The following is a 57671-nucleotide window of genomic DNA, read 5'->3' as shown; positions in this document are numbered from 1 at the left end:
CTGCTCGCGCAGCGGCGGCGGGATGCGACCGACCATTCCGAAGTCGATCACTGCCACGCGTCCGTCGCGCATGAAGAACAGGTTGCCCGGGTGCGGGTCGGCGTGGAATACGCCGTCCTCGAACACCATCCGCATCATCACTTCGGCGCCGGTAACGGCCAGCGCATGCCGGTCCAGGCCGGCCGCGTCGACCGCGGCCAGGTCGCTGGCGGGAATGCCGTCGACCAGTTCCTGCACGTTGAGCCGCTCGCTGGTCCACTCCCAGTACACCCGCGGCACCAGCACGCGTGGATCGTCGGCGAGATTGGCGGCGATGCGCTCGGCATTGCGGCATTCGCGCGCGAAATCCATCTCTTCATGCAGCGACGCCTCGAACTGCCGGACCACTTCGCGCGGCCGATAGCGGCGCAGGTCGGGTGCCTGCGCCTGCACGACCTCCGACAGCCGTGCGAGCAGGCGCAGGTCCGCGTCGACCACCTCGCGGATGCCCGGGCGGCGCACCTTGAGCACGACCGCCGTGCCGTCATGCAACCAGGCCCGGTGTGCCTGCCCCAACGACGCGGCCGCCATCGGCACCTCTTCGAAGCGGGCGAAGATGTGCTCCGGCGCGCCACCCAGGTCATGCTCGAGCTGCGGTCGCAACAGGGCCATCGGCACCGGCGGCACCTGGCTCTGCAGGCGGCTCAGCGTTTCGATCCACTCGGGCGGCACCAGGTCCACGCGCGTGGCCAGCACCTGGCCGAGCTTGACGAAGGTCGGTCCCAGATCCTGCAGCGCGTGGCGCACGCGCTCGGGTGTCGACATCCGCAGGACCGGATCTTCGCCGTCGTGTCCGATATGCAGCAGACGCCCCGCCCGCTCCAGCGCATCGGCCATGCCGATACGCCGGACGACATCGCCGAAGCCGTAACGCACCAGCACTGACGCGATCTCCTGGATGCGCCCCAGATCGCGGACGGTGGCCAGGGTTTCCCACATCAGTGTGCGTCCACCGTTTCGACCAGCCCCAGCAGCGCCGCGGCCACGGTCTGGCGCCGTACCGCATCGCGGTCCCCGTCGAAGTGGAACAGGCGCGCACTGGCATACCAGCCGCGACGTTTCCAGGCGATCCACACCGTCCCGACCGGCTTGTCCTCGCTGCCGCCCCCGGGACCGGCAATGCCGGTGACCGCCACGGCGACACTCGCCCCTGAATTCACCAGCGCACCGGACACCATTTCGATGGCGGTTTCCCGGCTGACCGCGCCGTGCACTTCCAGGGTCTGCGGATTGACCCCAAGCAACGCCTGCTTGGCCTCGTAGCTGTACGCCGCCATGCCGCAGTCGAACCAGTCCGAGCAGCCGGCGATGTCGGTGACCGCCTTGGCGATCCAGCCACCGGTACAGCTCTCGGCGGTCACCAGCCGGTGATGCTGGGCGCGCAGCAGCGCACCAGTGCGTTCGGCCAGGGCGTGGAGAGTGGCGTCGGAGGGGATGTCGGCATGCATACGGACGGGGGCCGGTGGGGGGCATGTCGTTGTACCGCATCGTGGGCGCGGGCGCGCGCCGTCATCGCGCCCATGGAAAAGGGCGGACCGTTGCCGGCCCGCCCTGTCCTTGCCTCTTCGATGCGCAGTCAGTAGCGCATGCGCAGCGTCATGCCGTAGGTGCGGGGCGCCCCCAGATACGCGTTCCAGGAACCGGCCTGGATCGGCGCATCGATGCCGACCTGCTTGTAGGTTTCGTCGGTGAGATTCTGGCCCCAGAACTCCACCATCCAGCGCTTGTCCTGACGGCCGAAACCGATCCGGGCATTGAGCAGGGTGTAGGCGTCCTGCAGCTTCTCCAGATCCAGGTCCGAGCCGGTGTTGTACTCGGACATGTATTTGGCGCCGATGTTGAAGCGCCCGAGCAGGCGTTCGCCGATGTCCCACTCGTAGGTGGCCGACACGTTGCCCGACCATCTGGGCGCGAAGCTCATCTGGTTGCCCGGCAACCTCACCAGATCCGGATCGGGCAGCAGGTCATCGCCGTACTCGGTCTTCGCATAGGTGAAGCCGCTCTGCAGCATCAGGCCGCTGATCGCCGGTTGCCACATCACTTCGGCCTCCACGCCCTGCGAGGTGACCTTGGGAATCGAACGGACGACGAACGCCGTACCCAGGAAGCTGTTGAGCTGGAAGTCCTCGTACTCCTGGTGGAACAGCGCCGCGTTGAGCAGCAGATTGCCGTCCGCCCAGGTGGTCTTGAGTCCCAGCTCGTAGCTGTCGACAAACTCGCCCGGGAACGAGGTGTCGTCGGTCAGCGGCATCCACGGGCGGGGGTCGGCCGCGGTCGCTCCCTGCACGCGATCCAGATTGAAGCCACCGGATTTGTAGCCGCGCGCCGCGGACACGTAGCCCATGATGTCGTCGGCGAAGTCATAGGCCACCTTGACCGTGCCCGACCACTCCTTCTCCGTCCGTTCCTGCCGGGTGCTGCGTCCGTCATGCAGCGCATTGGCCCACGGCAGGCACATGTTGGCGGTGACCTGTGGCGCGATCGCCGGCACCAGCTGCCCCAGCAACTGCTGCTGCAGGGCCGCCGGCAGGCTGGCGAAGCCGTTGATGCGCTGGGCCAGCGCCCCGCCGACGCGTGCCGCCGGATTGCCGAGCACGGCACCACACGCGGTGCTGCCGTTGGGGTTGCTGAAATCCGCCTGCAGGGACTTTTTCTCGCGGGTGTAACGCAGGCCCACGGTCACATCCAGCGCGTCGGTCACGTGGAAGGTGTTGTTGGTGAAGATCGCCGCGCTCTTCGCGTTCTGCGAATACACGTCGTGGGCGCCGATGCCGGTGTAGTTGGTGCCGAACGGGCGCCCGGTCACCTGCGACAGGAAGGTCGCCGGATTCGCGGTATTGACCGTCAGGCCGAGCGGCGCCAGCTGCGCAGCCATCGCGCCGAGCACCTGGCTGCCGACCAGCGTCGACAGGTACGGCTCGTAGGCCGGGCCCATGAAGTAGGAATCGTTGCGGGTCAGATCCTCGTCCGAATAGAACATCCCGACCATCCAGTCGAGGCGATCGCTGGTCCCGGTGAGGCGGAATTCCTGGCTGAAGTTCTCGAACTGCGCAAGCGAATAATCCTCCTGCGCCGGGCGATACATGATGTCCGCGCCGCTGTAGTCGAAGTCGATGCCGGTGATCGCCTTCCAGTCGCGGAATGCGGTGATCGAGGTCAGCAGCGCCTCGTTGGCCCAGGGCGTGGTCCAGTTCACTTCGGCCGAGATGCCCTTGTCCTTGAGGTCCTGCTCGGTGGAGCGGTTGGCATAGGCCAGGCGACGGTCGAGATCCGGCACCGGGATGATGCCCTGCCCCCCCGGAGTCAGCGCATCGATGATCGCCGCCGTAGGACCGCGGTGCGTGGTCAACGAAACGCAGCAGTTCTCCTCGCGACTGGTGTAGTCGGCGATGAAGTTGATGTTGAGGTTCGACGTGGGCTCGAGCAGCAGCTGGCCGCGCAGGGAGTGGTAGTTCTGGTCGCCGTCGTCGGTTTCCCGCCGCGGACCACCGGCGGTCTCGACCTCGTCCACGCCGTCACGCTTGCGTTTGGTGGCGAAGATGCGGAACGCGGCGTTGTCTCCGATCGCGTCGTTGTACGAACCCGAAACTCCGACCAGGCCGTAGTTGCCGACCGTGACTTCGCCCTCGGCCGCCTGGGTGTAGCTCGGCCGGCGGGTGATGACGTTGATGACACCGGCCGAGGTGTTCTTGCCGAACACTGTGCCCTGCGGCCCCTTGAGCACCTCGACGCGCTCCATTTCGCCCAGGTCACCGAACCCCACGCTGTTGCGCGAGCGGTAGACCCCGTCGATGACGATTCCGACCGACGATTCCAGGCCCGGATTGTCGCCGACCGTGCCGATGCCCCGGATGCGAGCCGTGGTCTGCGCGGCGGACTGGGTGCTGGTGACCGTGAGGCCGGGCACCAGAACCTGCATGTCCTTGATGTCGCGCACGCCTGTGTCCTGCAGCAGTTGCTCTGGCAGGACATTGATGACGATGGGAACGTCCTGCAACGCCTCTTCGCGCTTCTGCGCAGTGACGGTCACCCCCGAGAGCGTGGTGGGCTGCTCCTGGCCAGGCACCCTCTCGCTTGGCTGCGACTGGGCAGTCGCGGGCGGCGCGGCCCCAGCGAGCATGGCGAAAAAGATGGCGGTTGCGAGCGCGTGGCGTTGTGGATGGCCTGAGACCATTGGTGTCCCCCCTGCTGTGATTGTCGTTGCGACTTCAAACCTCGACGCAGACGCCGTCATCCCGGGAGATGACGGAAGTGCTGGACCAATGTGGGGGGACGGGTCCGGCACGACGTTCTGACTGCCTTGCGCGGACGCTAACACACTCCGGACGCCCCCGTATGTGAGCCGTGCGCCGCCGATACGATGGCCGGCCACATGGGCATCGGGCAGGGATTAACCCACGCCCGGTTATCTCGCGTGTCACCACGCAAGCCTCCTCTTCGCCGCACGCGAAAAGCAGCGCAAATCGGCTCGAACGATTCGGACATATTCCGCTCACATACCCATCATCGGCATTCGCACAGTTTTGCACCTGTCCTCTGCCGCGCACCGGCGCCGACGCCGTTTATTACTGCCGCTGAATAGACATTCGCGGTCTGTACTTTCTCCACTGGAGTGTGGCGATGAATCGGCAACCCTTGGTGATCGCATTGGCGGTGGCTTCCGGCCTCGCCCCCGGGCTGGCCCTGTCCCAGGACTCGGTGACAACACTTCGCGACGAGGTCCGTCGCGCGGAACAACATCTCGAATCGCTGAACCAACGGCTTGATGCGCTGGAACGCTCGCAGGGTCGAACCCCGCCGCCGCGCACCAGCACTGCGCAGACTGCACCGGCGCCCCAGGGCACGAATGCCGCTGCGAGCACACCCAATATTGCCGCAGGCGGGCCGTCGATCCTGCCGCCCCGAGACTCGGTCTCCGATCCCTCGATCGCCGCCTCGCGTGAGAACAGCTTGGCTTCCCCGACCGATCCGGATCTAAAGGGATTCATCGCAATCCCGGGCACGGAGACCATGATCCGCATTGGCGGCTACGCCAAGCTCGATGCCATCGCCACCAACCGTCCGGCGGGCGACGACGACCAGTTCATCACCTCCGAATTCCCGGTCGACGGCGTGCATCGCGACACGCCCAACTTCAACATCCACGCAAAGCAGACGCGCTTCAGCATCGAGGCGCGCCGCCCGACCACACGCGGCGTCCTGCGCTTCTACCTTGAGAACGACTTCTTCGGCAGCAGCGACGGCTATGAATTCAGGCTGCGCCATGCCTATGGGCAGCTGGGCAACACCTACGCGGGCTACGGGTATTCCTCCTTCATGGACGCCGACTCGCTCCCCAACACCCTGGATTTCGAGGGGCCGGGCTCCGCGCCCTATCTGCTCGTGGCCGGCATCCACCACATCTTCTCGATAGGCAAGGGAAACACCCTCACCCTGGCCGCCGAAGCGCCGCAGTCACAGATCTACAACCTCACCGGCGACGACATCGCGGTCGAACGGCTGCCCGACGTCACGCTCGCCGCGCGCATGGAGCGCGGGTGGGGCCACCTGCAGCTCAGCGGCGTGGCGAGGAGCGTCGGTTACGACGGTGACAACGAGTTCGGCGAGGATGTACTCGGCGGCGGCCTGCAGCTGAGTGGATCGATCAACGCCAACGAGAACAATCTGTGGGTGTTCGGCATGGTCGCCGGCAAGGGCATCGCCCGCTACACGACCGACATCGGCGGTTCCGGCTACGACGCCGCGATCGGGCCCGACGGCGATCTGGAACTGCTGACTTCCTACGGCGGGTTCTTCGGCTACACCCATAACTGGAACCAGGACTGGAGCTCCAACCTCGTGTTCGGCCAGTTGAACCTGAGCAACAAGAACGACGTGTTGGCGGGCGACGCTTTCAAGCGCAGCCGCTATGGGGCACTCAACCTGCTGTGGAGCCCCGCGCCGTCCTGGACGATGGGCGTGGAACTCCTGTTCGGGCAGCTGCTGCTGCAGGACGGGCGGGATGCCGACGTGATGCGTCTGCAGGGCAGCCTGCAATACAGCTTCGTCAAGTAATACGCAGCAAACAAAGCTCCAACGACCCCAGGGACCCCGGAACCGGCGCGACCGGGTCCAGGCAACGCCTTCCCCCAGCAAACCAGGCGATTGCGGCACAAGGAGAATCTCATGGCGACTAACGGCAAAAAGATCAGCTTGATCGGTGCCACATTCCTGGTGGCCGGCAACATGATGGGCTCGGGGGTTTTCCTGCTGCCTTCCAGTCTGGCCGCGATCGGTTCGGCCTCCATCTGGGGATGGCTGATCACCACTGCGGGCTCGCTGCTGCTGGCCTTCGTCTTCGCCAAACTCGGGCAAATTGCCCCAAAGGCAGGCGGCCCCTATGCGTATGCGCGCGACTGGCTCGGCCCGTACATGGGCTTCCAGACCAACACCATCTACTGGTTCGCCAACTGGATTGGCAACGTCGCGATCCCGATCGCGGCCGTAGGCTATTTCAGCTACTTCTTTCCCGTACTGTCCCACCCGCTGCCGCGCTGCATCGCTGTGCTGGCACTGACCTGGGCGTTCACCTTCGCCAATGTGATCGGGCCTCGCTTCGTCACGCGCGTGCAGACAGTAACGACGAGTTTTGCCCTCGTGCCCATTCTGGGAATCGCGATCTTCGGGTGGTTCTATTTCGACCCGAACACGTTCACCAGTGCCTATAACGTCTCCGGCAAATCCGACTTCAGCGCGATTTCCAGCGCTGCCGCGCTCACGCTGTGGGCATTCATCGGCGTGGAATCGGCCTCCGTGACCGCCGCCGTTGTGGAGAATCCCGAGAGGAACGTTGCGCGCGCCACGCTCGGCGGAGTGTTCATCGCAGCAGTCTGCTACATCGCAAGCTCCGCGGTGATCATGGGCATCGTGCCGAATGGAAAGCTGCAGCTCTCCGATGCACCGTTCGCCCTTGCTGCGGCGGATGCATTCGGCGGCTGGGCCGGCGGCCTGGTCAGTATCTGCGCCTTCATCGGCGCCGCGGGCTCCCTGGGCGGCTGGATCCTGATTACCGCGCAGAGCGCCAAGGCGGCAGCGGACGACGGCCTGTTCCCGGCAGTGTTCAAGAAGGCAAACAAGGACGACGTACCGGTCAAGGGCGTTTATATCGTTGCCATCCTGATGACCATCGCGGTTCTGGTCACGGCAGGTTCGAAGACCGCTACCGATCAGTTCAACACCATCACGTCAGCGGCCGTGATCCTGACATTGCTGCCCTACATCTATTCCTGCGTGGCCTGCTACTTCGAAGTCGAACGTACGCACACGACTGCCCACACCGGTCTCTACTGGTGGATGACAAGCACCACCGTCATCTATTGCCTCTGGGCCGTCTATGGCTCGGCGGGCGACGTCGTCAAGTACGGCTTTCTGTTCGTCCTGTTTATTACGGTGTTTTACCCCTTCTTCGCCGCAGAGCGGCGCCAGGCCCGCCTAGCCGCCTCCAGTCCGGCACTGCAGCCGGCGCCGGCGGCACGAGCGCCTGCACCCGCCCCAACCAGCGCGACCACTCCCTCACGCCCCTCGACCAACTGAGTTCGCCGTCGCGGACAAGGACATCGATATGTACTTCCATTCCCTCGACTATCCGATCGTCATCATCGACGACGACTACGACTCCCCGCGCATTGGCGGCATCCTGATCCGGGAACTGGCGGACGAGTTCCGTGCGAACGCCCAGCGCGTCCTGGCCGGCCTGACCATCGAAGATGTGCACGCCGCCGCACGCACCTATGTGGCCGCGTCGGCGGTGCTGATCTCGATAGACGGCACCGAAGAGGGGGACGATCAGTTCCTGAAGCTGCTTGCGCTGCTGCGCGAACAGGCGCAGCGGCGCGCCGGGCTACCGGTGTTCCTGTACGGCGAGCGCCGCACGATCGAGAAGGTGCCGAGCGAACTGCTCAAGTACATGCACGGCTACATCTTCCTGTTTGAGGACACCAAGGCCTTCATCGCCCGCCAGGTCATGCGCGCGGCCGATGACTACATGGAGCAGCTGCTGCCGCCGTTCTTCAAGGCATTGGTGCATCATGCCGGCACCTCGAACTACTCCTGGCACACGCCAGGCCATGCCGGGGGCGTCGCTTTCACCAAATCGCCCGTCGGCAGGGCCCTGCACCAGTTCTACGGCGAGAACACGCTGCGCAGCGACCTCTCGGTTTCGGTGCCCGAGCTGGGCTCGCTGCTCGACCACACCGGCCCGATCCGCGATGCCGAGCACGAGGCCGCGCGCAACTTCGGCGCCGACCACACCTTCTTCGTCACCAATGGCACGTCCACCGCCAACAAGATCGTCTGGCACGGCACTGTCGCGCGCGGCGACCTGGTGTTCGTCGACCGCAACTGCCACAAATCGCTGTTGCACGCGCTGATCATGACCGGTGGCGTCCCGGTCTACTTCCGGCCAAGCCGCAACGCGCACGGCATCATCGGCCCGATCAGCCTGGACCAGTTCTCGGAAGACTCCCTGCAGAAGGCGATCGCGGCCAATCCGCTGGCCAGCAAGAGCACCAAGCCGGGGACCAAACCAAAGATCGCAGTGGTCACCAACTCCACCTACGATGGACTCTGCTACAACGCCGAGAAGATCGCCGACATGCTCGGCACTGCGGCCGATTACCTGCACTTCGACGAGGCGTGGTACGGCTACGCCGCCTTCCATCCGTTCTACGAGAACCATTACGGGATGGCCAAGGGCAAGCCGCGGGAGCAGGACGCGATCATCTTCACTACGCAGTCGACCCACAAACTGCTGGCGGCCTTCTCGCAGGCGTCGATGATCCACGTGCGCAATGCGGCGACGCGTTTGCTGGACGCGGATCGGTTCAACGAATCGTTCATGATGCATACGTCCACCAGCCCGCTTTACGGAATCATCGCCTCCTGTGACATTGCCTCCCGGATGATGGAAGGCGACGCGGGCAGATCGCTGGTGCAGGAAATGCACGACGAGGCCGTCACCTTCCGCATCGCGATGCTGCACGTCGGACAGGACCTCGGCAGCGACGACTGGTGGTTCAAGGTCTGGCAGCCGGACAAGGTCGAGCGCAACCTCGAGGGCGGCGACACCCATGCGCCGAAGGTCGCCGAAAGAAAGGACTGGTACCTGGGTTCGGGCGATTACTGGCACGGCTTCGACAAGCTCGCCAGCGAGTACGTGCTCATCGACCCGGTCAAGGTCACCCTGCTCACGCCAGGCTTGACCATGGGCGGAGACATGGGCGAACTCGGCATCCCGGCCGCGATTCTCAGCAAGTATCTGTGGCACAGGGGCATCACGGTCGAGAAGACCAACCTCTACTCGGTGCTGTTCCTGTTCTCGATGGGCATCACCAAGGGCAAGTGGAGCACCCTGGTCACCGAGCTGCTCGCGTTCAAGGAGGCCTACGACTCCAACGCTCCGCTGACGCGCGCGCTGCCGGGGCTGGTGGAAGCGTACCCGGCCACCTATTCCAAGTGGGGCCTGCGCGATTTGTGTCATGCGCTCCACGAGTTCAACCGGGAATTCAAGGTACCTGTGGTGATGAAGGACATGTACACCGATCTGCCCGAGCCGGTGATGACGCCTGCGGACGCCTACAACCACCTGGTGCGCGGCGAGATCGAGCGCGTCGACATCGACGAGGTCAGCGGGCGGGTGGCGGGAACCATGCTCGTGCCCTATCCGCCGGGCATTCCCACGATCATGCCGGGCGAGCGCTTCGGCAAGCCCGATGATCCGATCATCCAGTCGCTGCACATTGCGCGTGCGCAGAACGAACGCTTCCCCGGCTTCGAGTCCGACGTGCACGGCTTGATCATCGAAGACAGCGATGGCCAGGCGAGCTATACGGTGGAAGTACTGAAGGTCTAGCTCGTGCGGGGCCTTGCCCGCCCTCCCGCCGGCGCCGCCGACAGGGAGGGCGGCAGACGATGCCCGCGAGCGTCCCGCCCCGGGCGCCCGCGCGGATGGCGTGCATGACAGGCCACACCGATGACCGGGACCCAGCAGGAACAGCGCGCGCTCAAGATCTCGCTTGGCATGACCGTCCTGGTCGCGGCCATCGGATTGTCGGGTGGCATGCTCGCGCACTCGCCGGCGATCCTGTTCGACGGCATCTATTGCCTGGTGGACGTGGCCCTCACCGTGGCCGCACTGCAGGTACTGAAGCTTCTGGGCAACGAACAGAGCCCGCGCTTCCAGTACGGCTTCTGGCACCTCGAGCCGTTGGTCGAAGCGATCGGGGGCGCGATCCTGACCCTGGCCTGCGTCTACGCGCTCTCCAACGCGATCATTGGCCTCACCACCGGCGGACACGTCACCCGGGTCGGGTATGGCCTGGTGTGGGCGAGCGTGCTGAGCGTCGTCGATCTGGCCATGGCGGTATGGATGGGACGCCATGCCAAACGCCTGCACTCCGGGCTGCTGGCGCTGGATGCCCGCGCCTGGCTGCTCGCTGGGCTTGTGAGCATGGCCGTGGTTGTCTCCTTCATCCTGGCCGTGGCGCTGCGCAATGGGCCGCATGCGCACTGGGTGCCCTATCTCGACCCACTGGTGCTGGCGCTGATCGGCCTGGCCTCGCTGCCGCTGCCGCTGCTCGCGGCGTGGCGGGCAACGCGCGAGGTGCTGCAGGTCGCGCCGGATGACCTGGACGAGCAAGTCCAGGCAACGATGCAGCAGTTCGTCGCCGAGCATGGCTTCCGCGGTTTCACCAGCCGCGTAGCCAAGATCGGCCGCATGAAGTTCATCGAGATCCACGTGCTGACCGGCCCAGACGCGCTGCTTGGCAGCATCAGCGATGTGGACCGGCTGCGTAACGACATCGCCACGCGGCTGGGAACGCGGCCTGACCGGTCCTGGCTGACCATCGACTTCACAGCCGACCCGGACTGGACATGAACACTACGTCGAACGCAATTCCCCCGACCGCCAGCGCTGGTGGCAGTGCCCCTGCCGCGCGCAAGATGGGCCTGCTCATGGCCACCATGCTGGTGGCCGGCAACATGATCGGCACCGGCGTGTTCCTGCTGCCCGCCAACCTCGCGACGGTCGGCAGCATCTCATCGTTCGGCTGGCTGATCGCCACCGGTGGCGCCATCGCGCTCGGGCTGGTGTTCGCGCGCCTGTCCCAGCTCGACCCGGAGCCCGGTGGTCCCTATGCGTACGCCCGCCGCGCATTCGGCAACTACGTCGGCTTCGTCAGCAACTACGGTTACTGGTTCGGCAACTGGATCGGCAACGTGGCCATTGCCCTGGTCGTGACCGGTTACCTGAGCCACCTGTGGCCATGGCTGGACGACCTGTACCCGCGGATCGGCTTCACCCTGCTGCTGATCTGGGCACTGACCCTCGCCAATGCGCGTGGTGCGCGCTGGGTCGGATCGCTGGAGACCGGTACGGTGATGTTTGCGCTCGTGCCCATCCTCGGCATCGCGATCGCCGGCTGGTGGTGGTTCGACCCGGCGCTGTTCCACAAGGGGTGGAACGTCAGCGGGCTGAGCGACAGTCAGGCGATCTCGCGCAGCGCCTCGATCGCGCTTTGGGCATTCATGGGCGTGGAGAGCGCCGCGGTCTCGGCGGATGTCATCGAGAACCCCAAGCGCAATATCCCGCTGGCGACGCTGATGGGGCTGGGCCTTTCGGCGGTGGTCTACATCAGCTGCTCGCTGGTGATCATGGGGATCGTGCCGATGGAGCAGCTGCGCGATTCCTCGGCACCCTTCGCCGACGTGGCCAAGATCATGGTCGGGAACTGGGGGGTGGTGCTGATCTCGCTGTGCGCGATCTTCAAGTCACTGGGCGCGCTCGGCGGCTGGATGCTGCTGGTCGGCCAGTCGGCCAAGGCGGCTGCCGAGGACGGCCTGTTCCCCAAGGTGTTCTGCCGGGTCAACCGGCATGGCATGCCGGGGGCCGGACTGGTCATCGCCGCGATCCTGATGAGCGTCCTGCTGCTGGTGACCGCCTCGCCCACGCTCGCCTCGCAATTCGATCAGCTGACCAACATCGCGGTGCTGCTGACCATCTGTCCCTACCTGTTCTCGGCCGGGGCCCTGGCGGTCAGCACGCTGGAGCGCAACGAGTCCGGCACGCTGCGCCTGATGAGCATGATCACCGCCGGCGTCGCGGTCGCGTACTGCCTCTATGCTCTGCTCGGTGCCAATCCGCAGCTGCTGGCGTACGCCACCGTCGGCATGCTGCTGAGCGTGGCGATGTACCCGTTCTTCCGCCACCGGATGGCGTGAGCGGCCACGGTATGGCGCACCTCGTATGCGGGTGCGCTACGGGCTGGGCCACAGACATGGCCCAGGTTCGCAGCCGCGCCGAGGCGCTGGTCATCGCCCCGGGCGGCGCCAGCGATCGCGGACAGTCCCCAGGCCGTGCCAGGCGGGGTCCGCCTGCCGTTGACCCCAGCATCGGCGTGGCTGCAGGACGCCCCCGATTACGAGCGCGTGCTGGCGCGCGCAGTCGCTCATCGACCAGGTCAGCGCCGGGTGGCCGGCACCACGCTCGTGCCCTATCCGCCGCGCACTCACACGATCATTCCGGGGGAGCGGTCCGGCAGATCCGATGATCCGATTATCCAGTCGCTGCACATTGCGCCTGCGCAGAACGAACGGTTTCTCGGCCTCGAGTCCGACGTGCACAGTCCGATCATCGACAGCAGGGAAGACCCGCCGAGCTACACTGTGGAGGTTCTGAAGCTATAGGCGCGGCGCGTACCGATGAGTGGAACCCTCGAGGAACGACGGGTACTGAAGCTCTCGCTCCTGGCGACCCTGCTGGTCGCCGCGATCGGACTCTCCGGCGGTGTGGCTGCGAGCTCGCCGGCCATCCTGTTCGACGGTATCTACTCACTGGTGGACGTGGCGCTGACGATGACGGCGCTCGCGGTGCTCCGGCTCATGGCCCACGAACAGAGTCCGCGATTCCAGTACGGCTTCTGGCATCTGGAACCGATGGTCGAGGCGCTAGGCGGCGTGGTGCTCGGTCTTGCCTGCATCTACGCTCTGGCCAACGCTCTGATTGGCCTGAGCACGGGCGGCCAGGAGACCCATGCCGGCCATGGCCTGGTCTGGGCGAGTGTGCTGAGCGTGGTGGACCTTGCCATGGCGGTGTGGATGGGCCGTCATGCGCGGCGGATGCGCTCGGGTCTGCTCGCCCTCGATGCGCGTGCCTGGCTGCTCGCAGGTCTGGTCAGCCTCGCCGTCGTGGTGTCCTTCATCCTTGCACTGACCTTGCGCGGCACCCGGCACGAAGACTGGATTCCTTATCTGGATCCTCTGGTGCTGGCCTTCATCAGCCTGGCTTCGCTGCCACTCCCGCTGCGCGCAGCTTGGAAGGCGGCGCGTGAGGTCCTGCAGGTTGCTCCGGATGACCTGGACCGGAAGGTGCAGGCGACCATGCAGGAGTTTGTCGCCGAGCATGGTTTTCTGGGCTTCACCAGCCGGGTGGCCAAGATCGGCCGGATGAAGTTCATCGAGATCCACGTCCTGACTGCGCCGACTACCCAACTCGGCAGCATCGGTGAGATCGACGGCCTGCGTAACGAGATCGCGCAGAGAATGGGCGCGCGTCCAGAAGGCTCCTGGTTGACGATCGACTTCACGTCGGAACCCGCCTGGACCTGAGCGGGTTCGCCTGCGCCGGCTCTCTTGTGCGCACGCCTGTCTGAGCTCGACCTTGGGGCGGCACCGCTTGTTGCGAATGCGAGGGCAGTTCCGGGACAGCTACGGCCTTTTGGAAAAATGTCGGTTACGCGATCGGCGGCGGGGCATCTCCAGTGGCTGATGCTCGGGAAATGCACGCCGCAACGCAAACCCAACCGGGCGCGTGCGCGACCCGCGGAAGCAAGGCGACCCTCCGTTCCACTCCCGGATCAGCCGCGCGATGCCGACGCTCGCCTGCCTTCACCGGGCCGGCAGGACATGTCCATCCTCGGCGCGCAGCCAGTTGTGCGCGCGCGTTGCGGCGACGGCGCCATGACCCATCGCCACGCTGATCTGGTCGAGCCCGTCGACGATGTCGCCGGCGCAGTACACGCCGGGCACCTCGGTCCCCAGCGGCGAAGCCACGTCGGTGCAGCCATGCGCGTCGATCGCGATGCCGAGCATTTGCGCCAGCTCGTTGCGGTGCTGCGAGCCCAACGCGGGGTAGACGACATCGAAGGTATGCGGCTCGTCGCGTCCTTCGAGGTACAGGTCGAAGCGATCCGCCTGCGGCGCGTACCGCACCACCGGCGCGGCCAGCACCCGGATACCCGCCGCGGTCAGTTGAGCGTGGGCGTCGGCATCAAGGCCGGCGTATTGGCAGGGAAGCAGAACGACCTGCTCGCTGAACTGCCGCAGGAACAGGGCCTCGGCCGCCCCGTGCCGATCGCTGCCGAGCACAGCGATCCGCGTGCCGGTGTGTTCGATCCCGTCGCAGATCGGGCAATAGCGCAGCACGCCTGCGGCGATTGCGGTCTCGTGCTCATCGTGCGGAAGCGGTATCTGGCCCATGTGCAGACCCGTGGCGAGGACGAGCGCCCGGCCGTGGTGAAGCGTCCCATCCGCGGTTCGCAGTTCGAAAGTGCCCTCGTGCCTGCGCGCCTCCACGACCTCGGCTTCGCGGATCTGCGCACCGTAACGTTCGCAGTGCTCGAGCATTCGTCCGATCAGATCCGGGCCGGCGATCCCTTCCGGAAACCCGGGCGCGTTGCGTGTCAGCGGGATCCGCATCGCGCGCGACATGCCGTCGTGCAGAACGAGTACGCGGCGCCGGAACCGGGCCAGGTACAGCGCGGCCGACAGGCCCGCCGGGCCGGCGCCGACGACGATGCATTCCCAGGGCTCGGAGGTGTGGTCCATATGGGAAAAATCCACCGCCGGGCCGCACAAGTCAACGCTGGAAGTCGCTACGCGATTTTCACGTTTGCCACAACCCGCGGGCGCCTAGCATCGCCCACTTTCACCATCCCGGATACGCGCAATGGCTCCTTCGAAGACCCTACTCGCCGGCGCCTTCGTGCTGGCACTGGCCGCCTGTGACAACAAGAACGCGACCAACACCGACAGTGGCAGCGGAACCCTGGCGGACACACCGAATTCGACCGGTGATACCGAAGACCGCAGCCGTGGCGTGGCTGCCACGATCGATAACGGCGCAGCTGGCACCGGCTCAACGAGCAATGCCGGGGCAGGAATGCCCAACCTCGCCGAGCCCGACCGGAAGGCGCTGATGGCGGTCCTCGAAGTCGACCGCCACGAGATCGAAGCCGCGCAGGCTGCGCTCGCCAAGAACGTGCAGGGCCCGGTGCGCGAATATGCGCAGACGCTGCGCAACGACCACTCGCTCAACCTCGATGCCACCCGGATCCTGCTCGGGCGGTCGGGAAACACAACAGGAACCGGGAGCGGCAGCGAAATGTCGACGGTCGCGGGCGGTACCGCAGCGACCGCCGGCAACACCGATACCGGGGCCGGCTCGATGAGCTACGGCGAAGCCGACGCCACCGCGCATCCGGACCTTGCGGAAATGAAGCGCAAGCACGACGCCCAGCGCGAGCAGCTCGCGCAGCTCGAAGGCGAGGCGTTCGAGAAGGCGTGGATCGAAGCGATGGTGATGGGCCACCAGGAAGCGCTTACCAAGCTCGATTCGGAACTGATCCCCTCGGCGAGCGACAGCCGCGTCCGCGATCACCTGCAGAGCACCCGCGCGGTGATCGCCGCGCATCTGGAAACCGCCCGGGCACTGCAACAGCAGCGCCGCTGATCCTCAGCGCCGCGCGCGGCTGCGGCGGTGTTGTCCGGACGCCCGGGCGCCGAGTCGGCACCCTGGCGTTTCTTGGCGGGAACCGGCGCGCCATCTCAGGCAAGATGTCGGTCTGAAGTCCGTGCGAACGATCCGAGCTTGCAAGAACACACCCCCCTGATGAAACAGTTCTTCGCCGCCAAGGCGGAGCACCCCGACGTCCTGCTGTTCTTCCGCATGGGCGACTTCTACGAGCTGTTCTACGACGACGCCCGCAAGGCGGCGCGGCTGCTCGACATCACCCTGACCCAGCGTGGCAATTCCGCAGGCGCGCCGATTCCGATGGCGGGCGTGCCTCACCACGCCTCGGAGGGGTATCTGGCGCGGCTGGTCGCGCTCGGCGAATCGGTCGCGATCTGCGAGCAGATCGGCGACCCCGCGGCCAGCAAGGGCCTGGTCGAGCGCAAGGTGGTGCGCATCGTCACGCCGGGCACCGTCACCGACGAAGCGCTGTTGCAGGAGCGCCGCGACACGCTGCTGATGGCGGTCGCCCGCCAGCGCAATGGTCAGTACGGCCTGGCCTGGGCGGATCTCGCCGGCGGGCGCTTCCTGGTGTGCGAATGCGCGAATGAGGACACGCTCGAAGCGGAAATCGCGCGTCTCGATCCTGCCGAGCTGCTGGTCCCCGACGAGGACGGCTGGCCCGCCTTCCTGTTCGAGCGTGGCGGGGTGCGTCGCCGCCCGCCGTGGCTGTTCGATGCCGAGTCCGGTCGCCGCCAGCTGCTGCAGTTCTTCGGCCTGCACGATCTCTCCGGCTTCGGCATCGACGACCGCCCCCTTGCGGTTGCAGCCGCCGGCGCACTGCTGGGCTACGTCGAGGAAACCCAGAAGCAGCGCCTGCCGCACCTGACCTCCATCTCGGTCGAGAGCGGCGACGGCGCGATCGCGATGAACGCCGCCACCCGCCGGCATCTGGAGCTGGATACCCGGGTCGACGGCGATACCCGCAACACCCTGCTCGGTGTGCTCGATTCGACGATCACGCCGATGGGAGGTCGCCTGCTGCGGCGCTGGCTGCATCGTCCGCTGCGCGACCGCGCGGTGCTCGACGAACGTCTGCATGCCGTCGACACCCTGCAGCGCAGCGGTGCGGATGCGGATCTGCGCGAACGTTTCCGCGCACTCGGCGATCTGGAACGCGTGCTCACCCGTATCGCGCTGCGCTCGGCACGTCCTCGCGACCTGTCCACGCTGCGCGACGGCCTGGCGATGCTGCCGGACGTGCGCGGCATCCTCGGTGCGCTCGATTCGCCGCGTCTGCGCACGCTGCACGATGGCCTCGGCGAACATGCGGCCGAAGCGCGCCTGCTCGCCGACGCCCTGGTTGAACAGCCTCCGGTGCTCGCGCGCGATGGCGGCGTGTTCGCCGACGGGCACGACGCCGAGCTCGCCGAACTGCGACGCCTGAGCACCCATGCCGACCAGTTCCTGGTCGACCTGGAAGCGCGCGAGCGCGAGACCAGCGGGATTCCGATGCTCAAGGTCGGCTACAACCGGGTGCACGGCTACTACATCGAGGTCTCCAAGGCACACGCGGCCAGGGCGCCGGCGCACTACACGCGGCGGCAGACCCTGACCAACGCCGAGCGCTACATCACCGAGGAACTCAAGCAGTTCGAGGACAAGGTGCTGTCGGCGCGCGAACGTGCACTGGCCCGCGAACGCCTGCTCTACGAACAGCTTCTCGACACGCTCGGCGGGCGCCTGGAAGCGCTCAAGCACTGCGCAGGCGCGCTCAGCGAGCTCGACGTGCTGGCCTGCTTCGCCGAACGGGCACAGGCCCTGGACTGGTCGCGCCCGCAGCTCGGCGCCGCGCCCGGCATCTGCATCGAGCGCGGCCGCCATCCCGTGGTCGAAGCCGTGCGCCGCGAGCCCTTCGAACCCAACGACCTGGTGCTCGGCGACAGCGACACGTTCAACGAGCGCCGGATGCTGGTGATCACCGGCCCGAACATGGGCGGCAAGAGCACCTACATGCGCCAGAACGCGCTGATCGTGCTGCTCGCCCACATCGGCAGTTTCGTGCCCGCCAGCCGCGCGGTGATCGGGCCGATCGACCGTATCCTCACCCGGATCGGCGCCGGCGACGACCTCGCCAAGGGCCAGTCGACCTTCATGGTCGAGATGGCCGAGACCAGCTACATCCTCCACCACGCCACGGACTGCTCGCTGGTGCTGATGGACGAGATCGGCCGCGGCACTTCGACCTATGACGGCCTGGCACTTGCGGATGCCTGCGCGCGGCATCTCGCCCAGCGCAACCGCAGCTACACGCTGTTCGCCACGCACTACTTCGAACTCACCGCGCTCGCCCAGCCCGGCAGCGGCATCGCCAACGTGCATCTGGACGCGGTCGAACACCGCGACCAGCAAGGCAACGAGAAGCTGGTGTTCATGCACGCGGTCAAGGACGGCCCGGCCGATCGCAGCTTCGGCCTGCAGGTGGCCGCGCTCGCCGGCCTGCCCAGGCAGGTCGTGCGCGATGCCCGCGCGCGGCTGGCGGAACTGGAACAGCGGCGCCATGACAGCCCCGCGCCGGCGCCGCTGTCGGCCGGCACGCTGGACTCGCCGCAGCAGATCGGATTGTTCGGCCCGAACTCGGCCGCAGTCGAAGCCCTCGCCGGGCTGGATCCCGACGAGCTGAGTCCCAAGCAGGCACTCGAGGCGCTGTACCGGATCAAGGCGCTGCTCTGAGCTGTCGGTTCCGTGCCGCAGCGGGCCAGGCGCGGCGGGTATCCGGCGCCTCCGGTGGGGTTGCCGCCCTGCATGCTGGGGCGCGGCGCTGGGCGCGGCATGGGCCCTACGGGGCCGCCGCGTTTCCTGTCGCGACCCGATCGACCGGCCGTCTACACTCGACGGCCGGCTTCCCGCACGGACGAGTCGCTCCATGACCCTCGACATCCGCAGGCGCCGCCTGCTGCAGGCCGGCGCGCTGGCCGCACTCTCGACCGCCCTGCCCGGCCTCGCCCGCTCGCGGGATCTCGATGCGGGCACGACCGCCGAGCAGGCCGCCGCAGGTCTCGACCTGCGCGGTCGCACCATCGTCGTCACCGGCTGCAACTCCGGCATCGGCCGGGAAACCATGCGCGTGCTGGCCCTGCGCGGCGCGCACGTGATCGGCACCGCGCGTTCGCGTGCCACCGGCGAGGCCGCATGCGCGGCGATCGAAGGCCGGGCCACACCGGTCGTCCTGGATCTTGCGGATTTCGATTCGGTCGTCACGGCAAGCGACACGATCCGCGCGCTCGATATTCCGCTCGACGCCGTGGTCTGCAACGCCGGCGTGGTTCTCGACACGCTCGAACAGGTGCGCGGCCTCGAGAAGACGTTCGTCGTGAACCATCTGGGCCACTACCTGCTGGTGCGCCGCCTGCTTGATCGCGTGACCGCCGCGCCGCAGGGCCGCGTCGTGGTGCTGGGCAGCGCCGACGAGCGCAATGCACCGCCCGGCGGCATCCAGTTCGATGACTGTCGGGCGGGAGCTGGGAGGCGCGCTACGCCCACTCGAAACTCGCCAACGGCCTGTTCTCCCTGGAACTCGCGCGTCGTCTGGCCGGCACGCGCGCAACCTCGAACTGCGTCTCGCCCGGGCACACGCGCACCAACATCCTGCGTAACGTTGGCAATGGCTACCGCAGCGACGCGCGCAGTGTGCAGCAGGGCGCGGCCACGCCGTGCTGGCTCGCGGCCTCGCCCGCCGCGGCAGGCCGAACCGGCGGCTTCTGGCGGGATTTCGCCCCGGCCGCGCAGAGCGATGCCCAGCGCGATCCAGCGATGGCCGCGCGGCTGTGGACAGTGTCGGAAACGCTCGTGCGCGACTGGCTCTGAATCAGATCGCGTCGATGTCGCCGAGCGCGCGGATCAACCGGCGCGCACGCTTGTCGGGTTTCTGCTCGGGCGCCTGGTAGCCGGCCCGGGCCGCACGCAGCTCCGCCATCCGGGTTTCGCGCAGGGCCCGCGACGCATCCGACTCGGTGTACAGCGCGCGCGCCACCGGCGCCGGCCCACGCATGTCCGAGAGGCCAGCCACCACGATGTCGAAGTGTTCTTCGCCACGCGCAATGCGCAGTCCGTCGCCGAGACGCACCGCACGCGAGGGCTTGGCGCGCTGCCCGCCGATATCGACCTTGCCGGTCTCGATCGCCTGTTTGGCCAGTGCGCGGGTTTTGAAGAAGCGCGCGGCCCACAGCCACAGATCGAGGCGGACGCTGGCGGTGGTGTTCGAAGCCTGGATGTCGGTCATGCGGATCGGGTCATTGGTCGGCGGCAGCCGAGGACGGTTCGACAGAACGCGGGAACGCGTCATGGGAACGTCGAGGGAACGCAGTCAGCGATCATGGATGGGGCCGGATCGCGACCAATCAACGCGCGATGTTTTCACGGTCTGTAACGCCTGCCGCGACGCAAGCGGGGCTGGCCTTCCGTATGGTGCCAATGCAAGCCACCCATGCTTGCATCGGGCATCGGGCTCGCCGCTGCCGCCGCGTACGGCCCGTCCGCAACGCCGTGCAGACTGCAGCGCTATGCGCCGCGGAATTTCGGGCGGAAGGGCGCCGCCCCCGGCATAGCCAACAGGATCCGTACATTGCGCCCCCGCGATGCGGAAGCCCGGAACGCAAACGGCCGCCTTGCGGCGGCCGTCGTGCGACATCGAACGTGGCGATTACTCGCCAGCGGCCGCCGTCTTGGCTGCGGCAGCGGCTTCGTTCTTCGCCGCGGCATCGGCAGCGCGGTCGGCGCGTGCCTTCTCGTTCTTGGCCTTGGCCGAAGCGGACAGATCTTCCTTGATGCGTGCCTTCTTGCCTTCCAGGCCGCGCAGGTAGTACAGCTTGCCGGCGCGGACCTTGCCGCGGCGCTTCACTTCAACCGAGTCGATCTGCGCGCTGTGGCTCTGGAACACGCGCTCGACGCCGAAGCCGTGCGAGATCTTGCGCACGGTGAACGCGGAGTTCAGACCGGCGTTCTTGATCGCGATGACCACACCCTCGTAGGCCTGCACACGCTCGCGGTTGCCTTCCTTGACTTTGACGTTGACGACAACGGTGTCGCCGGGGCCGAAGTCGGGAAGCACGCGCGCGCTCTGCGCGCTTTCGAAGTTCTGCAGCAGGGTGTTCAGGGAGGGCTTGGTGGTCATGGGTCTGGGCCTGTTGGTGTCGTTATAGGCGTGGTGCACGTGGACGCACGCTCTGGCTTGACGAGCTCTTGCGGCTCGGATGAAACGGTCAGCCGCGCATTATACGGGCACGCCACCCGAGAAAGCCAGAGCACCCCACTCCAGCTCAGTCTCCCGAGCGGGAGCTGTCGGGATGCGCGGCGCGCCAGTCCGCGAGCAGGCGGCGATCGGCCTTGCCGAGCGCGGCCTCGTCCAGCAGGTCCGGGCGACGCTCCAGCGTGCGCAGCAACGACTGCTGGCGACGCCACTTGGCGATCTCGGCGTGATTGCCCGACAGCAGCACATCCGGCACCTGGCCCAGGGCGTGCTCGACCGGGCGCGTGTAGTGCGGACAATCCAGCAGGCCGTCACCCTCGAAGCTGTCCTGCACGGCGGATTCTGCATCACCGAGCGCGCCATCCTGCAGCCGGGCGACCGCATCGACGACGACGGCCGCGGCCAGCTCACCGCCCGACAGCACGTAGTCACCGATCGACAGCTCTTCGTCCACCTCGGCCGCAAGCAGGCGCTCATCGACTCCTTCGTAGCGGCCGCACAGCAGGATCAGCCTGGGCAGGGCGGCGAGTTCGCGCACGTGCGCCTGGGTCAATGGGCAGCCCTGCGGGCTCATGTAGATCACCCGCGCCGGCGCGGGATCGGCCGCGCGGGCGGCAGCGATCGCAGCGCGCAGCGGATCGATCAGCATGACCATGCCGGGACCGCCGCCGAAGGGGCGATCGTCCACCCGGCGGTAGTTGCCCTGGGCGTAGTCGCGAGGATTCCAGCCCTGCAGCGCCAGCAGGCCCCGCTCGCGCGCGCGCCCGACCACACCCACCGCGGCCGCCTGATCGATGAAATCGGGGAACAGACTGACGACGTCGATGCGGATCGGCCCGCGCGCGGGCGTGTCTGACTGGGTATTCGTCTCGGACGTCATCGCGTGTCTGCTCCTGCCCGGGCGGGGCCGCGCTCGACATGTCCTGCCGAGCGCGAAAGGACGGACACGTCCACGGGGAACGACGCCGTCGATCCGCTGATGGCTAGAACTCGGGATCCCAGTCGACGGTCACGACGCCGGCGTCGAAATCCACCGAGACGATGTAGTCCGGAACCAGGAACGGGATCATCCGCTCACGTTCGCCCTGCGCCACCAGCACGTCGTTGGCACCGGTGGAGAACAGGTGCGAGACCACGCCGAAATCGCTGCCGTCGGTATTGCGTACCGCCAGGCCCTCGAGATCGACCCAGTAGTACTCACCCGGTTGCGGCGGCGGAAGCGCCTCGCGCGCCACCCAGATCTCGAGGCCACGGGTGGCTTCGGCGCCATCACGGTCCTCGACGCCCGGCAGCGTGGCAACGATGCCCTTCGGCGTCTCGCGGCCCCGCGCGCCTTCCAGCGTGCGCTCGGTGCCGCGCGCATCGCGCAACACCCAGGGCTGGTAACGGAAGATGGCACTGCGCGGCTCGGTGAACGACTCGAGCTTCACTTCGCCACGCACGCCGAACGCGCCATGGACCTTGCCCAGCTGGATCATCCGCTGGGGAGGCTGGCGCGTCGGGTTATTCATTGCGTGACATGGCCGCGCGCTGGGCGCGGCCGCGACATCAGGCGGCGGCAGCCGCAACGGCCGTCTTGCCCGCGTCCTTGTACAGGGCACGGACCTTGTCGGTCATCTGGGCGCCATTGGAAACCCAATGGTCGATGCGGGCGGCGTCGAGGACGACGCGCTGCTCGCCACCGGTCGCGACCGGGTTGTAGTAACCCACGCGCTCGATGTTGCGGCCGTCGCGCGCACTGCGCGAGTCGGTCACGACGATGTGGTAGAACGGACGCTTCTTGGCGCCACCGCGCGCGAGACGGATCTTGACCATTGCTTTGCTTCCTGTGTTGCCCAGTCGCCAGGGTGGCGAGGTAAGCCGGTGATTATAGCGGGAATCCCGGGATCCGGCACAAGCACCCGGCCGTAGCCCGCCTCAGGCCACCACCGTCCGCGGCTGCGTCCCCAGCGCCCGATCCAGCAGCGCCAACAGGCCTGGATCCACTGTCAGGGCCCGGCCGTCAACGTCCCCGATCAGCTGCTGCCCGCGCGCATTGCAGGTAAACGCGGCCATACCGGAGTCAAGCTCCGCCAGCATGACCGGGCGCACCGCCTGGGGCACACCGAGCGCCGCCAGGCCAGCCTGTAGCAGGCGCTCCCGGGTGCCGCGCAGGGCATCGGCCTGCGGCCAGGCAACAGTCACACCGTCCCAAAGCCCGAGGTTCCAGACCGACCCCTCGACCACCTCCCCCTGGCCGTCGACGAACAGGGCATCGTCGGCGCCGGCTTCCCGGGCGAGCCGCTGACGCTGGAACTGCGCGAACGTGCCGACATGCTTGATCGTCGGCGTATCGCGCTGGAACACGAACGAGCGCAGGCGCAGCGGCCCCACTCCCGGCTCGGCCGGCGGCGACAACGCGACAAGCAGACCCAACGGCACCTGGGCATCGAGCGCGGACGGCACGACGGTGATGCGCACGGTCGCATCCCGCACCCCGGTCTCCACCACGGCCGCGCGCAACGACGCACGCACACGATCCGGATCCAGACCGATGCCGAACAGCGCGCGCGAGGCCTCATCGAGGCGCTGCAGGTGCAGATCCAGGCCCAGTACCGCCCTCTCACGCAGCTGGAAGGTCGTGAAATGGCCATCGTTGCGCAGCGCCGGGACGGCCAGATCCTGCAGCGTGGCCGGCCGACCGTTCCAGTAAAGCGCCATCATCGCGCCCCTCCCTGACGCGCACGGCGGCATCGCACAAGCGGAAGCAGGGGTGCGCCGACGGCGATTGGGGGGAACCGGCCCGCACCGGCCGACACTGACGGGCGGGACCGGGCGACATCGCGCCGCGCCGGGCGCGATGCCCGCGATAACCGGCCTGCGCGCGTCGCGCAGGACCTGCGGGCCATCCCCAACCGCGCGCGCGCCGGAGTGCTCAGCGGAACGGCATGCGGCCCATGCCGCCCATCATGCCCTGCAGGCCGCGCATCATGCCCTTCATGCCGCCGCGGGCCATCTTGCCCATCATCTTTTCCATCTGCATGTACTGCTTCATCAGCTTGTTGACGTCGGCCGGCGTGGTGCCGGAACCGGCGGCGATGCGCGAGCGCCGCGAGCCGTTGAGCAGGTTGGGATTGCGCCGTTCCTTCTTGGTCATCGAATTGATGATCGCAATCATCCGCGGCACTTCCTTGTTCTGCGCCACCTGCTGCTTGAGATGTTCGGGCACCTGGCCCAGGCCCGGCAGCTTTTCCATCAGGCTGCCGATGCCGCCCATGTTCTGCATCTGCTCGAGCTGGTCGCGCATGTCGTTGAGGTCGAACTTCTTGCCCTTGGCGACCTTCTCGGCGAGCTTCTGCGCCTTGTCCTTGTCGACCTGGCCTTCGACCTGCTCGACCAGCGACAGCACATCGCCCATGTCGAGGATGCGGCTGGCGACACGTTCGGGATGGAACACATCCAGGCCATCGACCTTCTCGCCGGTGCCGACGAACTTGATCGGCTTGCCTGTGATGTAGCGCACCGACAGCGCTGCGCCGCCGCGGGCGTCGCCGTCGGTCTTGGTCAGCACCACGCCGGTCAGCGGCAGCGCTTCGCCGAAGGCCTTGGCCGTCGTGGCGGCGTCCTGGCCGGTCATCGAGTCGACGACGAACAGGGTCTCGACCGGCTTGACCTCGGCATGCAGCGCCTTGATCTCGGCCATCATTGCCTCGTCGATGGCGAGGCGGCCGGCGGTGTCGACGATCAGCACGTCGATGAAGGACTTCTTCGCATCGGCAATGGCGGCGCGCACGATGTCGACCGGCTGCTGGGACGCATCGGACGGGAAGAACGCGACGTCGACCTGCTGGGCCAGCGTCTTCAGCTGCTCGATCGCAGCCGGGCGGTAGACGTCGGCCGAGACCACCATGACTCTCTTCTTGCGCTTTTCCTTGAGCAGCTTGGCGAGCTTGCCGACCGTCGTGGTCTTGCCCGCGCCCTGCAGGCCGGCCATCAGGATGACCGCCGGCGCGGGCACGTTGAGGTTGAGCTCGGTGGCCTGCGCGCCCATCACCGCGGTCAGCTCGTCGCGCACGACCTTGATCAGCGCCTGGCCCGGGGTGAGCGACTTCAGCACTTCCTGGCCGACCGCGCGCACCTTGATCCGCTCGATCAGCGCCTGCACCACCGGCAGGGCCACGTCGGCCTCGAGCAGCGCGATGCGCACCTCGCGGGTCGCTTCGCGGATGTTCTCTTCCGTCAGGCGACCGCGCCCGCGCAGGCGCTCCATGGTGCCGGACAGGCGCTGGGTCAGGGACTCGAACATGCGGGACTCGATGCGGCGGAATACGGTCCGCGATTATAGCGGGCCGGCCCCGGCACCTCGCTGGCGAACGACCGGCGTGCGACACTTCGCCGATGACATTCGTTCTCATTGCTGCCCTGCTCTATCTGCTGGCGGCCGCTGCCCTGGTGCGCGGCGTCGGTCGGGAACCCGCTCCGGCCACGATCTGGTGGGCCGCGCCAGCACTCTGCGCCGTGGCGCTGCACGCGGCCGCGCACCTCGTGGTGTGGCGGGATGTCGGCGCGGAACTGCATTTCTTCGCGGCCCTGTCGCTGGTCAGCCTGGGCATGGCGGTGCTGACCGTGCTCTACGACGCGCGGGGTCGCATGGCCGCGCTCGGGGTCATCGTGTTCCCGATCGCGGCGTTGACGCTCATCGCCTACGGCCAGGCCACGCATACCGCCAGCGACACACTGGACTGGCGCCTGCAGATGCACGCCTGGTTCGCCCTGTTGGCCTATGCCGCGCTCGCGATCGCAGCCCTGCTCGCGCTGCTGCTGATGGCCCAGGAGCGGGCACTGCGGCGGCGCGAATTCCACCGCTGGTTGCGCGCCCTGCCACCGCTGACCGAACTCGAATCGCTGCTGTTCCGCACGATCTGGGTCGGTTTCGTCCTGCTCACCGCCACGCTGGTGACCGGCGTGCTGTTCGTCGACGACTTCTTCGCCCAGCACCTGATGCACAAGACGGTGCTGAGCGTGCTGTCCTGGCTGGCCTTCGGCGCCCTGCTCCTCGGACGCTGGCGCCATGGCTGGCGCGGCGCACGCGCGGTCGGCTGGACGCTGGCCGCGATGGCGCTGCTGGTACTGGCGTTCTTCGGCAGCAAGTTCGTGCTGGAGCTCGTACTCCGACGTACCGGCTGAGGGCCTTGCCCAATGCGGCACGCAGGTGGATGGCATCCCTGTGGGCCCGGCCCCGGTCGCGCCCGACGGATGCTCCAGCGCCGCGGGATCGAACCGGAGCGGCTCGGCGCACCGCCGGGCATGCGGTGCTCCCGGCGCGACGTTAGCGCCGCAGCGATCGGAAAACCCTGTCGGATGCGACCGCGCGCCCTTGTCAGTCGATGAGGTAGGGAAGGAGCGCCGATGCCGCCCCCAGCGCCGCACCACCCAACACTTCCGAATACGAGTGTCGCTCCAGTCGCAGGCGCGACCAACCGAGCAGCGGCGCGCACATCAACCCAACCGCCGCGACCGCAGGCGCAAGCTGCAGCAGCGACACACCCGCGAAGGCCAGGCTCGCCATGTGCAACGACAGCTTGATCCAGCGGTTGGCGAGGCCGGCCACGCACAGCATCGCCACCGCGGCGAGTACCCCGGCCGACATGGCCGATCCCGGACCGCCCATCCACAGCCAGTAGCCGCCGGCAAGGAACAACACCAGCCCATACAGCAGGGGCCGCTCCTGCGGGCGCGATGCGTCCACGGTCTGCCAGTGCCCGCCGCGGCGGCGTTGCCAGATGAAGAGCCAGACGATCGCGATCGCCGTGCCCAGGCCCACCAAGGTACGCGCGAGCGATGCGGGCTCGAGCCGCCAGGCTGCGATCAGCGCGAGCGCGCTGAAAACGACAAACGGATGCAGGACGATGGAAACGGCGCGCGCAGCGGCCGTGGCCCTGGAAATACGAAGCATCGCCGGATATCAGCGGGCGTGTCGCGCCGACGCGGCGTCAGATGTGCTCAAGCGCTTCGGCCAGGCGCTCGACGCCGATGACCTCCATGCCCTTGAAATTTCCGGTTTTGGGCGCGTTGGCCCTGGCGACGATCGCGCGCCTGAACCCGTGCGTTGCGGCTTCGCGCAGGCGCTCCTCGCCGTTGGGCACGGGGCGGATCTCGCCGCTCAGGCCCACTTCGCCGAACGCGATGGTCTTGTCCGGCAGCGGCGCATCGCGCAGCGAGGACAGCACCGACAGCAGCACGGGCAGATCGGCCGCGGTCTCCTGCACCCGGATGCCACCGACGACGTTGACGAACACGTCCTGGTCGCCGGTCATGATGCCGCCGTGGCGGTGCAGAACCGCCAGCAGCATCGCCAGGCGATTGCCTTCCATGCCCACTGCCACGCGCCGCGGATTCGACAGCGGCGAGGCATCCACCAGCGCCTGCACCTCGACCAGCAACGGCCGTGTGCCCTCGCGCGTGACCATCACGCAACTGCCCGGCTGCGGCGTGCTGCCGCCAGAGAGGAAGATCGCCGACGGATTGGGGACTTCCTTCAGGCCACGATCGCCCATCGCGAACACGCCGAGCTCGTTGACCGCGCCGAAGCGGTTCTTGAACGCCCGCATGACCCGGAAGCGGCTGCCGCTGTCGCCTTCGAAATACAGCACCGCATCGACCATGTGCTCGAGCACCCGCGGACCGGCGATGCCGCCTTCCTTGGTCACATGGCCGACCAGGAACACGGCGGTACCGGTCTCCTTTGCATAGCGCACCAGGCGCGCGGCGGACTCGCGGACCTGGCTCACCGAACCCGGCGCCGCGGTCAGCGATTCGGTCCACAGGGTCTGGATCGAATCGGCAATGATCAGCTTGGGGCGCAGCTCGGATGCGTGCTGGAGGATGCGTTCGATGCCGGTCTCGGCCAGCGCATGCAGCCCGTCGAGCGACAGGCCGAGCCGCACCGCGCGCCCGGCGACCTGGGCCAGCGATTCCTCGCCGGTGACGTAGAGCCCCGGCAAGGTGCCGGCCATCTGCGCCAGGGCCTGCAGCAGCAGAGTCGACTTGCCGATACCCGGGTCTCCTCCGACCAGCACCACGGCACCTTCCACCAGGCCGCCGCCGAGCACGCGGTCGAACTCGCCGATGCCGGTCGACACCCGCACGTCCTCGCCCTGCTGGACGTCCTTGAGTGCCATGACCCTGGGCGCGTCGATCTTGCCGGCCCAGCCGCTGCGGCGCGAGGCCGGCGACTTCGCCGCCGCTGCGCTCTCGAGCACGATCTCGGAGATCGAATCCCAGGCGCCGCAGGCACTGCACTGGCCCTGCCACTTGTTGAAGTCGGCGCCGCACTCGTTGCAGACGAAGGCGGTTCGGGCTTTGGTGACAGTCTTGGCCACGGAGAGATGTCTGCGGAGAAACGACGCGGCAGCATAGCCGAGCACCGTCGCAGCACAGGAGACCGGCAGCCTCCCGCGCCGGCAATCCAAAACGCGAGTCCAAGGCTGGTGATGCGACCCCCATCACAAATTCGGCACGCGACCGCGAGGCGCGTCTACAATTTCTCCGTCACTTCCAGTGACCAACCATGGGCCCGCTGAAGCACGTGCCGTATTACGACAATATCGCCGATCGCTCCCGGACGCCCGCGCTGCGGTTCGTCTCCCGCATCCATCGCATGCGCATGCTCGGCACCGCGCTCTGCGCGCTGCCCATCGCCTCGGTCCTGCTCGAACGTGACGCGCCCGGATGGGTCTGGACCGCGTTGTTGCTCAACGTGCTCGTCTGGCCGCAGATCGCATGGCTGCTCGCCGGCCGCGCGCGCGATCCCGCAGCGTTGGAGTACCGCAATCTCGTGCTGGATGCCGTGGCGGGCGGAGCCTGGATCGCCGCGATCGGCGTCGGCCTGATACCGACGGCGGTGCTGCTCAGCGTGTTGGCCGCGGATCGTTTTGCCGCCGGCGGATGGCGCCTGGTCGCACGCGCCCTCCCCGCGCTGCTCGCCGCCTTTGCGGTCACTTGGGTGCTCGCAGGCCGGCCATTCGAGCCCGAGACATCGACGCGCACGATGGTCGCCTGTCTGCCGCTGATATTGGGCTACCAGCTCGCGCTGAGCGCGGTGACCTGGCGGCTCGGCCGTACCATCGCGCGGCACAACCGCGAACTGGAGCGCATCACACGGACCGATTCGGCGAGCAACCTGCCCAATCGCCGTCATTTCGATGCGCGCGCAGCTCATGCGGTCAAGCTGTTCAAGCGCAGCGGCCGCCAGGCGGCGCTGCTGCTGATCGACATCGACAACTTCAAGGCCACGAACGACCGCTACGGGCATGGCATGGGCGACATTGTCGTGCGACGTGTCGGCGAGGTCCTGCGTGGCGTGGCAGCGGGCGACGACGTTCCGGCACGCTTCGGCGGTGACGAGTTCGCACTGCTGCTGGCACCGGCGGACCGCGAGCGCGCGCTCGTGGTGGCCGAGCGGGTACGCATCGGAATCGCCGATCTCGTGTTCGAAGCCGAGCCCGGGATGCGCTGTACGGTAAGTATCGGCCTGGCGGAGACGCGGAGCGCCCATGCCGCGCTCGCCGACTGGATCCGCGACGTGGACGCCGCGCTGTACCGGGCCAAGGCGGCGGGCCGCGATCGCGTCGAAGCCGGCTGAGCCTGCATCGCCCACGAAAAAGGCGACCCGCGGGTCGCCTTTCGTCGAACTGGTGCCGGAAATAGGAATCGAACCTACGACCTACGCATTACGAATGCGCCGCTCTACCAACTGAGCTATTCCGGCTTGGGACGCGAATTCTAGGGAGCGCAGGCCTCGCGGTCAATCGACCAGTTGCAGGCGCAGTTCCTTGGGCAGGGCGAAGACCATGTTCTCCGGCTCGCCAGCCAGCTCGCGCACGCCATGCGCGCCGAGCTGCTGCAGCCGATCGAGCACGCCCTGCACGAGCACGTCGGGCGCCGATGCGCCCGCGGTCACCCCGATGTGCCGCCGCCCCTCGATCCAGCGCGGATCGATCTCGTCGGCGCCGTCGATCAGATAGGCCTCCACGCCGTCGCGCTCGGCCAGCTCGCGCAGACGGTTGGAGTTGGAGCTGTTGGGGGACCCGACCACGAGGATCAGATCGCATTCCCGCGCCAGATCGCGCACCGCGTCCTGGCGATTCTGGGTTGCGTAGCAGATGTCGTCATGCTTCGGTCCCTGGATCATCGGAAATCTGGCCCGCAGCGCTGCGATGACACTGCGCGTGTCGTCGACCGAAAGCGTGGTCTGCGTCGTATAGGCGAAGTTGTCGGGCTGTCCGACCACCAGCGCCTCGACGTCGGCCTCGTCCTCGACGAGATAGATCGAGCCCAGGCCCGCTTCGGCGCGCCACTGGCCCATCGTGCCTTCGACTTCCGGGTGACCCGCGTGACCGATCAGCACGACATCGCGTCCGGCGCGGCAATGCCGCGCCACCTCGAAGTGCACCTTGGTCACCAGCGGACACGTCGCGTCGAACACCTTGAGACCGCGCCGACCGGCCTCCTCGCGCACGGCCTGGGAGACGCCATGGGCGCTGAAGATCACCGTATTGCCATCGGGCACTTCATCGAGTTCCTCGACGAAGATCGCGCCGCGGCACTTGAGGTCTTCGACCACGAACCGGTTGTGCACGACTTCATGGCGAACGTAGATCGGGGCGCCGAGCGTCTCGATCGCGCGCTTGACGATCTCGATCGCGCGGTCGACACCGGCGCAGAAGCCGCGGGGATTGGCGAGGACGATGTCCATAAGAATCCAAGTTTACCGGAGCCTGTGGCGCCGAAACGGAACAGAAGCACGACGGGGCGTCTCCCGCACGGCCCATACGCCCCTCTCCCCATGGGAGAGGGGAACGGGGTGAGGGCGCGGGAATGCTTCCCATGAGCCCTGAATATGCTCGGGATCTGCAGAGACATCGCGCAAGCCCCCCTCACCCGACGCGCTCTGCGCGTCGACCTCTCCCGGAGAGCGAGGTGCCGACTACGCTGACGCGGTCTACTTCGACTTCTTCGCCGGGAAAAACCCGAACAGAACGATCCCGATCGCGCCGCCGACGATCGCAGCATCGGCGAGATTGAACGCCGGCCAGTAATGGTCCTGCCAATGCCACTGGATGAAGTCGACCACATGTCCGTGGATCTGCCGGTCGATGACATTGCCAAGCGCACCGCCGATCACCAGCGCGAACGGCAGCGCCGTGCGCCAGTCGCGACGCGGCGTCTTCGCCAGCCACCAGGCCAGGGTGCCGCTGATGGCGATCGCGAGGATCGTGAAGAACCATTTCTGCCAGCCGCCGGCGTCGGCGAGGAAGCTGAAGGCCGCACCGGTGTTGTAGGTGCGGTACCAGTTCCAGAAGCCGTCGATGACCGGAATCGCGGTGTATTCGGGCAACGAGGTCAGCACCCAGTACTTGGTCAGCTGGTCGAGCACGATCACGACCGCCGAGAGCACCAGCCACGGCAGGGCGTTTGGCGTCACCTTGGCCATCAGAACCACCTCCGGATTTCGCCCTGTCCGTCACGGCCGTCGGTCGCGATGTTCCCCACGCAGCGGCCGCACAGTTCGGGATGGTCGGCATCCGCGCCGACATCGCCGCGACGCTGCCAGCAGCGCACGCACTTGGGCTTGCCGGTTGCGCGCGCGGACACGCCGATCGCGCTTGCATCACCACCGTCGACGATGGACACGTCGCCGCTGATCAGCAGGAAGCGCAGCTCGTCGACCACCGGCGACAACCAGGCCGCGTCCGGGGGGCTGCAAGCCAGCTCGATCTCGGCATCGAGCGCCGCGCCGATCTCGCCGCTGGCGCGCATGGGCTCGAGCACCTTGGACACGCGCTCGCGCAGCTCCAGCACGCGGTCGAAATCCTGCGGTGTCCAGCCGGCATCGCTGCCCAGCTCGGTCAGTCCCGTGTACCAGGTCGCGAACTGCACGTTGGCCTCGCGCACGCCCTGCGCGGGCGGCGGCAGGTGGCCCCACAGCTCCTCGGCGGTGAAGCTCAGCACCGGCGCGATCCAGCGGGTGAACGCTTCGGCCACGTGATACATCGCGGTCTGCGCACTGCGGCGGCCGACCGAATGCTCGGGCATCGTGTAGAGGCGATCCTTGGTGACATCGAGATACAGCGAGCCGAGGTCGACGCTGCAGAAGTTCGACAACGCCTGCACGATCTCGGCGAAGTCGTAACGCGCGTAGGCGTTCTCGATACGCGTCTGCAGCTGGGCCGCGCGATGCACGATCCAGCGGTCGAGCGCGACCATGTCCTGCGGCGCGACGAGATCGCGCGCCGGCTCGAACCCGGCCAGGTTGCCGAGCAGGAAACGCGCGGTATTGCGGATGCGGCGATAGGCATCGGCGGTGCGCTTGAGGATCTCCTGCGACAGCGACATCTCGTTGCTGTAGTCGGCCGACGCGATCCACAGGCGCAGGATGTCGGCGCCCAGCGTCTTCATGATGTCCTGCGGCTCGATGCCGTTGCCCAGCGACTTCGACATCTTGCGGCCGTGCTCGTCGACGGTGAAGCCGTGCGTCAGGCACTGCCGATACGGCGCCGCCCGGTCGATCGCGATGCCGGTCAGCAATGAGGATTGGAACCAGCCGCGATGCTGATCGGAGCCTTCGATGTAGAGGTCGGCCGGCTTGTCGAAGCCGCGCGCCCGGAGCACGGCTTCGTGGGTCACACCCGAGTCGAACCAGACATCGAGGATGTCGGTGATCTTGTCGTAATCGGCCGCTTCGTCACCCAGCAGCTCGCTGGCGTCGAGCGTGTACCAGATGTCCACGCCGTGCTGCTCCACGCGGTCGGCGACCAGGCGCATCAGCTCGGTGCTGCGCGGATGCGGCTCGCCGGTTTCGCGATGCACGAACAACGCGATCGGCACGCCCCAGGTGCGCTGGCGCGAGATCGTCCAGTCCGGGCGCCCTTCGACCATGCCGGCAATGCGTGCCTGGCCCCACTCGGGGTACCAGGTGACCGTCTTGATGGCCGCCAGCGCATCGGCGCGCAGGTTGGCCTGCGACATCGAAATGAACCACTGCGGCGTGGCGCGGAACGCGATCGGGGTCTTGTGGCGCCAGCAGTGCGGATAGCTGTGCTCGAGCTTCGCGAACGCGAGCAGGCTGCCCTGTGCACGCAGCCCGTCGACGATGACGTCGTTGGCCTTCCAGATGTGCAGGCCGGCGAGCGCGGTGTCGCCGATCGGCGGCGTCGACGGCAGATAGACGCCGCGGCCGTCGACCGGATTGAGTTCGGCCGCGGTGAAGCGCTCGAGCAGGCCGTAGGCCTTGCCAACCACGTAGTCTTCCTGGCCGTGACCGGGCGCGGTGTGCACGGCACCGGTGCCGTCCTCGGCCGACACGTGGTCGCCGAGGATCACCGGAATGTCGCGCTCCACGTAGAAGGGATGTGCCAGCAGCAGATGCTCGAGCGCACCGCCGGCCACGCGGCCGTGCACGACCACATCGCCCTCGACGCCGTAGCGATGCAGCGCACGTTCGGCCAGCGCGTCGGCCAGCACCAGCCAGCGGCGGCGCCCGTCCTGCGCCTGCGGGCCTTCGACCAGCGCGTATTCCAGGTCCGCGCCCAGCGAGACCGCCAGCGAGGCCGGCAGCGTCCACGGCGTGGTCGTCCAGATCGGCAGTGCGACCTCGACATCCGCCGGCAGCGTGACGCCGAAAGCCTTCGCGAACGCGGCCGAATCGCGCGCGACGTAGGCCACGTCGATCGCCGGCGAGACCTTGTCGGCGTATTCGATCTCCGCCTCGGCCAGCGCCGAGCCACAGTCGAAGCACCAGTGCACGGGCTTCACGCCACGGGTCAGGTGCCCGTTGTCGACGATCTTGGCCAGCGCGCGGATCTCGTCGGCCTCGAAGCGGAAGTCGAGCGTGCGGTAGGGGTTGTCCCAGTCGCCGAGCACACCGAGCCGCTTGAAGTCGCGACGCTGGATGTCGATCTGCTCGTTGGCGTATTCGCGGCACTTCTGCCGGAATTCCACCGCATCGAGCTTGACGCCGACCTTGCCCCATTTCTTCTCGATCGCGATCTCGATCGGCAACCCGTGGCAATCCCAGCCCGGGATGTAGGGCGCATCGAAGCCCGCCATGCCCTTGGACTTGACGATGATGTCCTTGAGGATCTTGTTGACCGCGTGGCCCAGATGGATCGAGCCGTTCGCATACGGCGGACCGTCATGCAGCACGAACAGGGGCCGCCCGCGCGCGTGCTCGCGCAGCTGTGCATACAGTCCTTCTTCTTCCCAGCGCGCCAGCATCGCCGGTTCGCGCTTGGGCAGGTCGCCGCGCATCGGGAAATCGGTCGCCGGCAGATGGATCGTCGACTTGTAGGGGTTCTCGGCGCTCACGCGTAATCCTGTCGTTGCGTTTCAAGGGGTGTTGCGGGCGGTGCATCAAGCAGTCCGCGCGCCTGCGCGGCGTCGCGGTCCATCTGCGCGACCAGGGCCGGCAGGTCGTCGAATTTTTCCTCGTCGCGCAGCCGGGCCACGAACTCGACCTCGATGCGGCGTCCGTAGAGATCGCCGTCGAAATCGAACAGGTGCGCCTCGAGCAGGGGCTCGACGCCCCCGACCGTCGGCCGGGTGCCGAAGCTCGACACCGATGGCCAGGGCCGGCTGCGGTCGACGCCGTGCACGCGCGTGGCATAGATGCCGCGCAGCGCGGGCACCTTGCCGCCAAAGCGCAGGTTGGCGGTGGGATAGCCCAGCGTGCGGCCCAACTGCTGGCCACGCACCACCCGACCCGACACCGCATACGGGCGCCCCAGCAGGCGCGCCGCATGTTCGAAGTCACCCGCCACCAGCGCGCTGCGGATATGCGTGCTCGACACACGCTCGCCATCGATGACCAGCGGCTCGATTTCGCCGGCGATGAAGCCCGCCTCGCGGCCCAGCGCCTGCAGCGTCTCCAGATCACCCGCGCGCCTGTGGCCGAAGCGGAAGCCGGGGCCTACCCAGACTTCGCGCGCGCGCAGCCGCCGCACCAGGACAGCATCGACGAAGGCCTCCGGCGACATCGCCGCCATCCGCGCATCGAAGCGCAGCAGGCCGATCACGTCGGCGCCGAGCGCGGCCAGGCCTTCGAACTTGGCGCGGACCGGCCCGAGCCTGGGCGGCGGCGAAGCACTGGCGAAGAACTCACGCGGCAAGGGCTCGAAACTCAGGGCCGCAGCCGCCACGCCCAGCGTATGCGCCCGCGCGACGGCGTGCCGGACCAGCGCCTGGTGCCCCAGGTGCAGCCCGTCGAACGCGCCGATGCAGACCACGCTGCCGTCGGCACAGAGGGGCCCGCCGGCGATGTCGCGGAACAGCCTGCTCATGTGGTCCCGTTGCGGCGGGCGCGAAACCGGCGCCCGCGAAAAAGAGTGACCGGCAAGTATAGCCGCCGCCCGCCGCGGGCCGGCGCGCAGCCCGGCTCGTTCAGAAGCAGGCCCCTCAGTGCCTCAGGTGCCGCGGCCGCAGGCCGAGTGCCACCATCGCGGCCACATAGGTCGCCCCGCCCGCGCCGATCACCAGCAGCAGCCAGCCGATGCGGTGGAGCGCGCCGTCGATCTCGGTCCACGCGCCGATCCACAGGCGCAGGCCCAGCACGACGACGGCCATCGCCGCGCAGGCGCCTGCCAGGCGCAGCGCGTAACCCGTCCAACCCGGCTCCGGCGCGAAGATCCCGCGATGGCGCAGATAGCGCCACAGCAGCGCCGCGTTGACTACGCCCGCCAGGGCGGTAGCCAGCGCGATGCCGCCATGCGCGCCCGGCACGTCGTAGATCCACAGCGGCGTCGTGATGACGATGGTCAACACCACGTTCGCCACGACCGTCCAGATCGCCGCGCGCATCGGCGTCCTGGTGTCCTGGCGCGCATAGAAGGCAGGCGCCAGCACCTTGCTGAGCATGAAGGCGGGCACGCCCAGGCTCATCGCGGTGAGGCTCACCGCCGCCATGCGCGTGTCTTGCGCACCGAACGCGCCGTAGTTGTAGACCGTGGCGGTGATCGGCTCGGCCAGCAGCAGCAATCCCAGCCCGGCCGGCACACCGGCCAGCAGCGCCATGCGCAGGCCCCAGTCCAATGACTGGCTGTAACCCCGCCCATCCTCGGCCGCGTGGCGGCGCGAAAGGTGCGGCAGGATCACCGTGCCCAGCGCGACGCCGAACAGCCCCAGCGGAAACTCGATCAGCCGGTCCGAGTAGTAAAGCCAGTCGACGCTGCCCGCCGCCAGCAGCGACGCGAACGCGGTACCGACGATCAGATTGACCTGCGCGACCGACGAAGAGAACAGCGTCGGCAGCATCAGCCGCCCGACCTTGCGCACCTCGGGATGGCGGAACCCCGGGCGCAGCCGCGGCCGCAGTCCGAGACGCCCGAGCGAGGGCCACAACAATGCGAGCTGCAGGAACCCGGCGATCAGCACACCCCAGGCCAGGCCCTCCGGCGGCACCGCGAAACGCGGCGCCAGCCAAAGCATCGCCGCGATCATCGTGAGATTGTGCAGCACCGGCGTGAATGCCGGCAGCGCGAACCGGCCGTAGGTATTGAGGATCGAGGCCGACAGCGACATCAGGGAGATGAACAGCAGATACGGAAACGTGATCCGCAACATCTGCGCGGTCTGGGCCAGCAATTCGGGCTGGTCCGCCCAGCCCGGCGCGAACAGGCGCGCGATCAAGGGGGCCAGCAGCATCCCCAGCGCGCAGACCACCAGCACCACGGCACACAGCGCGCCGGCCATGGCATCGATGAAGGACCTCAGCGCCGCACGATCGCCACGTTGCCTGATTTCGTTGAGCACCGGCACAAAGGCCATCGCCATCGAGCCCTCGGCGAATACCCTGCGCAGGAAATTCGGGATGCGATAGGCGACAATGAACGCACTCATCGCCGGATTCGTGGCGCCGGTGCCGAACAGCGTGGCCTGCAGCATGTCGCGGGCGAAGCCGGCGATCCGCGAAAGCAGGGTCATCGCGCTGAACACCGCGCTCGAGCGCAGGAGTCCGCCGCCGCGTTTGCCAGATGGGCTGGTCGCGGCCGGATCGGGAGCCGTCATCCCGAGTGTCCGTTCAGGCCGGGCTGGTTGACGCAAGTATCTGAAACGCCCATAATTTCCTGCTCAAATTTCCATTCGTCCGGCGACGCCGGATTTTCACACGTCCAGCTCCCAGGAATCCATCGTGGCAAACATCAAGTCCGCCAAGAAGCGCGCCAAGCAGACCGTTGTGCGCAATGCGCGCAACTCCGCCCAGCGCTCGCAGCTCCGCACCGCCGTCAAGAAGGTGCTCAAGGCCCTCGAAGCCAACGACGCAGCCGGCGCCCAGGAGGCGTTCAACGTCGCCCAGCCGATCCTCGACCGTTTCAGCTCGCGTGGCCTGATCCACAAGAACAAGGCCGCACGTCACAAGAGCCGTCTGACGGCCCGCATCAAGGCGATCAAGGCCGCCGCCTGATCTCCTGCCCGGCCGCCCCGGCGGTCGATGCGCGAAAAACCCGGCTTCTGGCCGGGTTTTTTATTGGTCGATCATTGAAGCGACGACTGCCGCGGAGACGAATCCGATTCCCGGCCGGAGACCGCGCGGCATACCCACGGCCCGGGCACGCAACACGGGCGCGCAATTGTGGGGGCGTTCGACCGTCCAATATCGCCACACGCATGGCGCGGATGCATCCCGCCATGAGTCCGCGCAGAGTCCGCGCACCCGCAACGGCGATCCGACGCAGGCATTCCGGACGATGGCGCCTCCCGGCGCGAAGGACCGAGCCCGCCCGACACCACTCTCCTGCGCACCTCGCCTTGAGCGGGCGGGCAGACGGTCTGTCCCGGCCGACGGCCGGGCGCATACCGTCCGACGTCAGACCTCAGACGGCGTCCGCGGCCTCACGGGCCTCGCGATCCAGTTCGTCGAGCGCAGCCTGGACCTTGAGCATGACCTCACGCGTGCCCTCATGGGCCAGGCCCGAGATCAGGAACCACGGCTTGGTCCAGCCGAGCTCGCCGATGATGCGCGCCGCCTCACGCTCGGCCTCTTCAGGCAGCAGCGTGTCGGCCTTGTTGATCAGCAGCCAGCGCGGCTTGTCGAGCAGGGCGGTATCGAACTTCTCGAGCTCGCGCTCGATCGCGCGCACCTGGTCGACCGCGTCGCTGCCGTCGAGCGGCGCGATCTCCACGAGATGCAGCAGCAGGCGGGTACGCTGGATATGCCGCAGGAACAACGCGCCGAGGCCTGCGCCATCGGCCGCACCTTCGATCAGTCCGGGAATGTCGGCGATCACGAAGCTGCGCGCCGGCTCCACACTGACCACGCCCAGATTCGGATAGAGCGTCGTGAACGGGTAGTCCGCGACCTTGGGCGTGGCCGCCGACACAGCCCGGATCAGCGTGCTCTTGCCGGCATTCGGAAAGCCCAGCAGGCCGATGTCGGCGAGCAGCTTGAGTTCCAGGCGCAGCGTGCGCTCCTCGCCCTGCTCGCCCGGCGTCGACTGCCGCGGCGTGCGGTTGGTCGAACTCTTGAAATGCATGTTGCCAAGACCGCCCTTGCCGCCACGGGCGACCAGCAGACGCTGCCCATGCTCGGTGAGATCGCCGATCACCTCGTCGGTCATCACGTTGTGCACGACCGTGCCGACCGGCACCACGATGACCAGCTCGTCGCCGCCCTTGCCGTACATCTGCCGGCCCATGCCGTTCTCGCCGCGCTGGGCGCGGAACATCGTCTGGTGGCGGAAATCCACCAGCGTGTTGAGATTCTCGTCGGCGACGATCACCACGCTGCCGCCGTCCCCGCCGTCGCCGCCATCGGGGCCGCCGAGGGGAATGAACTTTTCGCGCCGGAATCCGACGCAGCCATTGCCGCCGTTGCCGGCGGTGACAGTGATTTCGACTTCGTCGACGAGTTTCATGCAGGCAACCGGAAAAAAGCGGAACGGTAGAAGGAACGCGGGTTCGGCACACGCGGCGATGACACGCGCATCGCCGACCAGCTTACCCGAGGCCCCGGACGCCGATGCATTGCATCGCCTGCGACCGGGTAGAGAAGGATGGGTCTTGATGCCCACCAACGAAAAACCCCGCCGAAGCGGGGCTTTCCGACAATCACGTGTCGCGGGAGGCTCAGGCCTCGGCGATCACGCTGACGGTGCGGCGGTTCTTCGGGCCCTTGGTCCCGAACGCGACCTTGCCGTCGACCAGCGCGAACAGCGTGTGGTCACGACCGAGGCCGACGCCGGCGCCCGGATGGAACTGGGTGCCGCGCTGACGCACGATGATGTTGCCGGCTTCGATTTCCTGGCCGCCGTAGATCTTGACGCCCAGATACTTCGGGTTGGAGTCGCGGCCGTTGCGCGAAGAACCTACGCCCTTTTTATGTGCCATGCCTGCTGCTCCTTACTTGCTGCCACCGGCGATGCCGGTGATCTCGATTTCGGTGTAGTGCTGACGGTGCCCCTGACGCTTCATGTGGTGCTTGCGGCGACGGAACTTGATGATGCGGATCTTGTCGGCGCGACCATGACTGACGACCTTGGCGGTAACGCTGGCGCCCTTGAGCGCGTCGCCGATCTTGATGCCGTCGCTGTCGCCGAGCATCAGGATGTTGTCGAACGTGATCTCGTTGCCGGCTTCGGCCTCGAGCTTCTCGACGCGGAGCGTTTCGCCCTGCGCGACGCGGTATTGCTTACCGCCGGTGACCAGTACTGCGTACATGTGGAGCCTCTCGTATCTGTGTTGGTTCTGTAGTTATTCTTGTGCCCGGCCGCCATCGAGGGCGGACAGGAGCGGAATTGTAGGGGATTCAGTGCATTAGGGTCAAATCGCCTCACAATCCGGGCCCGGGGGGGCATCGGCGACGCTGGGGCGGCACCTCGCGCGGCCGGGGCCACGCGGCATTCATGCCCGCCCGTGCACCCTGCCCGCCCGTTCTCAGAGGCTGAGACGCCGACGCGCGAAACTGGCGTTCCCGCGATTTGCCCCCAAATCACCGGCTCGGTAGTCTGACCGATCGCTCGTTGGCGCGACGCCTCGGCTTCCCTGTGACGCGCGCAGGCCACTTCCTCCCCCGCTCCACAACCTGGATCTGACGTCGATGGCGATGGACACCATCCGCATTCGCGGTGCCCGTACCCACAACCTCAAGAACATCGATCTCGACCTGCCGCGCGACCAGCTGATCGTCATCACCGGCCTGTCGGGTTCGGGCAAATCATCGCTGGCGTTCGACACGATCTACGCCGAGGGCCAGCGCCGCTACGTCGAGTCGCTGTCCTCGTACGCGCGGCAGTTCCTCAGCGTGATGGAGAAGCCGGACCTCGACCACATCGAAGGCCTGTCGCCGGCGATCTCGATCGAGCAGAAGTCGACCTCGCACAATCCGCGCTCGACGGTCGGCACGATCACCGAGATCTACGACTACCTGCGCCTGCTCTATGCCCGCGTCGGCAGCCCGCGCTGTCCCGACCATGGTTATCCGCTGGAGGCGCAGACGGTCAGCCAGATGGTCGACCACGTGCTCACCCTCGACGGCGATACGCGCTGGATGCTGCTGGCGCCGGTGGTGCGCGAGCGCAAGGGCGAACATGCGCAGGTGTTCGAGCAGCTGCGCGCGCAGGGCTACGTGCGCGTACGCGTCGATGGCGCGCTCTACGAGATCGATGCGCTGCCCACGCTGGCGCTGCGCCAGAAGCACACGATCGAAGCGGTAATCGACCGGTTCAAGGTGCGCGATCCGTCCACCGAAGAAGGGGCCGGCATGAAGCAGCGCCTGGCCGAATCCTTCGAAACCGCGCTCAAGCTCGGCGAGGGCATGGTGTCGGTGCAGTCGATCGACGACGCCTCGGCGCCCCCGCAGCTGTTCTCGTCGAAGTACAGCTGCCCGGTCTGCGACTACGCATTGCCGGAGCTGGAGCCGCGGCTGTTCTCGTTCAATTCGCCGATCGGCGCCTGCCAGACCTGCGACGGCCTGGGCGTGAGCGAATTCTTCGATCCAGACCGCGTGGTCGTGCATCCCGAACTGTCGCTCGCGGCCGGCGCCGTGCGTGGCTGGGACCGCCGCAACGCCTACTACTTCCAGCTGCTGCAGTCGCTGGCCAAGCACTACGGCTTCGACGTGGACACGCCGTGGCAGGAGCTGCCGCAAAGCGCGCGTGACGCGGTGCTGTCGGGCAGCGGCAGCGAGACCATCACGTTCACCTACATCACCGATTCGGGCGCGCGCACCCAGCGCAAGCACCGTTTCGAAGGCATCGTGCCGAATCTCGAGCGGCGCTACCGCGAGACCGAATCGTCGGCGGTGCGCGAGGAGCTCGGCAAGTACATCAGTGAGCGTCCCTGTCCCGAATGCGAAGGCGCGCGGCTGAACCGCTCGGCGCGCAACGTGTTCGTCGCCGACCGGCCGATGCAGTCGCTGGTCGTGCTGCCGATCGACGAGGCGCTCACCTTCTTCAAGTCACTCGAACTGCCAGGCTGGCGCGGCGAGATCGCCGCCAAGATCGTCAAGGAGATCGGCGAGCGGCTGACCTTCCTCGTCGACGTGGGCCTCGACTACCTGACGCTGGAGCGCAAGGCCGACACGCTCTCGGGTGGAGAGGCGCAACGCATCCGCCTGGCCTCGCAGATCGGGGCCGGCCTCGTCGGGGTGATGTACGTGCTCGACGAGCCGTCGATCGGCCTGCACCAGCGCGACAACGAGCGCCTGCTCGGCACGCTGACCCGCCTGCGCGACCTCGGCAACACGGTCATCGTCGTCGAGCACGACGAGGACGCGATCCGCCTGGCCGACCATATCGTGGACATCGGCCCCGGCGCCGGCGTGCATGGCGGTGAAGTGGTGGCGCAGGGTACGTACGAGGACTTGCTCAAGGCGCCGCGTTCGCTGACCGGCCAGTACCTCAGCGGGCGCCGGCGCATCGAGATTCCGACCAAGCGGCACAAGCCCAACCCGAAAATGCAGCTCCGGCTGCTGGGCGCTTCCGGCCACAACCTCAAGAACGTCGACCTGACGATCCCGTCCGGCCTGTTCACTGCCGTCACCGGCGTGTCAGGCTCCGGCAAGTCGACGCTGATCAACGACACCCTGCATTCGCTGGCCGCCAACGAGATCAACGGCGCCTCGCACAAGCCGGCGCCGTATCGCGAGATCGAAGGTCTGGATCTCTTCGACAAGGTGGTCGATATCGACCAGTCGCCGATCGGCCGCACCCCACGCTCCAATCCGGCCACCTACACCGGGCTGTTCACGCCGCTGCGCGAACTGTTCGCGCAGGTCCCGGAAGCGCGCGCACGCGGCTATGCGGCGGGACGTTTCAGTTTCAACGTGCGCGGCGGACGCTGCGAGGCCTGCCAGGGCGATGGGCTGTTGAAGGTGGAGATGCACTTCCTGCCCGACGTCTACGTGCCTTGCGATGTCTGCCACGGCAAGCGCTACAACCGCGAGACGCTGGAGATCCTCTACAAGGGTCACAGCATCCACGACGTGCTGGAAATGACGATCGAGGATGCGTTGAGCCTGTTCGAGAACCTGCCGCCGATCGCGCGCAAGCTCGAAACCCTGGTCGATGTGGGCCTGAGCTACATCAAGCTCGGCCAGAGCGCGACGACGCTGTCGGGCGGCGAGGCGCAGCGCGTCAAGCTGTCGAAGGAACTCTCGCGCCGGGACACCGGGCGCACGCTCTACATCCTCGACGAGCCGACGACCGGCCTGCATTTCCACGACATCGAGCACCTGCTCGCCGTGCTGCACAAGCTGCGCGACGACGGCAATACCGTGGTGGTGATCGAACACAATCTCGACGTGATCAAGACCGCCGACTGGGTCATCGATCTCGGACCCGAGGGCGGCCACCGCGGCGGGATGATCATCGCCGAGGGCACCCCCGAGCAGGTGGCGGCGATGCCGCAGTCGCATACGGGCCGGTTTCTTGCGCGTCTGCTCGAGACCAGGCTGCCGGAGCCGGCGGCGCCCAAGGCCGAGCGCAAGCTCGCCCGCAAGTCCGTCACCCATTTTCCCAAGCCATTGCCGCGCAAGGGCGCATCGACCAAGGCGGCCGAGGCCGATGCGAAGGCGCGCGCGGAACTGACGAAGGCCGCACCGAAGAAGAAGCCGGCAACGGTGAAAGGACAGAAGGAATGAGCGATTCGAAAGTGTTGATCCGGATGCCGATCGAGCTGCGCTGGCGCGACCTGGACGCGTTCAATCACGTCAACAATTCCAATTTCATGACCTACCTCGAGGAGGCGCGCATCCGCTGGTTCGACACCGCCGGCGAGCCCTGGGTCACCGACCAGACGGCGCCGCTGCTGGCGGCCGTGCAGATGAACTACAAGGTGCCGATCCCCTACCCGTCGAAGATCGTCGTCGAACTGCTGGCAGACCGGATCGGTACCAGCAGCGTCACGATCGGGCACCGCATCGTCTCCGACGATGGCGCAACGCTCTTTGCCGACGGTCACGTGGTGATGGTGTGGATCGACCGCGCGACGGGACGCCCGACCGCGCTGCCCGAGTCGGTGCGCGCACGGGCGCTTGCCGCGTCCTGATGCGAGCGGCGCATCGCGCGCCTGCGTGCGGGGTCCAGACGCGGGCTAACATGCCACGCCCACCGAAGGAGCCCAGGCGATGCCCCAGCTGATCGAAATCCAGGACCACGGCCCGATCCGCGAACTCAAGCTCGCGCGCCCTCCGGCCAATGCCCTGGACCTCGCCCTGTGCACCGCGCTGCACGAGGCGATGGACACCGCCATCGCCGATGGCGTGCACGGCATCGTGCTCGCCGGTGGGCCCAGGCTGTTCTCGGGTGGACTCGACGTGCCCTACCTGCTGTCGCTCCCCGACACCGCATCGCTGCGCGAGGCCTGGGGCGCTTTCCTGTCCGTGGCGCGCGCGCTCGCCGCAGCGCCTGTGCCCGTGGCGGCCGCGATCGGCGGGCATGCGCCGGCCGGCGGTTGTGTGCTGGCACTGTGCTGCGATTACCGCGTCATGGCGTCGGGCCCCTACCGGATCGGCCTCAACGAAACCCAGGTCGGGCTCATCGCCCCGGACGGCATCCAGCGGGTGATGCGCCGCACGATCGGCGCGCGCCAGGCCGAACGCCTGCTGGTCGGCGGCCTGACCGTCGAATCCGGCGAAGCCCTGCGGCTGGGACTGGTGGACGAGCTGGCCGACATCGAGGATGTACCGCTCCGCGCCCGCGACTGGCTGGCGTCCCTGCTCGCACTGCCGCGCGCGCCGATGCTGGAAACCCGCGCGATTGCCCGCGCGGACCTGATCGAGGCGATGTCGGAGCAGCACATCCAGCTCGACCGTTTCGTCGATTCATGGACGGCCCCCGATACCCAGGCCGGCCTGCGGGCGCTGGTGTCGCGACTGGGGCGGTAGTCGCCTCGACGCACCGCGGCGCCGGCTGGCGCCGATTCGCACTGGCGGCTGCTGCGCGGCCCAGGCGAAAGATGCCGTGGCGGCCCACAGCTGCAGCGCGGGCTGCGAGCACACCGGGGCCGGCGCGCGCAGGTGACGGCTCGCCAGGATTCCCCCTGCTCAGTCGCTCCCGGTCGCCACTTCCGCGGTCGGATCATCCACCCAACCACTCCACGATGGCGCGTAGAGTTTCGCGCCTTCCAGTCCGGCGTGCGCGAGCGCCAGCAGATGATGGCAGGCGGTCACGCCGGAGCCGCACATCACCGCCACTTCCGCCGGCGCGCGACCGGCAAGCAGGACCTCGAATTCCGCCGCGAGCGCAGCGGCAGGCTTGAAACGGCCCGCCTCCATGTTCGCGGTGTAGGGGCGGTTGCATGCGCCGGGCACATGGCCTGCGCGCGGATCCAGCGGTTCGACCTCGCCCCGGAAACGCGCGGGTGCGCGCGCATCGATCAGCAGACCGCCCGCATCGAGGTGGCGGCGCACCGCATCGGCATCCCGCAGCAGGCGGGTCTCGTCAAAAGCGCGTGGCGGATGCGGCGCGGGCGCCACCTCCCGCGGCGACGGCGCGACCGGCAGCCCCGCCGCCTGCCACGCCGCCCAGCCACCGTCGAGCACGGCGGCCTCGCGGTGACCGGCGCTTTGCAGCAGCCACCACAACCGTGCAGCAAACGCGCCGTCGCTATCGTCGTAGGCGACCACCTGCATGCCCGGCGCGATGCCCAGTCGCGACAGCGTTTCGGCAAAGGCATCGGCACCGGGCCAGGGGTGCCGCCCGCGCCCGCCGCCCTTGGCGCCGGACAGATCCCGCTCCAGATGCGCGTAGGTCGCGCCCGGGATATGCGCTGCGCGCCATGCGGCCTCGCCCGCCTCGTCGGCGGCGCCGGCAATGGCGAGCGTGAACCGGCAGTCGACGATGCGCAGGGTCGCGTCGGGCAGCGCGGCCATCAGCGCAGCCGGATCGACCAGCGTCCTCCAGGGCCGGGTCATGCGCGTGCCAGCCGGTCGCGCAGGTTGAGCAGGATCGACGCGGTCGCGCCCCAGATGCGGTGGGCGGGCGAGGTCGCCAGCCTCTGGTACTCGAGCACGTGGCGCGTGCGCCCGAGGAATTCGATGTCGACGTGGCGCAGGTTGTCCGGCGCCAGCAGGAAGTCCAGCGGCGCCTCGAAGATCTCCGCGACTTCGCCCGGATCGGCCAGCGGCACGAACTGCGGGTCGAGCATGGCCACCACCGGCGTGACCCGGAAGCCGGTGATCGTCACCAGCGGATCGAGATAGCCCAGCGGACTCGCCTGCGAAGCGCGCAGCCCGACCTCTTCACCGGCTTCGCGCAGGGCCGCCTGCAACGGCCCTGCGTCCCCGGGCTCCAACCGGCCGCCGGGAAAGCTCACCTGCCCCGCGTGATGGCGCAACGTGTCGGTGCGCCGGGTGAGCACGGCCTGCACGCCGCCCGCGCGCGGCACCAGGCCGACCAGCACCGCCGCTTCGCGCAGCACCGCCGCCGGTTCGAGCAGGCCTTCAAGCTCGCCGAGATTCCAGCCACGCAGCGCAGGCGGCGCGTCGAGCGGATGCAGCGCGCGCGCAAGCCCGGCGGGATCGAGGTCGAATCTCACGCGCGCGCCGCCTCGCGCGCCGGCAACACCACATCCATGAGATGCGCGCGCTCGCGATCGCTCATCTGCGACCAGCCGCCGATCTCGGCGAGGGTGCGCAGGCAACCGTGGCAACTGCCGTGCTCGTCGAGGGTGCAGACACCGGTACAGGGCGTGAGCAGGGCGCGGTGGCGTTCGTCCATGGGATCGATTCTACGGGCACGGATACAACGACGCCGACGTGCGGGGCACGTCGGCGTCGGGATCTGCTTGACGGGTGCGGGGATCAGCGGACGCTGAGCAGCTTCACCATCACGCCGACCGGCTGCCTGGCGATTTCCTGGGTGCCTTCGCCGCTGACGAACTTGCCCGGCGGAAACACCACTTCGAACACCGCGTTCAACGGCATCAGCGGCAGCACTTCGCGAAGGCCGGCGATCTGCGCTTCGGAGACCTTGAAGGCCGGCGTGCGGTCTTCCTGGGTCAGCGGGATGCCCACCGGCACCACGAGTGCCTGGTAGGCGATCTCGACGGTGCTGTTCGCGTTCGGCTTGGCGCCGGCGCCGGCTTCGACAACGCGGTACATCACGCCGCTCGGCAGCGAGATCACGCCTTCGCGCGCCTTGTATTCGTTGAGGAACGTGGTGGCCTGGCCCTCGTTCTGGGTCAGGGCCGCGCGACGCTCGGCGACGATCTTCTGCTGCATGCGCTGCTGGAACGCGTTGTAGGCCGCGCCCATCTGCTCGGGCGTGTAGGTCGGCGTCTTGCGACCATGGCCGTCCTGGAGACCCTTGATGATCGTGTTGACATCCACCGACTCACCGGTCTCCGCCAGACGATTACCCAGATCGAAACCCAGCGCGTAGCTCAGCGTGGTCCGGTCGGTCGCGCTGGCTGCCGGGGCTGCCGCCTGCTGCGCAAACGCCGCGCCGCTGAACGTGATGGCCGCGATAGCGACCGAAATAAAACGCAACTTCATTCCATGGATCTCCGCTAGGTCAGATTTCGATATCGCCTGTCGCGCAAAGGGGCGGTCGAACCGCCCCATCTGGACGCGTTAGGATAGCGGTCGCAGGGCTTAACCGCCACTGACGACCTCATCTAGACCGCGGCGGCCCGCACAAGTTCCAAGGGGCGCCGCTCTTGCGCCTGGAGTCCCATGTCCAAATCCCCGTTGCGCGTCGAAGATCACGGTGCCGTGCGCGTCATTACCGTCGATCGTCCCGAGAAGCTGAACGCATTGAACTCGGCCACGCTCGATGCCTTGCACCTGGCCTTCGACGATGCCGCCGCCACTGACGCGGTCCGCGTGATCGTCCTGACCGGCGCAGGTCCGAAGGCATTCGTCGCCGGCGCGGATATCTCCGAGATGGCCGAGTTGCGCCCGGTCGAGGGGCGCGATTTCGCGCTGCGCGGCCAGGCGATGATGCGCCGCGTCGAAACCCTGCCCAAGCCGGTGATCGCGATGATCAACGGATTCGCCCTGGGCGGCGGACTGGAGCTGGCGATGTGTTGCCACCTGCGCCTCGCCGCCGACACCGCCAGGCTCGGCCAGCCGGAAGTGAACCTGGGCCTGATTCCCGGCTTCGGCGGCACCCAGCGCCTGCTGCGTCTGGCGGGCCGCGCGGCGACACTCGAGCTGTGCCTGACCGGCGCGCCGATCGACGCCGCGCGCGCCCGCGAACTGGGCATCGTGAATCGCATCGCACCTGCAGCCGAGCTGCAGGCGCAGACGATGGCGCTGGCGGAGCAGTTGGCCAACGCCGCGCCACTGGCGCTGCGCGGCGTGCTCGACTGCGTCAACAGCGGCGGCGAGTGCTCGATCGGCGAAGGCCTCGCCTTCGAAGCCGCGCAGTTCGGGCTGATGTTCGCCACCGAGGACATGCGCGAGGGCACGCGCGCATTCCTCGAGCGGCGCAAACCCGAGTTCAAGAACCGCTGAGCCGCGCTGGCCCATCATGACGCGCCCCCCGACCTCCCGCACACCATCCCTCGACGCGCTCGAACGCCTGGTCGAACGACTGCGCGCGGACGACATCGATGCCGCGATCGATGCCGGTCTGATGGACGACTGGCCGGACGCGTGCGCCCGGGCACTCGAAAGTGACGCGCGCGACTTGCTGCTGGCGACACGCGCCCGCCTGAGCACCGCCTGGGCAGCGCGGGCTCGCTTCGAGGCCCGCAATGCGCGGCTCGCGCGGCGCGCGGAAGTGCGCGACGCCTCGCGTCGCGCGCCTCGGCCCGGACCGGCAGCGACCGCCGCCACACCGGCAACGGCGGACGCGGCGCCCACCCACCCCGCGCTGCCGCCGAAGGCCGCGGCATTGCTGGCCCGTGCCAAGGCGCGCGCCGGCGGTGCCACGTCATGACCACGCCCCTTGCCACGGCTCCGCCGAGACGCCGCGGGCCGACGCTGACGCGCGCCGAGATCCACGAGTTCTTCGCCCGGCTGCGCGAACTCGACCCCGAACCGACCACCGAACTCGAATACACCACGCCCTTCGAGTTGCTGGTCGCGGTGATCCTGTCCGCGCAGGCCACCGATGTCGGGGTCAACAAGGCCACGCGCCGGCTCTATCCGGTCGCCAACACACCGCAGGCCATCCTCGAGCTCGGCGAGGACGCGCTCAGGCGCCACATCGCCACCATCGGTCTGTTCAATGCCAAGGCCAGGAACGTCATCGCCGCCTGCCGCATCCTGGTCGAGCAGCACGGCGGAGAAGTCCCCCGCGACCGCACTGCACTCGAGGCATTGCCGGGCGTCGGCCGCAAGACCGCCAACGTCGTGCTCAACACGGTGTTCGGCGAGCCGGCGATCGCGGTCGACACGCACATCTTCCGGGTGGCCAACCGCACCGGACTCGCACCGGGCAAGGACGTTCGCGCGGTCGAGGACCGTCTGATGCGCGTGGTGCCCGACGAGTTCCTGCTCGGCGCGCATCACTGGCTGATCCTGCACGGCCGCTACACCTGCAAGGCGAGAAAGCCGGACTGTCCGGCCTGCGTGGTGCGCGACCTGTGCCGCTTCAAGGACAAGACACCCGGCGGGCTCGAACCCGGGTGACGTCTCGGGCATGAATCCGCGCGCGGACGCTCGGCCTCATGCCCTTCACGCCCTGCCACGCCGCCCGGGTTTCCGGAGCGACATGCAGGACCTCCGGGTGACGGTCGCCGGGAACGGCGGGCCGCATCAGTGCAAGCCGCGACGAAGCGGCCTGCCGCCGACGTGAGATCCAGCGTCCCCAGCGCCGCGGCGCACATCCTCTGACGGAGTCCAGGCCAGGCGTTCCGTCCTGCCGCCGGCCCCCCACGCAGGTTTTCCGTCAATTGCGCTTAACGCTCTGGCGCCTATGGTCGGGATCACACCCGCACGCGCAGTACCCGGGAAATCCCATGTCCACGCATGCGTCTGTCGGACCGCCCGAGCTGGACGACCAGACCCACGCCCTCGCCCTCGAACTGTTCCAGCTCGTGCGCGCCGGAGACGTCGCGCGCCTGTCCCACCTGCTCGGGATGGGACTGGTCCCCAACCTCAGAGACAGCAAGGGCGACAGCCTGTTGATGCTGGCCGCCTACCACGGTCACGCCGATGCGGTGCGCGTACTGCTGCGACACGGGGCCGATCCAACACTCGCCAACGATCGCGCGCAAACGCCGCTTGGCGCCGCCGCGTTCAAGGGCGACGTCGATGTCCTGCGGGCCCTGCTGGAAGGCGGTGCACCGGTCGATGACCACCCCGAGGGCGGGCGCACGGCGCTGATGCTGGCCGCGATGTTCGATCGCGTCGGGATGATCGACCTGTTGCTTGCGCATGGCGCCAGTCCGGAGCACTCGGGCGCCGACGGCGCCACCGCGCTGGATCTCGCCCGGGCCATGGGCGCGGAACACGCGGTCGAGCGCCTATCACAGCCATCGAAAAAATCAATCCCCGATGCGCCCCAACCCCGCACCGGATGACCGATCCTATCGAACCAGCCGAACCGCGAGGATGCAGCAATGAAAGACACCCACAAGGAGAACGGTGGGGATCGTTCCCTGACCAATCGCCAGGGCCATGCGATCTGCAACAACCAGTCCCAGCGCACCGTCGGCAGCCGCGGCCCCGCCACACTGGAGAACTACAACTTCCTCGAGAAGATCAGCCACTTCGATCGCGAGCGCATTCCCGAGCGCGTGGTCCATGCGCGGGGCTTCGTCTGCTACGGCGAGTTCGAGGCCACCGGCAAGATCGGCGACGAGCCCGCAGCGCAATACACCCGCGCGAAGATCTTCTCCCAGGCCGGCAAGAAAACGCCGCTGGCGATCCGCTTCTCCACCGTGATCGGCGGCCGCGACTCCTCTGAAGTGGCACGCGACCCGCGTGGCTTCGCGGTGAAGTTCTACACCGAGGACGGCAACTGGGACCTGGTCGGCAACAACCTCGCGGTGTTCTTCATCCGCGACGCGATCAAGTTCCCCGACGTCATCCATTCGCTCAAGCCCGACCCGGTCACTTTCCGCCAGGAGCCCAACCGCATCTTCGACTTCATGAGCCAGACGCCGGAGTCGATGCACATGCTCACCCACCTCTTCAGCCCACGCGGCATTCCCGCCAGCTACCGGCACATGGAAGGGTTCGGCGTGAACACCTACAAGATGGTCAACGCCGAAGGCAACACGGCGCTGGTGAAGTACCACTTCCATCCACGCTGCGGGGTGGCCAGCCTGACCGCCGAGGAAGCCGCCAAGGTGCAGGGGCAGGACCTCGGCTCGCACTCCAAGGACCTGTACGAGTCCATCGAACGCGGGGATTACCCGCAGTGGGACATGTACGTGCAGATCATGGAGGACCACGACCATCCCGAACTCGACTGGGACCCGCTCGACGACACCAAGATCTGGCCGGAGCACGACTTCCCGCTGCGCCACGTGGGCGTGATGACGCTCAATCGCAATGTCCAGGACCAGCACAACGAAAGCGAGCAGATCGCGATGGGCACCGGCGTGCTGGTGGACGGGCTGGACTTTTCCGACGACAAGATGCTGGTCGGCCGCACGTTCTCCTACTCCGATACACAGCGCTACCGGGTCGGCACCAACTATCTGCAGCTGCCTGTGAACCAGCCCAAGGGGGTGCAGCGCGTGCAGACCAACATGCGCGGCGGGCAGATGGCCTACGCGGTCGACCTCGCGCCCGGACAGAACCCGCACATCAACTTCGAGCCCTCCATCCACAACGGCCTGCAGGAAGCGCCGGCCATGGGCCCGAACAATTCGCCGGTGATCACCGGCCCGCTCACCCGCAGCGTGCTGGAGCGGCGCAACGACTACGTGCAGGCACGCGGCCGCTTCAACACCATGATGGACTGGGAGCGCGAGGACCTGATCGACACCATGGCCACCATGCTGTCGGCCTGCGAGCGCGACGTGCAGGAACGCATGCTGTGGCACTTCTTCCTCGTGCACGACCGCTACGGCCAGGGTGTGGCGGAGAAGCTCGGCATGGCCGTAGGCGACGTGCGCCACCTCGAACCGCTCAAGGGACAGGTGCTGACCGACGAGGACCAGCAACGGCTGAAGCGGCTCGGCAACAACGACGATGCGATCGACCCTGGCGCCTGGGGCCAGTGGACGAGTTCGGTCGAGAACCGCAGGGCGACGGCCGAGCAGGTCCTGCAGGGCGGACTGCGCTCGGCTGCCGCGGAATCGGCGACGCCATCGCCATAACGGCTGTCCGCGACCGGTTGCGTCTGCGCGGCGCCCGGATCCGGCCTCGGGAGGCCCGGTGAGGCCGCACCGCCGCATCCGCGCCTGCGACACGCCGGCGATCGCCGGCGTGTCGCAGCGGATCATTCCTCGCGATCGGTGAACGGCTTGCGCGGCAGACGTTCGTCGCGCATTGCGGCGTGGTAGGCGAACGAGGCGATGATCGCCGCCGCCTGCTTGAGGTCGTCCGGCACCACGTGGTCGTAGGTGTCGAGATGCGTGTGGTGCACGTTGCTGAAATAGTCCGCCGGATCCTGCACGAACTGGAAGCCCGGAAGGCCGACCCGGTCGAACGAGATGTGGTCGGTGCTGCCGGTGTTGCGCGTGGTCACGACCGTGGCGCCTAGATCGGCGAACGGTGCCAGCCAGGCGCGGAACACCGGGACTGCCGCGTGATTTTCCTGCGCATAGATGCCGCGGATCCGGCCGGTGCCGTTGTCGAAGTTGAAGTAGGTCGAGAACCGGTCGAACCCGGCCCGACGCTGCAGCGGGCCAGTGCCGCTCTGGAATGCACGCGGCAATGCCTGCTGCTCCGGATCGGTCGGCGCGGGCCAGTCGGCCAGATGCCTGGAGACGTAGCCTGCCGAGCCGTGCAGGCCCTGCTCCTCGCCGCCCCACAGCGCGATGCGGATCGTGCGCTTCGGGCGCGCGTCGATCGCCTTGAGGATGCGCATCGCCTCCATCATCACCACCACGCCCGCGCCGTTGTCGGCCGCGCCGGTGCCGGTGTGCCAGGAGTCGAGATGCGCGCCGATGATCACCGTCTCGTTGGCCTTCGAACTGCCGCGCAGCTCGGCGAAGGTATTGGTCGCCGGCAGGTCGGCATCGCTGGTGAAACGTGCATCGACATCCACGCGCAGGCGCGGAGCCTGTTTGGTGTCGACAGCCCGCACCAGCTGGTTGTAGTGCTCGGCGGCCACGACCAGATCGGGCACGCCCTCTGGATCGCCCGCCTTGCGGCCGCCGCCGCCCATCACGCGGACGATGCCGTTGTCCCAGGAGCTGATCGACAACGTCGCCAGCACGCCTTCCTCGGCGAAGAAGGTGTTGAGCGCACGCACCAGCGCCTGGCGCTTGCGGTACTCGTCGAGGCGCTTGTCCTGCGCGCCCGGCTCGGCCTCCTGCGGCATCGGGAAGGTCTGCAGCTCGCCGAGGGATTCCTCGCTGTGGCGGCGGAAATCGGGCCTGTCGGACGGCTTGTAGGCGCGCGCCTCGTCGAGCAGCACGATCTTGCCGCCCAGCTTGCCGCGCTGCGCCTCCATGTCTTCGATGGTCTTGAACGAGGCACGCACCAGCTCGCCTTCAACCGGGCCGTTGGTGCCGGGCGTCCACGCCTTGGGCAGCGCATGGATCGGCAGTTCGCGCGGCGCGATCAACTCCACGCGCGAGGCACGGAATTCCCAGCCGCGGCCGAAGGCCGGGTCGTAGACCTCATCGTGGACGTTGCTCAGGCCATACCCGCTGAGCTTGCCGCGCGCCCACTCGCTCGAGCGCTCGTAGGCCGGCGAATTGGTCAGGCGCGGGCCGATGGTCTCGGTGAGCTCCTTGAGATTGGCGGCCACCTGGGAGCGCTGGAAGGCTTCATGACGGATCTTGGCGACGACATCGAGGTCGACCGGTTCGGCCACCTGGGCGAAGGCCAGGCATGGCAACAGGGCGGCGGTCGCCCACGCCGCCTGCAACAGGCGGACTCGATTGGATTGCGGCTTGCTCACATAACTCCCCGGGACTGCGGAACGAGGGACCCGCACGGTCGCGGGTCCTGTTGACGCGCCGTCTCAGCCGGCGCGGCCGTACATGCTACCTGCAGCGCCACGTGCCGCCCCGGGTCGAAAGTCGGGCTTGCGCGCGCCGCGCGCGCGATGCAGGCAACCCCTGGGACGCGAAAGGCCCGCGGCTTGCGCCGCGGGCCTTCGGTCGCGCGCTGGGCGTCGATCAGAACGAGAACTGCGTGCGCAGTGCGTACTGGCCGGTCTTGTCGCCGGTGAAGCTGTCGTCGCCGTTGGTGTAATTGAACATGAAGCGCAGACTCGGATTGACGTAGTAGTTCATGCCGACGATCCAGCTGCTGACGTCCATGTTGCGGATGTCCTTGTTCTCGATCGTGTCGTAGCGCGCGGTCAGCTCCCACAGCCCCTTGTCGGTGACCTTGGGCGACCCGAAGATGCCGCTCGTCGGCTTGTAGGGCTTGTGGCCACCGTTGAGCAGCCAGCTGCCCTGCACGTACCACGTGGCCACGTCCTGGTCGGCGCCGAGCGGACGACCGAAGGTGGCGTTGGCGTACTCGGCCTGGAAGAACAGCGGACCGAACGAGCCGGCGGCTTCGACACCCACGGCGGTGACGGTGTCACGGCTGGCGCCGGTGGTCGTGGCGATGACCTGGGACGGCCCGCGACGGCCGGCATAACTCACGCTGGCCGCGAGATCCGCCGAGCCCTGGTTCGCGTTCTCCTGGCTGGCCCAGCCGCCGAAGTGCAGCGTGCTTTCCTCGGTATTGATCGGCGCAAAGGTCACACGGCCAGCCGCGCCGACGCCTTCGTTGCGGGTGCCCGACGCGCTGCGCAGATTGAACACCGACACGCCCGCCGTGTGGTTGCCGTCGGCGCGCATGTAACCGACGCCCTGCTGGAACTGGCGGCCGTTGAACAGGCCGGTCGCCGAGGCGAACGGGCGCTCCATCATCAGGATCTCGTTGGAGCTGGTCAGCTCTTCCATCGAGCGGTACGGCTTGAAGTGGCCGATGGTGAACTTGCCGCCCAGCGCCGACCTGGCGATGTAGACGTCGCGGAAGCCGTCCAGGCCGCTGCCGGCGCCGAAGTCCTGCTCGAACTTGTACTCCCAGCCGTAGGCCTTGCCGCCCAGGGTGATGCGCGCGCGGCGGAACTCGGTGGTGCCGGTGGACGCGGCTTCGTCGCGATCGAAGGCGTAGGCATCGAAATGGATGCGGCCACCGGCGGAGAACTCGAACTTCTTGTCGGCCGAGGTGACCTTCAGGCCGCCCTTGGTGTCGACCACCGGCATCGTGGTGGCCATCCTGTCCAGGCTTTCCTGCGTGCCGATGTTGATGTCGGACTGGGCGTCGGAGCGGAGTTCCAGCGCATCGAGCTTGGCCTGCATCTCGGCCAGCTGCGCGCGCAGGGCGGCGACCTCGGCATCGCGGCCCTGGCTCTGTGCAGCGGCGGAGAACGACACGGACGCGACGGCAAGAGCAACGGACGCGGCCAGGATGGAATGACGCATGGTGGATTCCCGTAAGGAGTGAGATGTGGGTGCGCCTGTGCACGCGCGCCGCGCCGGCCTGGATCGGGCTGCGGTCGAGCACGCGTTAGCGACGGTGCGCAGGTTGCGTAGATTTGCTGACAGCCCGATGGCATCGGCATGACAGTCGGATGACGGTATCGCCGCGCGCGCCCTGCGCGCATGCCAGGTCATGCCCACGTCACCGGGCTGACGCGGAATTGTCATGGGCCGGCCGTCAAATACGCCGCACGGCGCCACAGGCCGTCCACCACTCCAGGGGTTTCCATGCACGCATTGCTCAAGAACCGTGTCGCCGCCGCCGCGCTGGCGACCACATTGCTGGCGGCCACGTTCGCCGCGCCCGCCATGGCCAGCGACGTCACCGGCGCTGGCGCTTCGTTCGTCTACCCGGCGATGACCCGCTGGTCGGCCGATTACCGCACCGCCACCGGCAAGCAGGTCAACTACCAGTCGATCGGCTCGGGCGGCGGCATCGCCCAGATCAAGGCCGGCACCGTGGACTTCGGCTCGTCCGACGCGCCGCTGCCGCCGGAAGACCTGGCCAAGTCGGGCCTGGTGCAGTTTCCGTCGGTGATCGGCGGCGTGGTGCCGATCGTCAACGTCGAAGGCGTGGCGGCCGGCGCGATGAAGCTCGACGGCGCCACCCTGGCCAACATCTTCCTGGGCAGGATCACCCGCTGGAACGATCCGGCAATCGTGGCGCTCAACGCTGGCATCGCCCTGCCCGACGCGCGCATCACCGTCGTCCATCGTTCGGACGGCTCCGGCACCACCTTCAACTTCGTCAACTACCTGTCCAAGGTCAGTCCGGACTGGAAGAACGGCGTCGGCGAAGGCACCACCGTGCAGTGGCCGGTGGGCATCGGCGGCAAGGGCAACGAGGGCGTCGCCGCCTATGTGAGGCAGATCAAGGGCGGTATCGGTTATGTCGAGCTGTCCTACGCGCTGCAGAACCGCATGGCCTACTCGCGCCTGCAGAACGCCGCCGGCAACTTCGTCAACCCGAGCGAGGAAACCTTCTCGGCTGCCGCGGCAAGTGCCAACTGGGGCGCCAGCCGCGACTTCTTCCTGGTCATGACCAACGCGCCCGGCGAGAACTCCTGGCCGATCACCGCGACCAACTTCATCCTCATGCACCGCCAGCCGCGCAACCGCGCAGGCGCCAGGAACGCGCAGGAGTTCTTCCGCTGGGTCTACGCCAATGGCGGCCCGCAGGCCCGCCAGCTCGGCTACGTACCGCTGCCGGCTGCGCTGGTGCAGCAGATCGAGCGCTACTGGGCGGACAACGCGCGCTATTGATTCACGTCGACAGATCAGATCTTCCTCCCCTCCTTCCAGCGGGCCTTCGGGCCCGTTTCTTTGTTCCGAGCGAGCCGCCCGCTGGGCGGGACGCGCGATCCGGCGATCCAGTGGCGGCATCGCCACCGGGTGCGCCTGCACCCCACGCCTCTTCACCGGGCACCGATGCCTGGCGCGCGCATCCTTGCATTCGCGGCGCCCGGACGAGCGCGTCGTTCAGGCTGGCATGCGGCGGCGCTCGCAGGAGTCGCCCGCCATCGCCGCCAGATGTTCGCGCGTCATACGGCTGTAACAGAAACATCATTCCATACCCGGATCGAGGCGACGCCGCGCGTTGCCACCATCAGATGGAGTCACGCATGTCCCAGACGATCCGGATCGGCGCGCTTGCGCTGTCCTCGCTCCTCTTTCTCGCCGCCTGTGGTGGTCCCGGCGCCGACGCGCCCGGTGCCGCGCAGCCGGCCGGGGACCGCGCGATCGCGGAGGTCTCGGGCGCGGGGGCATCCTTCATCTATCCGCTGGTGTCGAAGTGGTCGGCCGACTACAACGCCGCCACCGGCAACAGGATCAACTACCAGTCGATCGGCTCGGGCGGCGGCATCGCCCAGATCAAGGCCGGCACTGTCGATTTCGGTTCGTCCGACAAGCCGCTCGACAGCGCCGAGCTGCAGGCCGCGGGCCTTGGCCAGTTCCCCTCCGCCATCGGCGGCGTGGTGCCGGTGCTCAATGTCGAGGGCCTGCAGCCGGGCCAGCTGAAGCTGACCGGCGCGCTGCTGGCCGACATCTTCCTCGGCAAGGTAGCCAGCTGGAACGACCCGGCGATCACTGCGCTCAACCCGGGGTTGAACCTGCCCGCTGGCAAGATCAGCCTCGTTCACCGCTCCGATGGCTCGGGCACCACGTTCAACTTCTCCAATTACCTGTCCAAGGTCAGCCCGGACTGGAAGTCGCGGGTCGGCGAAGGCACCTCGGTGCAGTGGCCCTCGGGCGTGGGCGGCAAGGGCAATGAAGGCGTCGCCTCGTACGTGCAGCAGATCAAGGGGTCGATCGGTTACGTCGAGCTGGCCTATGCCCTGCAGAACGGCATGCCCTATGCGTCGCTGCAGAACGCGGCTGGCAACTGGGTACAGCCGAGCGAGGAAAGCTTCGCCGCGGCCGCCGTGACCGCCGACTGGGCCAGTGCGCAGGACTTCAGCCTGGTCATCACCAATGCCCCGGGCGCTGATGCGTGGCCGATCACCGCGACGAATTTCATGCTGATGCCCAAGCAGCCCAAGGACGCAGCGCGCAGCCGGGCCGCGCGAGACTTCTTCAAGTGGGCCTTCG

Annotated in this window: 48 protein-coding genes, 1 tRNA gene and 1 pseudogene (2 of these 50 cut by a window edge); 22 read left to right on the top strand and 28 right to left on the bottom strand. The window is 67.7% G+C overall.

Translation table 11 applies throughout. From position 1 onward, the window contains the following. The 3 genes from EGK76_RS07780 to EGK76_RS07770 form a co-directional block, all read right to left on the bottom strand. On the bottom strand, positions 1 to 978 hold the 5' portion of the coding sequence (locus tag EGK76_RS07780; protein WP_123832223.1) for an AarF/UbiB family protein. It extends 711 nt beyond the left edge of the window; 978 of the gene's 1689 nt are visible here — the first part of the coding sequence; it begins with the start codon at positions 976 to 978; its stop codon lies beyond the left edge, outside the window. Then, positions 978 to 1487, bottom strand: a complete 510-nt coding sequence (locus EGK76_RS07775) for a CinA family protein (protein ID WP_123832222.1) — start codon at positions 1485 to 1487, stop codon at positions 978 to 980. Before EGK76_RS07775 ends, EGK76_RS07780 begins: the two co-directional genes overlap by 1 nt. Positions 1488 to 1615: 128 nt before the next feature. Next, positions 1616 to 4159, bottom strand: a complete 2544-nt coding sequence (locus tag EGK76_RS07770) for a TonB-dependent receptor (protein WP_233580214.1) — start codon at positions 4157 to 4159, stop codon at positions 1616 to 1618. Positions 4160 to 4659: 500 nt separating this feature from the next. On the opposite strand from EGK76_RS07770, the gene EGK76_RS07765 reads away from it, so the two are divergent. The 7 genes from EGK76_RS07765 (at position 4660) to EGK76_RS07735 (ending at position 13683) form a co-directional block, all read left to right on the top strand. Next, positions 4660 to 6093, top strand: coding sequence for a DcaP family trimeric outer membrane transporter (locus EGK76_RS07765; RefSeq protein ID WP_123832220.1), 1434 nt, complete (start codon positions 4660 to 4662; stop codon positions 6091 to 6093). A gap of 111 nt (positions 6094 to 6204) precedes the next feature. Then, complete coding sequence (adiC, locus tag EGK76_RS07760) at positions 6205 to 7611, top strand: arginine/agmatine antiporter (RefSeq protein WP_096297626.1); 1407 nt, start codon at positions 6205 to 6207, stop codon at positions 7609 to 7611. A 28-nt stretch (positions 7612 to 7639) separates the two neighbouring features. Continuing rightward, positions 7640 to 9928, top strand: a complete 2289-nt coding sequence (locus EGK76_RS07755) for an Orn/Lys/Arg decarboxylase N-terminal domain-containing protein (protein WP_096297625.1) — start codon at positions 7640 to 7642, stop codon at positions 9926 to 9928. 120 nt (positions 9929 to 10048) lie between these two features. Next, positions 10049 to 10954, top strand: coding sequence for a cation diffusion facilitator family transporter (locus EGK76_RS07750; RefSeq protein WP_123832219.1), 906 nt, complete (start codon positions 10049 to 10051; stop codon positions 10952 to 10954). Further along, positions 10951 to 12297, top strand: a complete 1347-nt coding sequence (locus EGK76_RS07745; protein WP_123832218.1) for an amino acid permease — start codon at positions 10951 to 10953, stop codon at positions 12295 to 12297. Before EGK76_RS07750 ends, EGK76_RS07745 begins: the two co-directional genes overlap by 4 nt. A 159-nt stretch (positions 12298 to 12456) precedes the next feature. Next, positions 12457 to 12762: a hypothetical protein gene (locus tag EGK76_RS07740; protein WP_158613463.1), complete on the top strand. Its 306-nt coding sequence runs from the start codon at positions 12457 to 12459 to the stop codon at positions 12760 to 12762. Between the two features lie 15 nt (positions 12763 to 12777). Then, on the top strand, positions 12778 to 13683 hold the full coding sequence (locus EGK76_RS07735; RefSeq protein ID WP_123832216.1) for a cation diffusion facilitator family transporter: 906 nt from the start codon (positions 12778 to 12780) through the stop codon (positions 13681 to 13683). 279 nt (positions 13684 to 13962) lie between these two features. Here EGK76_RS07735 and EGK76_RS07730 read toward each other — a convergent pair whose 3' ends face one another. Beyond that, positions 13963 to 14901 carry an NAD(P)/FAD-dependent oxidoreductase gene (locus EGK76_RS07730; RefSeq protein WP_123832215.1) on the bottom strand — a complete coding sequence of 313 codons (939 nt, stop codon included), beginning with the start codon at positions 14899 to 14901 and terminating at the stop codon, positions 13963 to 13965. A 121-nt stretch (positions 14902 to 15022) separates the two neighbouring features. Here EGK76_RS07730 and EGK76_RS07725 point away from each other — a divergent pair, with 121 nt between their 5' ends. Together EGK76_RS07725 and mutS are read left to right on the top strand one after the other, a co-directional pair. Next, on the top strand, positions 15023 to 15805 hold the full coding sequence (locus EGK76_RS07725; RefSeq protein ID WP_123832214.1) for a DUF4142 domain-containing protein: 783 nt from the start codon (positions 15023 to 15025) through the stop codon (positions 15803 to 15805). A gap of 159 nt (positions 15806 to 15964) precedes the next feature. Then, positions 15965 to 18538, top strand: coding sequence for a DNA mismatch repair protein MutS (gene mutS, locus EGK76_RS07720; RefSeq protein ID WP_123832213.1), 2574 nt, complete (start codon positions 15965 to 15967; stop codon positions 18536 to 18538). Positions 18539 to 18644: 106 nt separating this feature from the next. Here mutS and EGK76_RS15655 read toward each other — a convergent pair whose 3' ends face one another. From EGK76_RS15655 to ffh, 8 genes are all read right to left on the bottom strand, one after another. Continuing rightward, a complete protein-coding gene (locus tag EGK76_RS15655) occupies positions 18645 to 19187 on the bottom strand; it encodes a hypothetical protein (RefSeq protein WP_233580213.1) in 543 nt (180 codons plus the stop codon). 486 nt (positions 19188 to 19673) lie between these two features. Continuing rightward, entirely contained in the window at positions 19674 to 20087 is a 414-nt protein-coding gene (locus EGK76_RS07710; protein WP_096300419.1) for a S4 domain-containing protein, read from the bottom strand. A gap of 420 nt (positions 20088 to 20507) precedes the next feature. After that, the gene (gene rplS, locus EGK76_RS07705) at positions 20508 to 20978 is read right to left on the bottom strand and encodes a 50S ribosomal protein L19 (RefSeq protein ID WP_123832212.1); all 471 of its coding nucleotides are present in this window, start codon (positions 20976 to 20978) and stop codon (positions 20508 to 20510) included. Positions 20979 to 21123: 145 nt separating this feature from the next. Then, positions 21124 to 21885: a tRNA (guanosine(37)-N1)-methyltransferase TrmD gene (gene trmD / locus EGK76_RS07700; protein WP_123832263.1), complete on the bottom strand. Its 762-nt coding sequence runs from the start codon at positions 21883 to 21885 to the stop codon at positions 21124 to 21126. 151 nt (positions 21886 to 22036) lie between these two features. Continuing rightward, complete coding sequence (rimM, locus tag EGK76_RS07695; RefSeq protein ID WP_096297615.1) at positions 22037 to 22564, bottom strand: ribosome maturation factor RimM; 528 nt, start codon at positions 22562 to 22564, stop codon at positions 22037 to 22039. Positions 22565 to 22601: 37 nt separating this feature from the next. Then, the gene (gene rpsP / locus EGK76_RS07690) at positions 22602 to 22868 is read right to left on the bottom strand and encodes a 30S ribosomal protein S16 (protein WP_096297614.1); all 267 of its coding nucleotides are present in this window, start codon (positions 22866 to 22868) and stop codon (positions 22602 to 22604) included. Positions 22869 to 22970: 102 nt separating this feature from the next. Continuing rightward, positions 22971 to 23753 (bottom strand): aminotransferase class IV, encoded by a 783-nt coding sequence (locus tag EGK76_RS07685; RefSeq protein ID WP_343205620.1) that lies wholly within the window; start codon positions 23751 to 23753, stop codon positions 22971 to 22973. Positions 23754 to 23967: 214 nt separating this feature from the next. Next, positions 23968 to 25338, bottom strand: a complete 1371-nt coding sequence (gene ffh / locus EGK76_RS07680; protein ID WP_123832211.1) for a signal recognition particle protein — start codon at positions 25336 to 25338, stop codon at positions 23968 to 23970. Positions 25339 to 25430: 92 nt separating this feature from the next. On the opposite strand from ffh, the gene ccsA reads away from it, so the two are divergent. Continuing rightward, complete coding sequence (gene ccsA, locus EGK76_RS07675; protein WP_123832210.1) at positions 25431 to 26219, top strand: cytochrome c biogenesis protein CcsA; 789 nt, start codon at positions 25431 to 25433, stop codon at positions 26217 to 26219. Positions 26220 to 26412: 193 nt separating this feature from the next. Here ccsA and EGK76_RS07670 read toward each other — a convergent pair whose 3' ends face one another. After that, positions 26413 to 26988, bottom strand: coding sequence for a hypothetical protein (locus tag EGK76_RS07670; protein WP_123832209.1), 576 nt, complete (start codon positions 26986 to 26988; stop codon positions 26413 to 26415). A gap of 37 nt (positions 26989 to 27025) precedes the next feature. Continuing rightward, positions 27026 to 28414, bottom strand: coding sequence for a DNA repair protein RadA (gene radA, locus EGK76_RS07665; RefSeq protein WP_123832208.1), 1389 nt, complete (start codon positions 28412 to 28414; stop codon positions 27026 to 27028). Between the two features lie 188 nt (positions 28415 to 28602). Between radA and EGK76_RS07660 the strand changes: the two genes are divergently transcribed. Beyond that, positions 28603 to 29676 carry a diguanylate cyclase gene (locus EGK76_RS07660; protein WP_123832207.1) on the top strand — a complete coding sequence of 358 codons (1074 nt, stop codon included), beginning with the start codon at positions 28603 to 28605 and terminating at the stop codon, positions 29674 to 29676. 50 nt (positions 29677 to 29726) lie between these two features. On the opposite strand, the gene EGK76_RS07655 is transcribed toward EGK76_RS07660, so the two are convergent. The 6 genes from EGK76_RS07655 to murJ all read right to left on the bottom strand — a co-directional run bounded on the left by EGK76_RS07655 (position 29727) and on the right by murJ (position 37094). Beyond that, positions 29727 to 29802, bottom strand: a tRNA-Thr gene (locus EGK76_RS07655). Positions 29803 to 29838: 36 nt separating this feature from the next. Continuing rightward, positions 29839 to 30789 (bottom strand): 4-hydroxy-3-methylbut-2-enyl diphosphate reductase, encoded by a 951-nt coding sequence (ispH, locus tag EGK76_RS07650; protein ID WP_096297607.1) that lies wholly within the window; start codon positions 30787 to 30789, stop codon positions 29839 to 29841. A 246-nt stretch (positions 30790 to 31035) separates the two neighbouring features. Beyond that, positions 31036 to 31527 carry a signal peptidase II gene (gene lspA, locus EGK76_RS07645; RefSeq protein ID WP_096297606.1) on the bottom strand — a complete coding sequence of 164 codons (492 nt, stop codon included), beginning with the start codon at positions 31525 to 31527 and terminating at the stop codon, positions 31036 to 31038. Continuing rightward, entirely contained in the window at positions 31527 to 34343 is a 2817-nt protein-coding gene (gene ileS, locus EGK76_RS07640; RefSeq protein ID WP_233580224.1) for an isoleucine--tRNA ligase, read from the bottom strand. Before ileS ends, lspA begins: the two co-directional genes overlap by 1 nt. A gap of 53 nt (positions 34344 to 34396) precedes the next feature. Continuing rightward, positions 34397 to 35371, bottom strand: a complete 975-nt coding sequence (locus EGK76_RS07635) for a bifunctional riboflavin kinase/FAD synthetase (protein WP_123832205.1) — start codon at positions 35369 to 35371, stop codon at positions 34397 to 34399. 115 nt (positions 35372 to 35486) lie between these two features. After that, positions 35487 to 37094: a murein biosynthesis integral membrane protein MurJ gene (gene murJ / locus EGK76_RS07630; RefSeq protein ID WP_123832204.1), complete on the bottom strand. Its 1608-nt coding sequence runs from the start codon at positions 37092 to 37094 to the stop codon at positions 35487 to 35489. Between the two features lie 124 nt (positions 37095 to 37218). On the opposite strand from murJ, the gene rpsT reads away from it, so the two are divergent. Continuing rightward, positions 37219 to 37491, top strand: a complete 273-nt coding sequence (gene rpsT / locus EGK76_RS07625) for a 30S ribosomal protein S20 (protein ID WP_096297602.1) — start codon at positions 37219 to 37221, stop codon at positions 37489 to 37491. 409 nt (positions 37492 to 37900) lie between these two features. Here rpsT and cgtA read toward each other — a convergent pair whose 3' ends face one another. From cgtA to rplU, 3 genes are all read right to left on the bottom strand, one after another. Next, on the bottom strand, positions 37901 to 38941 hold the full coding sequence (gene cgtA, locus EGK76_RS07620; RefSeq protein ID WP_123832203.1) for an Obg family GTPase CgtA: 1041 nt from the start codon (positions 38939 to 38941) through the stop codon (positions 37901 to 37903). Between the two features lie 211 nt (positions 38942 to 39152). Further along, positions 39153 to 39413 (bottom strand): 50S ribosomal protein L27, encoded by a 261-nt coding sequence (gene rpmA, locus EGK76_RS07615; protein ID WP_096297600.1) that lies wholly within the window; start codon positions 39411 to 39413, stop codon positions 39153 to 39155. Between the two features lie 12 nt (positions 39414 to 39425). Continuing rightward, positions 39426 to 39743: a 50S ribosomal protein L21 gene (rplU, locus tag EGK76_RS07610; protein ID WP_096297599.1), complete on the bottom strand. Its 318-nt coding sequence runs from the start codon at positions 39741 to 39743 to the stop codon at positions 39426 to 39428. A 379-nt stretch (positions 39744 to 40122) separates the two neighbouring features. On the opposite strand from rplU, the gene uvrA reads away from it, so the two are divergent. The 3 genes from uvrA (at position 40123) to EGK76_RS07595 (ending at position 44409) form a co-directional block, all read left to right on the top strand. Beyond that, positions 40123 to 43164, top strand: a complete 3042-nt coding sequence (gene uvrA / locus EGK76_RS07605; protein ID WP_123832202.1) for an excinuclease ABC subunit UvrA — start codon at positions 40123 to 40125, stop codon at positions 43162 to 43164. After that, complete coding sequence (locus EGK76_RS07600) at positions 43161 to 43571, top strand: thioesterase family protein (RefSeq protein ID WP_096297597.1); 411 nt, start codon at positions 43161 to 43163, stop codon at positions 43569 to 43571. The genes uvrA and EGK76_RS07600 overlap by 4 nt, the downstream gene beginning before the upstream one ends. A 79-nt stretch (positions 43572 to 43650) precedes the next feature. Next, on the top strand, positions 43651 to 44409 hold the full coding sequence (locus tag EGK76_RS07595; RefSeq protein ID WP_123832201.1) for an enoyl-CoA hydratase/isomerase family protein: 759 nt from the start codon (positions 43651 to 43653) through the stop codon (positions 44407 to 44409). A 159-nt stretch (positions 44410 to 44568) separates the two neighbouring features. Here EGK76_RS07595 and EGK76_RS07590 read toward each other — a convergent pair whose 3' ends face one another. The 3 genes and pseudogenes from EGK76_RS07590 to EGK76_RS07580 form a co-directional block, all read right to left on the bottom strand. Next, on the bottom strand, positions 44569 to 45438 hold the full coding sequence (locus EGK76_RS07590) for a sulfurtransferase (RefSeq protein WP_123832200.1): 870 nt from the start codon (positions 45436 to 45438) through the stop codon (positions 44569 to 44571). Further along, positions 45435 to 46243: pseudogene (locus EGK76_RS07585) on the bottom strand (DUF1289 domain-containing protein). Before EGK76_RS07585 ends, EGK76_RS07590 begins: the two are co-directional and overlap by 4 nt. Before the next feature lie 83 nt (positions 46244 to 46326). Further along, on the bottom strand, positions 46327 to 47019 hold the full coding sequence (locus tag EGK76_RS07580) for an FKBP-type peptidyl-prolyl cis-trans isomerase N-terminal domain-containing protein (protein WP_158613462.1): 693 nt from the start codon (positions 47017 to 47019) through the stop codon (positions 46327 to 46329). Between the two features lie 180 nt (positions 47020 to 47199). On the opposite strand from EGK76_RS07580, the gene EGK76_RS07575 reads away from it, so the two are divergent. From EGK76_RS07575 to EGK76_RS07555, 5 genes are all read left to right on the top strand, one after another. After that, positions 47200 to 47982, top strand: a complete 783-nt coding sequence (locus EGK76_RS07575) for an enoyl-CoA hydratase-related protein (RefSeq protein ID WP_123832198.1) — start codon at positions 47200 to 47202, stop codon at positions 47980 to 47982. Positions 47983 to 47998: 16 nt separating this feature from the next. Beyond that, positions 47999 to 48409, top strand: a complete 411-nt coding sequence (locus EGK76_RS07570; protein ID WP_123832197.1) for a hypothetical protein — start codon at positions 47999 to 48001, stop codon at positions 48407 to 48409. Beyond that, positions 48406 to 49104, top strand: a complete 699-nt coding sequence (nth, locus tag EGK76_RS07565; RefSeq protein ID WP_123832196.1) for an endonuclease III — start codon at positions 48406 to 48408, stop codon at positions 49102 to 49104. Before EGK76_RS07570 ends, nth begins: the two co-directional genes overlap by 4 nt. A gap of 329 nt (positions 49105 to 49433) precedes the next feature. Continuing rightward, positions 49434 to 49997, top strand: coding sequence for an ankyrin repeat domain-containing protein (locus tag EGK76_RS07560; RefSeq protein ID WP_123832195.1), 564 nt, complete (start codon positions 49434 to 49436; stop codon positions 49995 to 49997). A gap of 39 nt (positions 49998 to 50036) precedes the next feature. After that, complete coding sequence (locus tag EGK76_RS07555; protein WP_123832194.1) at positions 50037 to 51746, top strand: catalase; 1710 nt, start codon at positions 50037 to 50039, stop codon at positions 51744 to 51746. A 122-nt stretch (positions 51747 to 51868) separates the two neighbouring features. Here the strand turns inward: EGK76_RS07555 and EGK76_RS07550 are convergent, their stop codons facing one another. Further along, positions 51869 to 53437 (bottom strand): M20/M25/M40 family metallo-hydrolase, encoded by a 1569-nt coding sequence (locus EGK76_RS07550; RefSeq protein WP_233580222.1) that lies wholly within the window; start codon positions 53435 to 53437, stop codon positions 51869 to 51871. Positions 53438 to 53720: 283 nt separating this feature from the next. Beyond that, entirely contained in the window at positions 53721 to 55025 is a 1305-nt protein-coding gene (locus EGK76_RS07545; RefSeq protein ID WP_157745305.1) for a porin, read from the bottom strand. Positions 55026 to 55310: 285 nt separating this feature from the next. Between EGK76_RS07545 and pstS (EGK76_RS07540) the strand changes: the two genes are divergently transcribed. Next, positions 55311 to 56345: a phosphate ABC transporter substrate-binding protein PstS gene (gene pstS, locus EGK76_RS07540; protein ID WP_123832192.1), complete on the top strand. Its 1035-nt coding sequence runs from the start codon at positions 55311 to 55313 to the stop codon at positions 56343 to 56345. A 359-nt stretch (positions 56346 to 56704) separates the two neighbouring features. Then, positions 56705 to 57671, top strand: partial view of a phosphate ABC transporter substrate-binding protein PstS gene (gene pstS / locus EGK76_RS07535; RefSeq protein ID WP_123832191.1) — the 5' portion only. Its footprint extends 98 nt past the window's final position; the window shows 967 of its 1065 coding nt (coding positions 1-967); it begins with the start codon at positions 56705 to 56707; the stop codon falls past the right edge of the window.

Origin of the sequence: Luteimonas sp. 100069 (assembly GCF_003813845.1) — a bacterium.
In the GTDB taxonomy this organism is placed as follows: Bacteria; Pseudomonadota; Gammaproteobacteria; order Xanthomonadales; family Xanthomonadaceae; genus Luteimonas; species Luteimonas chenhongjianii.
This window is presented reverse-complemented; position numbering and strand designations above follow the sequence as displayed.

Excerpts from the sequence above, each read along its gene's own strand:
- lspA (WP_096297606.1), bottom strand. The coding sequence starts at position 31,527 with ATGGCCAAGGTGACGCCAAACGCCCTGCCGTGGCTGGTGCTCTCGGCG.
- EGK76_RS07580 (WP_158613462.1), bottom strand. The coding sequence starts at position 47,019 with ATGAAGTTGCGTTTTATTTCGGTCGCTATCGCGGCCATCACGTTCAGC.
- rplS (WP_123832212.1), bottom strand. The coding sequence starts at position 20,978 with ATGACCACCAAGCCCTCCCTGAACACCCTGCTGCAGAACTTCGAAAGC.
- uvrA (WP_123832202.1), top strand. The coding sequence starts at position 40,123 with ATGGCGATGGACACCATCCGCATTCGCGGTGCCCGTACCCACAACCTC.
- ccsA (WP_123832210.1), top strand. The coding sequence starts at position 25,431 with ATGACATTCGTTCTCATTGCTGCCCTGCTCTATCTGCTGGCGGCCGCT.
- EGK76_RS07765 (WP_123832220.1), top strand. The coding sequence starts at position 4,660 with ATGAATCGGCAACCCTTGGTGATCGCATTGGCGGTGGCTTCCGGCCTC.
- ffh (WP_123832211.1), bottom strand. The coding sequence starts at position 25,338 with ATGTTCGAGTCCCTGACCCAGCGCCTGTCCGGCACCATGGAGCGCCTG.
- EGK76_RS07560 (WP_123832195.1), top strand. The coding sequence starts at position 49,434 with ATGTCCACGCATGCGTCTGTCGGACCGCCCGAGCTGGACGACCAGACC.
- EGK76_RS07685 (WP_343205620.1), bottom strand. The coding sequence starts at position 23,753 with ATGGCGCTTTACTGGAACGGTCGGCCGGCCACGCTGCAGGATCTGGCC.
- pstS (WP_123832192.1), top strand. The coding sequence starts at position 55,311 with ATGCACGCATTGCTCAAGAACCGTGTCGCCGCCGCCGCGCTGGCGACC.
- EGK76_RS15655 (WP_233580213.1), bottom strand. The coding sequence starts at position 19,187 with ATGGTTCACGACGAACGTCTTCTCGAGGCCGCGCACCTGTTCGAGCGT.
- adiC (WP_096297626.1), top strand. The coding sequence starts at position 6,205 with ATGGCGACTAACGGCAAAAAGATCAGCTTGATCGGTGCCACATTCCTG.
- mutS (WP_123832213.1), top strand. The coding sequence starts at position 15,965 with ATGAAACAGTTCTTCGCCGCCAAGGCGGAGCACCCCGACGTCCTGCTG.
- EGK76_RS07545 (WP_157745305.1), bottom strand. The coding sequence starts at position 55,025 with ATGCGTCATTCCATCCTGGCCGCGTCCGTTGCTCTTGCCGTCGCGTCC.
- EGK76_RS07590 (WP_123832200.1), bottom strand. The coding sequence starts at position 45,438 with ATGACCCGGCCCTGGAGGACGCTGGTCGATCCGGCTGCGCTGATGGCC.
- rplU (WP_096297599.1), bottom strand. The coding sequence starts at position 39,743 with ATGTACGCAGTACTGGTCACCGGCGGTAAGCAATACCGCGTCGCGCAG.
- EGK76_RS07735 (WP_123832216.1), top strand. The coding sequence starts at position 12,778 with ATGAGTGGAACCCTCGAGGAACGACGGGTACTGAAGCTCTCGCTCCTG.
- rpmA (WP_096297600.1), bottom strand. The coding sequence starts at position 39,413 with ATGGCACATAAAAAGGGCGTAGGTTCTTCGCGCAACGGCCGCGACTCC.
- EGK76_RS07600 (WP_096297597.1), top strand. The coding sequence starts at position 43,161 with ATGAGCGATTCGAAAGTGTTGATCCGGATGCCGATCGAGCTGCGCTGG.
- ispH (WP_096297607.1), bottom strand. The coding sequence starts at position 30,789 with ATGGACATCGTCCTCGCCAATCCCCGCGGCTTCTGCGCCGGTGTCGAC.
- EGK76_RS07750 (WP_123832219.1), top strand. The coding sequence starts at position 10,049 with ATGACCGGGACCCAGCAGGAACAGCGCGCGCTCAAGATCTCGCTTGGC.
- EGK76_RS07670 (WP_123832209.1), bottom strand. The coding sequence starts at position 26,988 with ATGCTTCGTATTTCCAGGGCCACGGCCGCTGCGCGCGCCGTTTCCATC.
- EGK76_RS07745 (WP_123832218.1), top strand. The coding sequence starts at position 10,951 with ATGAACACTACGTCGAACGCAATTCCCCCGACCGCCAGCGCTGGTGGC.
- ileS (WP_233580224.1), bottom strand. The coding sequence starts at position 34,343 with ATGCGCGGCGACCTGCCCAAGCGCGAACCGGCGATGCTGGCGCGCTGG.
- EGK76_RS07635 (WP_123832205.1), bottom strand. The coding sequence starts at position 35,371 with ATGAGCAGGCTGTTCCGCGACATCGCCGGCGGGCCCCTCTGTGCCGAC.
- nth (WP_123832196.1), top strand. The coding sequence starts at position 48,406 with ATGACCACGCCCCTTGCCACGGCTCCGCCGAGACGCCGCGGGCCGACG.
- EGK76_RS07770 (WP_233580214.1), bottom strand. The coding sequence starts at position 4,159 with ATGCTCGCTGGGGCCGCGCCGCCCGCGACTGCCCAGTCGCAGCCAAGC.
- murJ (WP_123832204.1), bottom strand. The coding sequence starts at position 37,094 with ATGACGGCTCCCGATCCGGCCGCGACCAGCCCATCTGGCAAACGCGGC.
- EGK76_RS07555 (WP_123832194.1), top strand. The coding sequence starts at position 50,037 with ATGAAAGACACCCACAAGGAGAACGGTGGGGATCGTTCCCTGACCAAT.
- EGK76_RS07730 (WP_123832215.1), bottom strand. The coding sequence starts at position 14,901 with ATGGACCACACCTCCGAGCCCTGGGAATGCATCGTCGTCGGCGCCGGC.
- EGK76_RS07660 (WP_123832207.1), top strand. The coding sequence starts at position 28,603 with ATGGGCCCGCTGAAGCACGTGCCGTATTACGACAATATCGCCGATCGC.
- EGK76_RS07570 (WP_123832197.1), top strand. The coding sequence starts at position 47,999 with ATGACGCGCCCCCCGACCTCCCGCACACCATCCCTCGACGCGCTCGAA.
- EGK76_RS07595 (WP_123832201.1), top strand. The coding sequence starts at position 43,651 with ATGCCCCAGCTGATCGAAATCCAGGACCACGGCCCGATCCGCGAACTC.
- EGK76_RS07725 (WP_123832214.1), top strand. The coding sequence starts at position 15,023 with ATGGCTCCTTCGAAGACCCTACTCGCCGGCGCCTTCGTGCTGGCACTG.
- EGK76_RS07575 (WP_123832198.1), top strand. The coding sequence starts at position 47,200 with ATGTCCAAATCCCCGTTGCGCGTCGAAGATCACGGTGCCGTGCGCGTC.
- EGK76_RS07775 (WP_123832222.1), bottom strand. The coding sequence starts at position 1,487 with ATGCATGCCGACATCCCCTCCGACGCCACTCTCCACGCCCTGGCCGAA.
- EGK76_RS07755 (WP_096297625.1), top strand. The coding sequence starts at position 7,640 with ATGTACTTCCATTCCCTCGACTATCCGATCGTCATCATCGACGACGAC.
- EGK76_RS07710 (WP_096300419.1), bottom strand. The coding sequence starts at position 20,087 with ATGACCGACATCCAGGCTTCGAACACCACCGCCAGCGTCCGCCTCGAT.
- rpsP (WP_096297614.1), bottom strand. The coding sequence starts at position 22,868 with ATGGTCAAGATCCGTCTCGCGCGCGGTGGCGCCAAGAAGCGTCCGTTC.
- rimM (WP_096297615.1), bottom strand. The coding sequence starts at position 22,564 with ATGAATAACCCGACGCGCCAGCCTCCCCAGCGGATGATCCAGCTGGGC.
- cgtA (WP_123832203.1), bottom strand. The coding sequence starts at position 38,941 with ATGAAACTCGTCGACGAAGTCGAAATCACTGTCACCGCCGGCAACGGC.